The following is a 52,779-nucleotide window of genomic DNA, read 5'->3' as shown; positions in this document are numbered from 1 at the left end:
ATCAGGCCGCGGTGCCCGCCACCTCGCTGCTTGCCGCGCAAACTCTCCGATCCCCTTCCCCGCCGGCGGGTCTTGCTCCTGATCGTCCAAGCGTTTCCTTTCGGGTTGGACCTGCTACGGTTGACCTGGCTGATACCGGCCTGAAGCCGGGATTGGCGTCCCCTGCAATCCGATTGTCGGGCATCGACCATCCCGACAGCTCCCAATTCTGTAAATTTCGTGCCAGCATGAAAAAAGACAAAGTCGCTACAACGCTTGCCACGTGGGACGAAGAGCTGGCGCTGCTTGAGAATCTAAGGTGGTCCCGCAAGGAGTTTGTCGATCGTGTGTGTGCAAGCAGCCAGTCTGCCGACGCCAAGGTTCTCGGAGTCCTGCGTCTCGAAGCCACCTATCAGTTGGCCGAGTTCTATTTTCTGCTCCGGGCACGCGGGATTGAAACCGAAGCTGATATCGAGAGGCTCGCCGAACTTCACAATCAATACGTCGTCGACATCATGAAGGACGCTGCGAAGATGGATCGGCTCGGCATCAGTCGCGAACGCGCGCTGGAGTCCATGTTCACGGCCGACACCATGCCGCGGCTGTTGCAGCACTGGCGGGAAAGCGTCGGCGCCATCGACCAGTCCAACCTGGCGCGCTTGCTGATGAGCGTCATGTCGACGGAAACCTGCCGGAAGGTCGTCGTGGCGTGCGCCGAGTCCGGCTTTCTGGAGCGGAAGCGAACGCCGTACGGGACCGTGCTGGTTTTCTCCAATGGCACGCTTGAAACAATCTTTGGCAATTGCCTGCGGGATTTGCGCATGCGGATAACGGACCGGAACTGAATTCATGCCGCAGAAAGGCATCGCGCTTCTCGCGACATCGATCGCGCTTGTTGTGGTCTTGCTCACGCACGCCAACGCCCAATCGAAATCCGGGAGTCTGCAGATGACGATGAATGCCGGTGCGCAGCCCGTCGGCACGACGAAGTCTCACGACCTGCCCGCCGGGCAAACTTTGGCGGAAAACCGCAGGGCTGCACCGCCTCCACTGGATTCGCGATCCGCCAATCCGCCTCCCGAACCGCCAGTCGACAACCGCGAAATGGACCGGCCGCAGCGCGCCTCGCCCGAGGCCGCCAACGATCTTTTCCAGCTCTTGAAGCAGGCCGGTCCAAAGCAGGGCCAGAAGCCGAAATAGGCGGGCGACGTGTTGGGCATCGCCCCGCCGCGGTCACGCCGAAAACCCTACCAGCTGATTTTCGGCGCGCGTTCGGGTTTTAACCCGAAGCGGTGATTGCAGAGCCGGCCAAAGGCTCCCACGGTCGCGTAAGCGCCGGCGCCGACGTTCGAAACCTCGGTCTTGAGTCGGGTCACGAGCCCGCGAGACGTCGTAAAGACAGTGACGTCGCAGAAAAGGTCTTCCGCGCGTCGGTCTTCAGGCTTCACCTCGACCTGCCCCGGCGCTTCGATTCGCCAATGGTGTGCGTATCTTCCGCGTTTCATCCTGTTCATGCGGTTGGGCACTCCGAATTCGGCGATGATTTTGTTGATCCGTTTGCCGACGAACGGGTCACGAGCGCCTGCTGCGGAACCCCAGGCAAGTGCCGGAGCGGATGCCAGCATCAATCCAAGTCCAAGCACCACAATCCTCGAAGCAGCCATTTTACCTTCCGGCACGACAATCGACGTTCGCGACATCAAGCGGCGATGCCGATCTGCACTCTAAACCAACGTCAGCGCGAAAATTCGTCTGCTCGTCCATGGAAGGCTCCGAACCGATTGGGAAGCTGCAATCCGATTGGCGGTCTGCCGATCGACGCCTGGTCGCGACCGCCATAGAACCAAGCAGATTCAGTAGCGAAATGGTCGTGGGACGCCATTTGGCCGCTCGGGCCGGCCATTGCGGACGGGTATGTTGACTTTCCAGCGCATTGTCAAAATACTCCGCCATAACAAAGAAAAATCGATGGGAGGACACGATGCCCACTTCACGCAGAACGCTGCTGAAGACATCCGCGGCTGCTGCCGCCGCATTCAGCCTCGATTGGACACGCGCGCAGGCGCAGGCCGAAACAGTACGCATCGGCCTGATCTACGACTTGACCGGCCCCTTTGCGGCGGGCGGCTCGGTGGCCTCCTCGATTGGCGCGCAGATCGCCATCGATCTCGTCAACGAAAAGGGCGGCATCGGCGGCAAGTACAAGGTCGCTGCCGTCGCCGCCGATTCCCAGAGTAAGCCTGAAGTCGCGATCAACGAGGCGGTACGCCTGATCGACCAGGAGAAGATCGACATCATCAACGGCGTCTATGCGAGTTCGCACGCGGTGCCGCTCGCGGCCAAGGTCGAGCAGCAGAAGAAGATCCTCTGGATCACGACCGCGGTGTCGACCGCCGTGTTCAAGGACAAGAACCTGCAATATGTCTTCCGCGCGCAGATTCACTCGGACCAGTACGGCCAGGCCTTCGCCGGCTTCATCGCCGAACATGCCAAGGCGAAACTCGGGATGGAGCCCAAGGACGTCAAGGTCGCGCTGATCCACGAGGATGGCCCCTACGGCGTCGGGGTCGCCGCCGCCGACGAGGCCTATTCCAAGGAGGCCGGCCTTCAGGTCGTGCTCCGCGAAGGTTATTCGGCGTCCGCGCCCGACCTCTCGGTGCTGGTGACGAAGCTCAAGCGTGCCCGGCCCGACGTGATCTCGCATGCGGGATACAATCCTGATATCACGCTGTTCCTGCGCCAGGCGCGCGAGAACGGCCTCAAGTTCAAGATGCTGTTCGGCGCCGGCGCCGGCTACAGCCAGCTCGACAAGCTGCGCGCCACCTTCGCCGCGGACATCGACCATTTCTGCAATATCGATCCGGTGCCAGCGCAACTGCTCGATGCCAGCAAACTGGCGCCCGGGATCGGCGATCTCACCAAGACAATGGTCGCACGCTACAAGGAGAAGACCAACGCGACCGACGTGCCGCCGCACTGCTCGATGGGCTTCAACCAGACCTGGATCCTGCTCAACAGCGTGCTGCCCGTCGCCAAGGACAAATACGGCGGCTTCAATCCCGATGCCATTCGCAAGGCCGCGCTCGACGTCGACATCCCGCCGGGCGGCACGATCCAGGGCTACGGCGTCAAGTTCTTTCCGCCGGGCACCCCGCTCGCCGGCCAGAACGAGCGCTCGACCCCGGTCGTGATGCAAAATGCCGGTCAGCATATCTCGGTGGTTTGGCCGACCAATATCAGGACGCAGGACCCGGTATTCCCGCTGCCGAAATCGTCGGTCTACGCGGCGTAGGCATAATCTCTTTCCCTCTCCCTTGTGGGAGAGGTGGACGCGATGCGCAGCATCGCGGACGGGTGAAGGGTCTCTCCCGGCGCGTACGCCTCTCACATTTTGAGTCAGGGGATAGAACCCCTCATCCGGCGCGCTGCGCGCCACCTTCTCCCACAAGGGGAGAAGGGAGGAGATCAACTTACAGCGTCACGCGCCGGCCCTCTTCGGCGGCCCAATAGCCGGCGTAGTTGACCTTGATCGTCTCAAAGGCCAGCGCGAGGTCCGCCAGCGGCTGCCGGCCCGTCGCGACGCATTCCATGAAATCCTGGATTTCCTGCAGATAGCCGCGCGTCCATTCCTCTTCCAGGCAGACATATTGCCAGCCGGTCTTGCGATCGACCTTCTCGGTGATGTAGACGCTCGCGAGCTTTTCCTCGCTGGTCTGGTAGCTCATCATGTGATTGTTCGGCGTAATGTTGGCGAACAGCGCCCCGCCGCTGGTATAGGTCTCGATCAGATTGCGCACGCCGCCCGCGATCATGTCGCCGGAGAAGATGGTCGCCTTGGTGCCGTCGGAGAAGGTGATGGTGAGCGTGCCCCAATCCTCGACATCTACAGGATTGGATTTGATGACGCCCCGTTCGTCCGGCCGCAGGCACGCCGCGACATTGCCGACGTCGCACGTCACGCTGGCGACGCTGATCTTCTCGTTGCGCGCCTTGGCCTCGATTTGCTTTAGATAGAGCACCGCCGAAAGCGGATGGCATCCCATCCGGATCAGCGACCCGCCGCCGGTCATCGCCCATTGCGCGGCATGCGCCGCATGCGAGCCGCTGTGGCTCTCCTCACCCTTCATGAACAGGATCTTGTCCCTGGTGGCGCGGAGGATCTCCACGGTCTTGGCGACCGCCGGCGCGTAGATCCAGTCTTCCGCATACATGAAAAGCCTGCCGGTGTTCTCGATCGCCGCGCGGGTCTTTTCCATTTCCTCCAGCACGCGCTGGTACATCAGCGCCTTCGACACATGCTTGCCGATCGGCGCCTTGTCACCGTCGTGCCCGAAATAGCCTGCGAACGGCTTTTCGCAGATCACATGCTTGCCGGCCTGCATTGCCTCGACGATCATCGAGGCGTGCAGATTGGGCGGCGTGCAGATGTCGATGACATCGAGCTCGCCATCCGCGATCAGGTCGCGAAAGCTTCGATACGCCGTCGAAATCTGGTGCCGGCGGGCAAATTCGAGCACGTGATCGCCCCTCGCCGCGACAGCCCTCACCTCCACGTTCATGCCGTAGACGCGCCTGTACGCGTACATGTGCAGTTCGGAAACGAAGCCGCAACCGGCCAGACCGACCCTGATCTTTGCCATGGCGGTTACCTCCAATAGTCGGTCGATAGCCACCGGCCCCAGTCTCGTGACGGACGACGTGGCTGCTGCGGAATGAGCCGGTGATGGGCAACGTGATTTTCGGCTCGCGACAAGCGTCGTTTAGCAGTTTTCCGTTTTGCGCCCAAGAGCGGGGCCTATTCGCCCTTCAGCCCCGCCTCGCGGATCAGCGCGCTCCACTTGCGCGTCTCATTGTCGATGAACGCGCCGAACTCAGCGGCCGTGCCGCTGCGCGCTTCCAGCCCCTGGACCAGCAGCTTCTGCTTCACGTCGGGATCGGCCAGCGCGCGAATAATTTCGGCCTGCAGCCGATCGACGATCGCGCGCGGCGTGGCGGCGGGCGCCATGAAGCCGAACCAGCCGGCAGCGATGACATTGGGAAAGCCTTGCTCGCGCAAGGTGGCCGCCTCAGGGTAGATCGCGCTGCGCTCGGCCGAGGCCACTCCGAGTACACGCAACGCGCCGCTCTGGATGTGCGGCAGGGCGGTGCTGATCGCGGTGAGTGTGGCGTCGATGCGGCCTGCCAGCAGTTCGGTGTAAGCCATATTATCGCCGCGGAAGGGAACGTTGAGGCCTTTGACGCCGGCATCCCGAAACAGCAGCTCGGCGGCCAGATGCGGCTGCGAGCCCGCGCCCGGAGAACCGAAGGTCAGGCCGTCCGGTTTCGATTTTCCGTAGGCAATCAGCTCCTGCAGGTTCTTGAACGGCGCCTGCGCATTGACGATCAGGAAGATCGGCGCAACGACCGCCATCGCCACCGGCTGCAGATCCTTGCGGTCGTAATTCAGTTTCCCGAACAGGGCCTCGGCGGTCGCGAACGGTGCCGCCGCGTAGAGAAACGTGTATCCGTCCGGTTGCGCACACGCGACCAGTTCATTGGCGACGCGCGTGCCCGCGCCCGGCTTGTTTTCGACGATGAGTTGCTGGCCAAGGCCACGCGCCAGCTGCTCGGCCAGAATGCGCAACGAGATGTCGTTGGCTCCACCCGCGCCGTAGGGCGAGACCAGCCGCACCAGACGCGTCGGCCAATCGGGCTGCGCGAACGCCTCGTGGCCAACACCTGCACAGAGAAAGCCGGCCGCAGTGCCGAGCAAAATCCGGCGCGTGACGTTCATGATGTCTCCTCCGAATTGATAGACCGCGGAATTCGGCCGCGCAGCCCGGCGCGTTCGCGTCGCAGTCATTAGGCCGCGTTGGTGCGGCCCTTTGGCCGGATCATGGATACCCGCCTCCTATAGGACAATGCGTATTTTCTGGCCGATTGATCGTCTATGCTTATGAATGCGGAGACGGAGAATTTCGGGAGAAACCGCATGGCGATGGATGTGACACTGCGGCAGCTGCGCGCCTACGTTGCCGTGCTGGAAGCCGCCAGCTTTTCGGAAGCTGCCAAGGCCATGCACCTGTCGCAGGCGGCGCTCAGCGGGCTGATCAAGGAGCTCGAGAACCGCGTCGGCGTCCGCCTGCTGGAGCGCAGCACGCGCAGCGTTGCCCCCTCTGTCGTGGGTGAGGCGTTCGAGCCGATGGCGCGACGTGTGCTCGCAAGCCTCGATGAAGCGCTGGAGAGCCTGACCAACCTCAAGGAATTGCGCCGCGGACTGGTGCGCGTTGCGGCCCCCGAGACCTTATCCTGTACGCTGCTGCCGGAGCTGATCGCGAACTACAATGGCCTACACCCCGGCGTCGATGTGCGCTTCGACGATGTGCCGATCCAGCAGGTGCTGGCGCGCCTGCAGAACGGCAGCACCGACATCGGCTTCGGGCCGGCAGGCGTGATGGCGGATCCGTCGGTGGAAACCCACCTGATTTGCGCCGACCCGCTGTGGGTGGCCTTGCGTCCGGATGACCCGCTGGCGCGCGGCCGGTCGGTGAGGTGGAAGGATCTGCGCGACCGTCCCGTGATCAACTACATGCCCAATATCGCCAGCAACGTGCTGAGCCAGGTGCCGCCCCGGCATCACCCCAGGGAAATGGTGCCGGTGCACCGGGTCAACACCGCGCTGTCGATGCTGCGCGTGCGGCAAGGCGCGGTGATTTGCCCCTCGATGGCGGCGTCGCTGGTGAGCGGCTTCGGGCTAGAATTCCTGCCGCTGACGCAGCCTGCGGTGAAATGGAAGATCGCGATGTTCGCGCGGCGCCGCACGTCGCTCTCGCCCGCGGTGGCGAGCTTCCTCAACTTCACGCTGGATTTCGCCCCGAACTGGACAACAACCGGCGCCGAGAGCCGACCGGCTGAGCGCGGCAAGCGCGCCTAGTGCTGCCGAGTCGCCCGAACTACCCCCCGGGGACCAGGAATAGGCAATCTCCCATGCCAGCGCCGGCCGCGAGCCAGCGCGGCCAACGGTCGCGCCGGCATCACTTCGATGATTCCCCCGAACGTAGGGTGCTTAAGAATGCGTCGGCGGTCCAATGTGGCTTGTGGCCGGGCGCGCTTTAGTTCTAACCTTGCAGCAAAGGCGCCATAGAGCGCGGACAGGCAACAAGAACCAAACAAAACAAGATCTTTGGGAGGATCAATGAAACGCAGGATGCTTCTCGGCGGAACGATCACCGCCGCCGTGCTTGGCCTAACTTTTGGGCTTGGACTGACCTCAGCCGCGCTCGCCCAGCAGCCCCCGATCAAGATCGGCATGTCGATGGCACAGACCGGTGGCCTCGCGGGCGGCGGCAAGGCCTCGCTGCTCGGCATCGAGATCTGGCGCGACGACGTCAACGCCAAGGGCGGTCTGCTCGGCCGCAAGGTCGAACTTGTCGTCTATGACGACAAATCGAGCGCTTCGGAAACGCCGGCGATCTACTCCAAGCTTCTGGATGTCGACAAGGTCGATATCCTGTTCGCACCCTACGCGACCGTGCCGACGGCGCCGCTGATGCCGCTGGTCAAGCAGCGCGGCATGTTGCTGATGGGCAACTTCTCGTTCCAGGTCAACAGCAAGGTTGGCCACGACATGTGGTTCAACAATGCGCCATGGGGACCGGCCGACAGCTGGGCGGCATCCTTCCTCGAACTCGGCCAGAAAGCCGGCGGCAAGACCATCGCGCTGCTCGCGGCCGACCAGGAATTCGCGCAAAATCTGGCGCTGACCGCACGCGACGTCGCCAAGAAGATGAACATGCAGATCGTGTTCGACCAGGCCTATCCGCCGAGCACGGTGGAATTCTCCTCGATCCTCCGCGCCCTCAAGGCCGCCAAGCCCGACATCGTCTATGTCGCGTCCTATCCGCCGGACTCGGCCGGAATTTTGCGCGCCGTGAACGAACTCGGGATCGGCGACAACGTCAAGATCTTCGGCGGCGGCATGGTCGGCCTGCAGTTCGGCGCGGTCATGGAAAATCTCGGCTCGCTGCTCAATGGCGTCGTCAACTACAACACCTGGCTGCCGGAACCGAACATGTACAACGAAGGCACCAAGGCGTTCTTCGAAACCTACACAAAGCGCGCCGTCGAAGCCAAGGTCGATCCGCTCGGCTATTATCTGGCGCCGTTCGGCTATGCCAGCGGCCAGATGATCGAGCAGGCGATCAAGGCCGTGGGGTCGCTCGACCAGAAGGCGCTGGCAAAGTATCTGCGCGAGAACGAGCACAAGACGATCGTCGGCCCGATCGCGTTCGCCGCAGACGGCGAGCGCAAGGAAAGCGCGACCCTGCAAGCGCAATTCCGCGGCGTCGTGGACAAGAACATCGAGCAGTTCCGCAAGCCGGGGAAACAGGTGATCCTGTTTCCGGCCAAGTTGAAATCCGGTGATCTCATCAGCCCGTTCGAGGCGGCCCGGAAATAAACATCACAGCTGATTTGCGGACCATGGCGCGCCGACTCCGGTCGGCGCACCTGCGCCCCAAGCAATTTGAGTGGGATAGGCAGGGCGTGCGCGAACCGGGAAAGCGGCGGCTCAGGAGCGGGTCAAGGGGGACCTTACGTGTTTTCGTTTGAACTGCTGCTCGATGCGCTGGTGCTCGGGGTGCTGCTCGGCTGTTTCTATGCGGCCGTCAGCCTTGGGCTCTCCGTCGCGTTCGGCCTGCTCGACGTTCCCCACGTCGCGCACCCGGCCTTTCTGGTGCTCGCGTCCTACGCCGTATATGTGCTCAACGAGTTTTATGGGATCGATCCGCTGCTGGCGGGGCTGCTGATCACCCCGTTCCTCTTCGTTTTCGGCCTCGCCGCCTACCGCCTGTATTATGAGACGTTCGAAAAGCGCGGCAGCGACGCCGGCGTGCGCGGCATCGCGTTCTTTTTCGGCATCGCCTTCATCGTCGAAGTGCTGATCATCCTGCAATTCGGCGTCGACCAGCGCTCGGTGACGGCGACCTATATCGGCAAGGCCTGGCGGATCGGCGACATGCGGATTCCGTTCCGGCTGGTGGTCGCATTTGCGGTCGCCGCTGTGCTGACGATCCTGCTGGCGCTCTATCTGTCGAAAACCTTCATGGGGCGCGCGATCCGCGCGGTCGCGCAGGACCAGGAGGCGCTGCGGCTGATGGGCGCCAATCCGATCCGGATCAAGCAATGGGCGTTCGGTATCGCGACCGCCGTGCTCGGGATTGCCGGCGCTCTGCTCATCATCGTCGCCCCGGTCGATCCGACGCTCGACCGCACTTATATCGGACGGACATTCTGCGTCGTCGTCATGGCCGGGCTCGGCAGCATGACCGGCACGCTGGTTGCCGCCATCATCCTCGGTGTCGCCGAATCGATCGTGCTGACCCTGTTCGGCGCCTCCTGGGCCCCCGCCATTTCCTTCGCGATGCTGCTCGGCGTTCTCGCCGTGCGGCCGCAAGGCCTGTTCGGCAGGCGATCATGAAGCGCAACGGCATCTTTTTCTGGGTCGGCGCGGCGGTCTTTCTGATCGTCATTGCCCTGATGACAAAGTTCATCAGCAACGAATACCCGTTCTTCGCCGGCTACGTGATCCTGCAGTTCATCGTGCTCGCTGTTGCCTGGAGCATCCTCGGCGGCCATGCCGGCTACGTGAATTTCGGCACCAGCGCGTTTTTCGGCATGGGCGTCTACACGGCGGTGTTCCTGTTCAAGGTGGTCGGCGCGCCGCTCGCCGTGCAGATCGCCGCCGCCGCCGCCGTCGGCGCGCTGATGGGCTTTGCGCTCGGCCTGCTGACCCTGCGCATGCAGGGCATTTTCTTCTCGATCGCGACGATTGCGGTGACGATCGTGATCGAGACCTCGATCACCAACTGGCGCTATGTCGGCGGCGCGGCCGGCATCCAGTTGCAGCGGCCGCCGGTGACCTGGCCGTTCTCCGGCTATGTGCAGATGCTGTTCTTCGTCCAGGCGCTGCTCGTGGTGCTGGCGGTTGTGATCTCGCGCTACATCCAGAATTCGTGGATCGGCCGCGGCCTGCAGGCGCTGCGGGACGACGAGCTTGCCGCGGAATGCACGGGTGTTCCGACCCTGCGGCTGAAAGTGCTGGCGTGTGTGATCTCCGGCGCGCTGATGTGCGCCGCCGGCGCACCCGCCGCGATGTACCTGCAATATGCCGACCCGTCGTCCGCCTTCAATCTCAATTACTCGGTCTCGGTGCTCGCGATGTCGCTGATCGGCGGCACCGCGCATTGGGCGGGCCCGATCGTCGGCGCCATCCTGCTGGGCTCGACCCAGCAATTGCTGACGGTGACGATCTCCTCGGAAGTGAACGTGCTGGTGCTCGGCGTCATGCTGGTGCTGTTCGTGGTGGCCGCACCGGAGGGACTGATCGGCCTGTTTCGCAGGGTTCGCCGCCATCGCAAGGAGGGCAAGCAATGACGCCCCCCGACGCCAACGCCCCCCTGCTGCGGATATCCGGGCTTACAAAACGCTTCGGCGGCTTCACCGCGCTCGACAATGTCAGCGTCGATATCAGCCCCGGGGAGCGGTTTGGCCTGATCGGTCCGAACGGCTCGGGAAAGACGACGCTGATCAACTGCATCTCCGGCGCGTTCCGCACCGAGCCCGGCACCGTGCTGTTCCGAGGCGAGGACGTCACGCAGTTGCAGGCGCATGTCCGCACCCGCCGCGGCATTGCCCGCAGCTTCCAGATTCCGCGGCCGTTCAAGAGCATGACGGTGGTCGAAAACCTGATGGTGGCGCTCGATTTCGCGGTGGCCGCGGATCCGCTCGTCTCGGCTGCGCACCGGCACGAGACCGCGATGTCGATCCTGTCCGGGATGGGTCTTGCCTCCAAGGCCAATGCATCTGCCACCACGCTGAGCCAGGTGGAGCTGCGCAAGATGGAGCTCGCCCGTGCGATGGCGACGCGGCCAAAGCTGCTGATTTCCGACGAGGCGATGGCTGGCCTCTCCTCTTCGGAAGTCGACGAAGTGCTTGATCTGCTGATGAGCCTTGCGGACCATGACATCACCGTCATCATGATCGAGCACATCATGCAGGCGGTGATGCGTTTTTCGCAGCGGGTGATGTGCCTCGACGCCGGTAAGATCATCGCGATCGGCGCGCCAAACGACGTCATGGCCAACCAGCGGGTGCAGGAGGCCTACCTTGGCACTTAGCCTCGCGATCTCTGACATCGATGCCGGCTACGGCGCCGTCAAGGCGCTGCGCGGCGTCTCGCTCCATGTCGAGGCCGGCGAGACCGTCGCCTTGCTCGGCACCAACGGCAACGGCAAGAGCACACTGATGAAGTGCGTCGCCGGACTGGTGCGGCCACAGCGTGGAACCATGCAGCTGACGATCGACGGCACCACGCACGATCTGACCAGATTGTCGCCGGAAGCCATCGTCGATCTCGGCGTCGCGATGGTGCCGGAGGGACGACGGTTGTTTCCCAAACTGACCGTGCTGGAAAACCTGATGCTCGGCGCCTTCCGCAAGGCGGCCCGGCGCGACATCGACAAGAACCTGGCACAAGCCTTCGAAACCTTTCCGGTGCTGAAGGACCTGCAGAAGCAGCTCGCCGGCACCATGTCCGGCGGCCAACAGCAGATGCTCGCGATCGCGCGCGCGCTGATGTCATCGCCGCGCCTGCTGCTGGTCGACGAGCCGTCCGTCGGACTGTCGCCGCTACTGGTCTCGCAAACCATTGCCAAGATCGGCGATCTCAATCAGCGCCTTGGCCTCACCGTGCTGATGGCGGAGCAGAACTTCAACCAGGCGATCCGCATCGCCAATCGCGGCTACATCATCGTGCACGGCGAGATCGTCGTCGCGGCTGGTTCCGTCGATGAACTGAAGGGCAACGACATCGTCAAGCGGCTCTACCTCGGCGGCATAGCCTGATGGCGCAAGACGGCGCGCACGCGCCGTTGTAAAATCGGCGGCCTGACCGGAGCAACCCGCCAATGCGTCTCCTGAGCGAAGACTTCCCCTTGGGCCTGCCCGCCGGACCCGTATTCCCCAAAGCCTACCCCGAGGTCGAGCCGGACGCATTGTCCAACGTCGAGCTGTTCCTGCAGGGCCAGCCGTTCGACATCTACGCAAAACTGCGTGCGGAAGCGCCGGTGGCGTGGCAGCGCGAGGGCAATAACGGTCCAGGCTTTTGGGCGTTGACCCGATATAACGACGTGATGCGCGTCGATGGCGATCCCAAGACGTTCTCGTCGCAGAAGGGCGGTATCCTGATGGCCTACGGCCCGCCCGAAACGCGTCATCCCCTGCTGTTTCGCGCCTCCGTCGACGCCATGATCAACATGGATGCGCCCTGGCACCTGCAGCTCCGCAAGGAGCATATGCCCTATTTCACGCCCGGCTACCTCGCCGGCATCCGGGAGAAAGTGGCTGCCGAGACTACGCGGCTGATCGACGACATGGCCGGCCTTGGCGAATGCGACCTCGTCGAGACGCTGTCGTCCCGCCTGCCGCTGTTCACGCTGTGCGAAATCCTCGGCGTGCCCCCGTCGGACCGGCCGAAATTTTTGGACTGGATGCATTATCTCGAAGTGGCCGGCCACGTCGCGGCAACCCAGCGCAAAAATCCGCAGCCGACGCCGGAGTTCATGGCGTTCGTCAAGGCGTTCAACGAAAACGTTGCCGAGATGTTCGCATATGGCCAGCACATGCTGCAGAAGCGCCGCGCCGATCCCAAGCCCGACCTGATGAGTGCGATCGCGCGCGCCACCATCGACGGCGAATTGCTGCGCGACGAATATCTCGACGGCTCATGGCTGTTGATCGTGTTCGCCGGCAACGACACCACACGTAATTCGATTTCCGGATCGATGAAGCTGCTCACCGAATTTCCCGACCAGAAGCGCAAGCTGATGTCTGATCTTTCGCTGCTGCCCAACGCGGTGGATGAATTGATCCGGATGATCAGCCCGGTGATCTACATGCGCCGCACCGCCGCGGAAGATACCGAGATCGGGGCGCAGAAGATCGCCGCCGGCGAAAAAGTCATCATGTATTACGGCGCGGCCAACCGCGATCCCGCCATCTTTCCCGATCCCGACCGGCTCGACATCCGCCGCGCCAACGCGTCGAAGAACATCGCCTTCGGCTTCGGACCGCATGTCTGCATCGGCAAGCGTGTCGCTCAGCTGCAGCTCGAGGAAGTCTATCGCCAGCTGCTGACGCGACTGCCGGATATCGAATATTCCGGCGGCATCGAAATGGCGCCGAACAATTTCGTTCACGCCATCCGCAAGCTGCCGGTGCGGTTTACTCCGCAGCGCTCGATCTGAGCGCACGCTGCACCGATGGTCGCGCGTTCGAGGCAAACACGATCCCCTCATAACCCTTCGCGACCACGTCGTTGATGGCGGCGACGTATTTCGGCGTGCCGCCATTATAGACGAAATAGCGGACCTTGCCGTGTTCGTGCCCGGGGACGTTGGAGTTGTAGCCGGTGAACCATGACTTGGCCTTCCGCATCAGCATGATGGCGTACATCTTGGTGACATGCGCGCTCCAGCGCTCCTGTGCCGCAAAGGTCGGATCGGCGCTGGTGTAGCCGCGATCCCACATGTGTTGGAGCAGGTCGGTGCACCAGTTGACGCCGGTTTCGATGCCGCGCGGAAAATTGGTGGAGGCCGAACCGCTCTGCGGTCCGGTCGGCATCAGCAGATTTGGAAAACCGTGAACCAGCATGCCGAGGAAGGTCGACGGGCCGTCCTGCCATTTGTCGAACAGTTTTTCGCCGCCGATGCCGCTGATGTCGATCTGGTCGAACGCGCCGGTGATGGCGTCGAAGCCGGTCGAGTAGATGATGATGTCGAAATCATAGTCACGCACGGACGTGCGCAAGCCGGTTTCGGTCACGCGTTCGAGCGGCGTCTCGCTGATATCGACGAGATGCACGTTGTCGCGGTTGTAGGCCTCGAAATAGTTCGTCTCCAGCGGCACGCGCTGCACGCCGAAACCATGATCCTTCGGGATTAATTTCTCCGCGGTCACGGGATCCTTGACGCGGCGGCGGATGCGTTCGGCGATGTAGGCGGAGAACTCGGCGTTCGCCGCTTCGTCGGTAAAGATTTCACGGAAATTGCTGAGCCAGATCCCGAACCCGGGCTCATCGTAAAGCTTCTCCCACAGTGCCAAACGCTCCTCGCGCGTCACCTCGTAGAAACCGCGCCGGTCCGGCTCGTGCTCGAAGCCGCCGGGGCTGCGGGCGCAGGCCGCGAAGATGTCGTCATAGCGCGCGCGGATGTCGGCCATCTCCTCATCCGAGATCGGTCCATTGTTGAGCGGCGCCGCCCAGTTCGGCCGGCGCTGGAACACGGTCAATTCGCCGACCTTGTCGGCGATCTCGCCGATCACCTGGATCGCGGTGGCGCCGGTGCCGATGATGGCGACCTTCTTGCCGGCCATTTCGACCGGCTCGTGCGGCCAGTAGAAGGTATGGAACGAGCGGCCCTTGAACGATTCCATGCCTTCCAGCCGCGGCAGTGTCGGCGTCGAGAGCAGGCCGATCGCCAGGATGACGAACCGGCACGTCAGTTCGCGGCCATCCGCGACTCTGAGCCGCCAGAGGTGCTCCGCCTCGTCGAACTGCGCAGCTTCGACCTTGGCGTTGAACTGCATGTATTTGCGCAAATCGAATTTGTCGGCGACGTGGTTGAGATAGCGCAGATTTTCGGGCTGGCCCGAGAAGCGTTCCTTCCAGTGCCACTCGTTGAGCAATTCCCGCGAGAAGGAATAACCATAGGTGTAGCTCTCGGAGTCGAAGCGCGCGCCCGGATAGCGGTTCCGATACCAGGTCCCGCCGAGATCGGGGGCGCCATCCAGCATGGTAGCATCCACCCCGAGATCGGCCAGCCGCTTGATCTGATAGATGCCGGCGACGCCGGCGCCGATCACGATCACTTCGTAGTGCGACTTGTCGCGGCGAGCCTTGTCGGGGGGAGTTTTGTCAGGGGGAGTCTTGGTCCCTTCGGTCATGTTCCACCCGGTCTTTGTTCTTTTTGGCAACGACGGCGCTTGTGCCCCACTATATCAATAATCCGCGCTTTGCACTTGCGTCAGGATGCCAGACCTGCGCCTGACGGCTTTACCTCGCAGCGGCCGTTCCGTACCCTGTTGGCTCCAAGGAAAAGAAAGCAGCAGCATGCGCGACCAGTTCAGCAACACCCAGCAGATCCGCAAACCCGCGGTCACCTCCACCGGCGGCATCGTCGCCGCGCAATCGGGCAAGGCCGCCAAGGTCGGCGCCGAAGTGCTGGCGGCGGGCGGCGACTGCGTCGATGCCGTGATCGCGACCACGTTTGCGCTGGGCGTGCTGGAGCCGTGGATGAGCGGGCTCGGCGGCGGCGGCGCGATGGTGCTCTACCGCGCCCGCGAAGACCGTTATGAGGTGATCGACTACGGCATGCGGGCGCCGCTCAGCCTTCGGCTGGAGGATTATCCGCTGAGCGGCGGGGCGGCGTCCGATTTGTTTCCGTGGGCGCGGGTCAAGGACGACCGCAACATTCATGGTCCAGGCTCGATTGCGGTGCCGGGCGTGGTCGCCGGCATGGAGGAAGCGCATCGCCGCCACGCAAAAATGCCGTGGCAGGAATTGCTCGCGCCCAGCATCGCACTCGCCGGTGAAGGCCTCGCGGTGGACTGGTGGACCACGCTGATGATCGCGAGTGCGGCCGCTGACTTGCGCCGCTATCCCGCCAGCGCTGCCGCCTATCTCGTTGATGGATTACCGCCGAATGCGCCATGGGGGATCAAGACCCGGGTACGCCTGTCGCAGGACCGGCTGAAAGCCACGATGGTGCATCTGGCGGCGCAAGGCCCGCGCGATTTCTACCAAGGCGATCTGGCGCGCAGCCTTGCCGCCGATGTGCGAGACGCCGGCGGCGCCCTGTCGGTCGAAGACCTGATGCCGTTCAAGGCTTATTTGCGCGAGCCGCTGGCGATCCCTTACCGCGGCGGAAAAGTCTTTGCGACGCCGGAACTCACCGCTGGACCGACGCTGGCGCGTACGCTGCATCTGCTGCAGCAAAACTTGCAGCCTGCGAAGAGCGGACCGGATGCCGCGGCCTACACTGCCTATGCCGAAGCACTGCAATCAGCCTACCGCGAACGCCTGAAGGACATGGGCGATGCCGACGGAAGGCGCGCGCTCGGCGCCGAAGCGCTGGCACCGGCCTGCACCACGCATTTCTCGGCGGTCGACCGCGACGGCAACATGGCGGCGGTGACGCAGACGCTGCTGTCGAGCTTCGGCTCCAAATTCGTTTGCCCGCAAACCGGTGTCACCATGAACAACGGCATCATGTGGTTCGATCCGGCGCCGGGCGCGCCGAATTCGCTGGCGCCAGGCAAGCGCTGTCTCACCAATTACACGCCGGTGCTGGCGCAGGCCGCCGACGGCCGCCGCACCGCCATCGGCGCCTCGGGCGGTCGGCGCATTCTGCCGGCGGTGACGCAGCTTCTGTCTTTCGTGATGGACTACGGCATGGATCTGGATGCGGCGATCCACCAACCGCGGATCGACGCCAGCGAAGGCGCGGTCGTGATCGGCGATGTACGGCTGCCGGCGGCGGTTCGGGAAACACTCGGCGCGCGCTTCGACTACGAGGAAGCGCGTATCCAGACCGTGCCGATGAAATTTGCCTGCCCGAGCCTGGTGCTGCGCGATGGCTTGACCAACAGCGGCGCCACCGAGGTGTTCCAGCCCTGGAGCGAAGCAGTCGCGGAAGCGTAACGCGACAATCGCAAAGGATGCGGCGCCATGCGAAAAGTCTGGATCGAGGCGGCGCTGAACGGCGCCTGGAGCCGCAAGCTTCAGCCGGGCATTCCCGATACGATCGAGGCGATCATCGCGGAAGGTATCGCCTGCGCCAGTGCCGGCGCCACCATCGTCCACATCCATGCCTATGACGGTGGCGGGCCGCAAACCGAAGATTGGCAGGTCTACGCGCGCATCATCGAAGGCATCCGCAACGAGGTGGACATTCCGATCTATCCGTCCTACCCGGCGTTCACGACGTCAGATCCAGATGCCGATATCGCCGACCCAACCGTTCGCTTCGCCCACATCGAAGAACTGGCCGCGCGCGGCCTGATCGACTTCACGCTCGTCGATCCCGGCAGCGTCAACTTCACGCACACCAAAACGACGTCGGACGCCAGCCCCGCCGGCACCTACATGAACCCGGAGAGCCACGTCCGGTATGCACTCGATTTGACAAAACGTTACGGCCTTCATCCGGATTTCGCAATTTACGAGCCCGGCTTCACGCGCGCCGGCGCATCGCTCGCGCGCGCGGCGGGCTGCAAGGCCCCGATTTATCGCCTGATGTTTTGCGAAGGTGTCGCCGTCGGCTTTCCGCCGCGGCCGTACGCGCTTGCCGCCTATGCGGCGTTGCAGGAGGAAGTAGCCCCTGCGGCGCCGTGGATGATTGCGGCAGTCAACGCCGACATCCGCCCGTTGATCGGCGCGACGGTCGCGCGCGGCGGCCATATCCGCGTCGGTCTTGAGGATGCACCGCTGGGCACGCGTTCTACCAACCTCGAACTGGTCGAGGAGGCGGTGCGGATGGTGCGCGAGGCGGGCGCCGAGCCGGCTACTCCCGCCGAGATGCGGCAGGCACTGGCGGCGTTAGGCTGAGGCAAATGGTAAAGCGTCAGCCGCTCACGATTCAAGCGAGAGCATGGGAACATCGAGGAAGTAAACGAAGCCGCTCGGCTCATAGGTTAATCTGACGCTGCCTTTGAGCTGCCGACCGAGCGTCTCGATCAGGCGTGTGCCGAAACTCTGTCGCGTCGGAGCCGCAACCGGCGGACCATCCTGCTCTTTCCAGGTCAAATGCAGTCGTGATGCCGGCGCGTCCACGGCCCAGCTGATCGCCACGCGACCGGCGGGCACCGACAACGCGCCAAATTTCGTGGTGTTGGTGCAGAGCTCGTTGAGGGTCATCGCGATCGCAATGACCGCACCTGATGCGATCTGCACGTCAGGCCCTTGAACCGAAAACCGCGGCGTGTCCGGATTATCGAACGGTTCGGTTGCGCCGTGGACGATTTTTCTTAAGTCAGCACCGGTCCAGCGCGCCAGCAACAGCAGGTCATGCGCCCGGCCGAGCGCCAGCAAACGGCCTTCGATCGCATGCTGCGCATGCTGCGTGCTCGGCGCGTTGCGAAGGCTTTGCGACGCGATGGCGCCCACGGTTGCGAGCGTGTTCTTGATGCGGTGATGAAGCTCTTCCAGGATCAGTTTTTGCAGCTTGTCGGAAGCTTCGCGCTCCTTGGCATCGATGCCGGCCTGCTCAAGCAGCGTCTCGGCACTGAGCTTGGCCTGCGTCAGCAACAGCCGGAGGCTGACGTTTTCAGCCGCCAGCTCCTCCTGCGGTGACGTGGGATCGGACACCTCGAGGGAGGCATACGGATCATGGTTGGTTTTGAACATCGACAACGAATACCACCATATGTCCGGTTCCGGACATTTCTTTGTGCTAATGATTCAGCCGTCTGACCTTTGCGATGCAGAAATCATAAGTATTTCCTGCCGATTTCAGGCCCGGCCGAGCATCTCGCGCATTCCCGCGATAATTTCGTCGGATTGCAGCGGTTTCCCGAAAAACCGGCTGTCCAGCGGAATCTCGCTCCTGGACAATTTCAGCTGCCCGGACGCCAGGATGATCTTGATCGGCGGCCAGCGCTCGTGAACGGCGTGCGCCAGCTGCAGCCCGTTCATGCTGCCCGGCATCTGAACGTCGGTGAGCATCAACGCGATATCGGACCGCGACTGCAGAATGGCCATGGCCTCGTCCGCATCCACGGCCTCGACCGAGAGGTAACCGGCGTCTTCCACCATATCGATCACCCGCATGCGCAGCATCATCTCGTCTTCAACGACGAGCACGACGTGCGGAAGGCGGGAATGATCCATCGGCATCATATATGGCTCATCGGTGCGCTGTGACGAGACGGGCCTCGCGAACGGCCACACCCGATTCTGTATCGCGCAGACAGGAAGATGGGATGTCGGGCCAGATCTGGCTGGCGCAATTTCCAGCAACCGAGGGGCTGGCCAGCCGGTCTGCCTTGGACAACGCAACGGCTTCGCCGGTTTTGACGGCGGGCGCGAAGCCGGCCAGCGCCATCACCGATGTGCCCAGCAGTGCGAGTATCGCGAACGCCGAGATAGATTTCATCATGTTGGGCTGCTGACTGTGGCGGATCGCCGATCCCGCTGCGCTTGGGGATCGGTTGGCAACGGCGCTGCGGAGGCAGAGTTCCGCAACGGCGACTTATATTTACACCGCCGCGCTTGCCCATTGAGGCAAGTGTCGATCCCGGCCCGCGCAGCGGCGCTGTCAACTATGGGCCGCGTCGCGGCCTCGGCCATCAGTTGCGAAAATCGATGCTGCGCAGGATGATGCCGGGAGGCGTGCCCTCGAATTCCCGCGCCTGGAATTTGCGCGAGGCGCATTGTTCGATCCGGTCACGCAGCCGGACGAACTGTTCTTCACGCCGTTCCGGCGCCGTCCGCGACACACGCTCAAGGTCATCCATCGCCGACGCGCTGACGGCGCAGGGGACTTCCCTGCCGTCGTCCATCATGGAAAACTTCAGTACCATGCGATCGTATTCGTAACCGCCGATGCTGCCACGCGCGAGCGTCATCGGGCGGCCCTCACCAGTCGAAACCAGCGTCCCATCGATCTCTCCACTCAACTCGCCACCATCTTCTTCTTCGCCGGCGGCGGATTGATTTCGGCGATCCGGCGCAGGCAGTCGGCTTCGGAATCATGCGGGCCCGACACGAAGGTGCCGCTGACCTTGGTCGAATACCAGCCGGACACGACACCGAGGCGAGCCGATTCTTCTGTCTTGACGTGACGGGGCGAGAGATTTTGCATCAGGTGCTTTCGGTTGGCCGCTCGAACACGAGTCGAACGCGCTGGAAGAAGTCTTCAACTTGTCGAATCTGAACGTTCGTCAGGTCTCCTCCCCGGCGAGCCGGGTGAGATCCGCGAGCACCGCGGCGACGAGGTCGCGGTGATGCGTGTCCGATGGCGCGAGGCTGGCCGAATAGAGATTGAGGACGTAACGGGCCTTGGCTACCGCTTCGGACCATGACGCTGCCGGCACCGCAAGGAGTTGGATTTCAAGAACGCCCTGCTTGTCCCGCAACAGTTTCGCATTGGCCTCGACGTCGGCGAGCACGCGGCGGATATCGGTTGCCTTCTGCGCCGCCATGCCACGATGCTTGTCGAGCTCAATCGGGATCTCAGTCACGCGGCGCGCTCGCATCGATGCGCTGCGCATCCGACAGATCGACCGAACTGATCGAGATCATTTCAGTCGAGGAATGCCGCGGTGGCGCACCGGGAACCATGATCATGGTGGCGACGCGCCGAAAGCAGGGAAACGACAGCCCCTCAATCATCTCCTCATCGGTGACGACTTCGTAAGCGCCCGGCGCAAGCAGGCGATCGATTCCCTTGATGCGAAACGGGTGCCTGAAATGAACTGTTTCCCGTCGCGAGCGCATCGTCATGGCAACAGACCTGCTCGTCTGCGCACGGAACCATCGGATTGTTCGGACATCGGCGCAGCGTGCGCGCTTTTGCGGCAATTAGCTATCGTTTTCTCTGCCAGCAGGCGCATTTGAGCGAATAAAGCAGCAAAAGCCTTGTATTCGGCGGTTTCGTAGCCATTTCGAGCCAACACCCTCAGGAAAGTATTTCGAATGAAGCTGCGTGTCGGATTCGAAATGCTCTACGATTTTCCGCAACCAACCCCGATGATCATGGTGTTGGGCACGCATTTCACGCGCGCCTCCGACGTCATCGTGCCGGACTTCCTGACCACCACGCCCGCGGTGGAGATCACCCCCTATCGCGACATGTTCGGCAATTGGTGCAGCCGTATGGTGGCTCCAAGCGGCCGCGTCCGCCTGGCCGCCGATGGCATCGTTCGCGACTCCGGCCTGCCCGATCCGACGTTCCCTTCGGCGATCCAGCATGCGGTCGAGGATCTGCCCGCGGACACTCTGGTCTATCTGCTCGGCAGCCGTTATTGCGAGACCGACCGGCTGTCGGAAATCGCCTGGCAATTGTTCGAGAAGACGCCGCCGGGCTGGGCGCGGGTGCAGGCGATCTGCGATTTCGTCCACCGCCACATCGCGTTCGGCTACGAGCATGCGCGTGCCACCAAGACGGCGTGGGAAGCCTATAGCGAAGGCAACGGCGTCTGCCGCGACTATGCCCATCTGGCCATCACGTTCTGTCGCTGCATGAACATTCCGGCGCGCTATTGCACCGGCTATCTCAGTGACATCGGCACGCCAAAGCCCTGGGCGGCGGGGGACTTCGCCGGCTGGTTCGAAGCCTATATCGGCGGCCGCTGGCACATGTTCGATCCGCGCAACAACGTGCCGCGGATCGGCCGCGTTCTGATCGCGCAGGGACGCGACGCCTCGGACGTTCCGATCACCCAGACATTCGGGCCGAACACGCTGGCAAGCTTCAAGGTGTGGACCGACGAGGTCGCGGCATGAGCAATTCTCGCCCCGCCTGAGCCGCGACTAGCCCCTTGCGCCTCCGGCAAGATGGATGCAACTTTCGGCCGACTTGGCCGTAACTGGGACTGCATCAGCCAGGACACAGCCGCATGCGCGCCCTTGCACTCCTTGTCGTCATCCTGATCGGAATTGGATCGCCGGCCTTCGCCGACGACGTCGCCGCCGCGCAGAGCGTGATCCGCGCGCAGGAGCAGGCTTTTGGCCGCGACGATTCCGCCGCCGCCTATGCCCACGCCGCGCCTGCGATCCAGCAGATCTTTCCGCAAGCAGATATCTTCATGCAGATGGTCCGGCAGGCCTATCCACCGGTCTACCGTCACAAGAGTTTTGAATTCGGCGAAGCCCGCGCCGCCAATGGCCAGGTCGCCCAGCGCGTCCATATCGTCGACGTCAACGGCGAGGCCTGGGAGGCGTTGTACACGCTGGAACAACAACCCGACGGCAGCCTGAAGATCACCGGCTGCTCGCTGTTGAAGGCGGGTCAGGCGGTTTGAGATCGCACGCAATCTTTTACCATTGCAACCGCACGAAGTTTACGCCTTACTCGCCGCCAATGAGCGCAGCTGCGTTCTTGGTCCGAGAGGAGGCTTGAATGAAAACAGTACAGATGATGCTGGCCGAGGCCGAAGCCGAAGTGCCGCGTATCAGCCCGGATGAAGCGAAGAAACTGGTTGGCCGGGCTGACGTGCTGTTTCTCGACGTCCGTGAACCGGCCGAGGTCGCGACATCGGGCAAGGTCCCGGGCGCGCTCGCCATCCCGCGGGGACTCGTGGAATTCCGCGCCGATCCGGCTTCCGCCCAACATGACGCAGCGTTCGATCGATCCAAGACCGTGGTCGCCTACTGCGCATCAGGCGGGCGCTCGGCGCTGGTCGGCAAGACCCTGAAAGAGATGGGATACAATAACGTCCGCAACCTTGGCGGCTTCAAGGGCTGGCTGGATGCCGGCGGCGATGTCGAAAAGGGATAGTTTGCGCTAGCGCATTTTCCGTTCCGATTGAATCGGAACGGGCTTTAGATTTTTATTTGACGCGTTTTCCTGACGCGAACCGGTTTTCACTTCGCGGGAAAACGCCCTACGCCATCGCCATCCGCTGCCGCGCGCGCATCAGCAGCAGCACCATGATGGCGATGTTGACAACATTCCAGGCGACGCCGTTGGTGAACGCGGCGGCGTAGGAGCCGGTGGCGTCGAAGATCACGCCGGAAATCCACCCCCCGAACGACATGCCGAACACCGAGGCCAGGATCACGAACCCGACGCGGGTGGCGGCCTCCGAGGCCGGCATCGTCTCGCGCACGATGATGGCGTAGCTCGGCACGATGCCGCCCTGGAACAGCCCGAACATCGCCGAGATCAGGTAGAGCGAGGTCAGGCCGTCGAAGAACAGGTAAAACAGCAGCGCCGTGCCTTGCGCGACCGAGCCGATCAGGAGCGTCGGGATGCCGCCGATCTTGTCGGCGAGGAAACCCGAGCCGATCCGGCTGATGATGCCGAGGGCCAGCATCAGCGACAGCATTTCGGCGCCGCGCGCCACGCCATAGCCGAGATCATTGCAATAGGCGACGATGTGGACCTGCGGCATCGACATCGCCACACAGCAGGAGATGCTGGCAAGCCCCAGGATCACCGTGAGCGTATTGGTGGACAGTTTCAGGTCGAGACGCGGCGGCGGCGCGTTGACGTGACTGCGGCGCCCCCCCGCCCCCATCAGCAATCGCAAACCCAACAGCGCCAGCGTCATCGCCACGGCCGTGAAGATGCCGACCGCGATATGGGTGGTGCGCCAGCCATAGGTCTGCATGCCCCAGTTCACCAGCGACGGCCAGACCGCGCCGCCGATGTAATTGCCGCTGGCGGCGATCGCAACCGCAAGCCCGCGGTAGCGCTCGAACCAGTGCGAGGCTTCCGCCATCAGCGGGCCGAAGGTCGCCGCCGAAGACAGCCCGATGGCAAAATGCACGAGAATGTACGGCCAGACCGACCATGACAGGCCGGCGACGATATAGCCGAGCCCGAGAATACCGATGCCAAGCCCGATCGCGGTGACGATGCCGAAGCGGTCGGAGATCTTGCCGGTGATCACCTGGCCCAGACCGAAACCCAGCATCACCATCGTGAAGGCCAATGACGCCGTGCCCCTGGTCGCACCAAAATCCTGCTGCACCACCGGCAGCGCGACCACCACCGACCACATGCCGACGCTGCCGAGCGAGCCAATCAGCACGGCCACGGCAAGCCGGGCCCAGGCTCGGCGCGAGTCGGGAACGAACAGTTCGGAATCTCGGGTGAATTCAGAAGTAATGACCACGGCGCGTGCAACTTCTAGCGCAATTGCCTAGAGGTCAAGCCACAATGGCGCGATATTGGGCATGCAGATGTGTTGGGGGTGGAGGAAGCCCCACCCCCGACACGCGCGCCTGCTCACGCCATCTGCTGCCACAGTTTTTGCACCAGCATCCCGGCGCGCTTCTCGACCGACGCCGCGGCATCCAGCGCCATGTCCTCGCGATATCGTCCCGCGATCAGTTGCACGCCGATCGGCTTGCCCTCGTGCAGCGCGACCGGCACCACCGCGGACGGCAGGCCCAGCACGTTGATTGCGGAAATGAACCGCAAATCGTTCCAGAACATCTCGGCCACGCGTTCCAGGCTGGCCGTATCCGCGCGCGGCCCGGGCGTCGGCATCACCGTCGTCGGCGCCAGCACGACGGGGTAATCCTCAAAGAAAGCTTGCCAGGCGCGAATATGACCGCTGCGTGCCGCCGTTGCACGCATCCAGCCCGCCAGGTCGAGCGTGTTCGCCTTCAGCTTGATGCCGCCCCAGGCCGTGTGGAAATGCTCCGAGGCCACCGCCAACATTCCGGCTTCCTGCAGCACGGCGACTTCATTGACGATGATGTCGCACCAGGTTTGCCAGACGCCGTTGATATCGGGGACCTCAATTTCGCTGACGCGATAGCCCGAGCGTTCCAGATGGTCGGCGGCCTGCCGAAGTGTCGCGCGCACCGATGGATCGACGTTCATGTCGGCGGGCAGTTTCGCCAGCGCGACCTTGATCGGTCCTTTCGGTTTCGTACCCACCAGCGGTGCCGGAACCCACCAGGGATCGCGCGGATCGCGCTGGCACATCACTTCGAGGCCGAGCCTGACGTCCCCGACGCTGCGCGCCAGCGGGCCCTGCGCCGACATCAGATGCGCGAGCATCGGCCGCTCGGCGGTGGCGCTTTGATTGAAGGCGGGGATCCGGCCCTGCGTCGGCTTGATGGTGGCAACGCCGTTACAATGCGCCGGCCAGCGCAGCGAGCCGCCGATGTCGTTGCCGTGCGCGATCGTCCCGATGCCGGCCGCGACCGCCGAGCCGGCGCCGCCCGACGACCCGCCGCAGGTGATATCAGGGTCCCATGGATTGAGCGTCAGCCCGTGCAGCGGGTTGTCCGTGAAGCCGCGGAACGAGAATTCGGGCGTATTGGTCAGCCCCAGCACGACAGCGCCGGCCTTCCTGAGGTTGCGCACCACAGGCGCGTCTGACGGCGCGATGATGTTCATTTGCGCGGGGACCCCATTGGGATTGGGCCTGCCCTCGTAGTCGACGTTTTCCTTGATCGTGATCGGCACACCGTGCAGCAGGCCGAGTTCGCGGCCCTTCGCCCTTGCCTGGTCCGCCACCTTGGCGGCCCTAAGCGCTTCATCGGAAAGATCGACCACAACCGCGTTGAGCTTTGGATTGACCGCGTGCATGCGCGCGACGTGCGCCTGCGTAACCTCGACCGAAGAGATCGCGCCGGACCGGATGGCGGCAGCGGTCTCGACCGCCGACCATTGCCACACCGGCCCCTTGGGCACGGCCGGCTTGCGCGACGCGGTGTTCTTGGCCTTGGCTTTCCCCGGCTTGCTGGCCGCCTTCGCGACTTTGCCGGCGCGGGCAGAAGCTTTTTTGGTCGATTTCTTCGCGGGCGTCTTTTTCGAAGCGCGCTTCACAACTCTTGTCGCAACTCTCTTGGCCAATTCAGTTCTCCTCCAATTGCGCGGCGGAGGTTATGGGCCGGGAGGCCGCGTGTCGAGGCTTGCGCGCCGACACCACGGCTTCGTCACTCGATTGATTCAAAAGCGATCAATGAAAGACGACATTGTCCAATCGCAAGATATGCCGTGAAGCTGAACAGCGATCGAATCGAGAGGGCGCATAGGCCATTGGCATTCCGTGATCCGGATCACTTTTTGAAGGCGCGGATCGTTCAGCCTGCGCGCGGGCTCAGGGCTACCGCCCGGCCGCCCCTAACGGATTCGTGAGCGGCAATAGTGAGCCAGTTCACGATCGCCGCCGCGCGTCTCGACTTACAAGAACCATCCAACGTGGGAGCCAAACATGCCAAGAGTCCTGCGCCAAGATATCAGCCTGCGTACACATCATGATTGGGCGGTGCCGGTCGTTGTCGGCGTAGCCGTTGCATGCCTGCTCTGCTTCCTCGCCTTTTATCCGAAGGCGGCGTCACATGCATCCAGTGCCGGGCCGGCCGAAACCGTCGGTTTGGCGGCCGCGAAGCCGGAGCCAGTCGCCGCTGCAAAGAGGCCGGTCCGCTACGAAGCGACCATTGAAAACTGGAAGCGCTACCGCGCGGCAACCAAACCTGCCGAGTGAATGGACAAAGTTCTTGGGATGCTCACGCTTGTGCGCTCCCATGCGCGCGCCTGGGATATCCGCAGTCATACGGAAGGAATTTGCTACGCCCGTGTGCTATCTTGAACAGACACGTCCAGCGCATTTCGCTATCAATGTTTAAGTTTCATCACCGAAGAATATTTGGACGAGGGCCCGGCCATTGTGCCGGGCTTTTGTTTTCGTACATTCGTTAAGCTTCAGATGCCGCGGCCCCAATAGCCACACCAGCGGTGCGTATTCCATTCGATGTTCTGTTCATAATTTTGCAGCGTCGCATGTTGCGGCAGCCGCACTTCCTTGGTTGCCGGATCGAAGCATTTGCCGGCGTCGGCGGCCTTTTTCACTTCCGTGGAGAGGCCGGTCATAAAGGCGAACTGCTGCTCCATGTCCTTTCTAGTGCCGAGCCGGCCGCCGGGCCCGGGATGCCCGGGGATCTGTCGCTCCCAGTTCAGCGCCAGTGTTTTCTTCAGTGAGGCTTCCCACTCGACCGGATAGGAATCATTGACTGCCAGCCGCGACGGCACCGCACCAAGCGAATTGAAATCGACCGCGAAGATGATCTTCTCCTTGGGCAGCAACATCACCAACGACGAGTCGGAATGGTTTCGCCCGGTATAGACGAGTTCGATCCGGGTGCCGCCGAGAATGATGGCGCGTTTGCCGTCGACGACCTGATCGGGAATGACGACATCGGGGCTTTTCAGGACGGCCAGCCGCTCCTTGGCCCGCCGATGCGCGACCACGATGGCGCCGGCCTCCTTGAACGGCTTGCCGCCGGCGATGTGGTCGTAATGGTGATGGCTGTAGATGAGATATTTGATCGGCTTGTTGGTGATCTTCTTGATCTCGGCCACATAGGCCACCGCCGCTTGCGGGCGGCCGTAGCTGATCGGGTCGGTGGCGATTACGCCCGCCGGTGTGACGACGAACATCGCCTGATGGTTCTGATAACGGAAGATATAGACGTTATCGGTGCCTTCCACCTTGGTGGTCGCAAACAGGGGCGGCGCGGCGGCAGGTGCCTGCGTCTGGGCTTGCGAAATGCCGGCAAAACCAGTCGTGACGGCTGCAATCAAAACAGCGCAAAAAACGTTGCCTTGCATGTGTAATCCCCCTTACGGATTAACCCCGCGGGAATAAAGACATTCCCCAAGCAAGTTAATCCGTGTGTCGCGGCCATCGCAACGCCAATCCACCTCGGATCCCGCAGCACCGGGCCGTCTCAATGCTTAAGGGGATTGAACCCAACGACGCTCAATAGTCGCGGCGAGGCCTCTGGCCGCGTCGTTTTCCGCCCTCATAATAAGGGTTGACGACGCACTGCGCGGCGCGGCCCGATGCCGACATATTGCACTGCGCCAGCGAGGTGTAGCCGCATTCAAAGTAATAGTCGTTCCAGCCTTTGTAGACCTGCAGGCAGACCGGATATTTCGGATCGTAGGTCTGGGCGTGCGCCGACGGCGTTGCAACAACCGCTGCAATCGCCAACGCTGCCAACCTGAGAATGCGCATCTGAACTCCTTCGACGGCAAAAATTGTGCCCTGCCGGGATAACCCTGCGCAGGTGCCGCTAGTTCCCTAAGGACAAGCCACGCATGCCGATCTACGCCAACGCTACACCGCACCGCCGGTGGTAGCCAGCCTGCAAGCGATTGAACGCAACAGCTGCAGGCTGAGCTTACTTGATATTTCCGATGATTGAGCGGGTCGTATCGTTCATGGCGCGGATCAGATGGGTGGTCAGCTGTATGGCCAGATGCCGCTGAGCCACCATGCTTTGCAGACTGATCATATCCAGTTCGCCGCCGCAAACCTGGTCGAGCTCCGTTTCTGATAGTTCGTGCGCGAGATCAGTCATGTTGTTTCCCCCAACTGGATGCTTCGGTCGATCCTGAACGTTCGATCAGCGGGTCGTGAAGATACCCTTGGACGGAACCGGCTGCGACGACTTCGGGAACAGCAGCTTCACGATGTCGGGAATGCAGCCACCTTCGGTCACGCCGCCGGCCACGACTTCCAGTTCCTCGATCGCCAGTTCACGATTTTCGATGTTGCGCTCGGTCATGACATTTCTCCATCGGTTGAGAATGAGGTGACGCGCGTTGCTGCTCGTCATGGCGCGACAATACGATCGCCGTTTGGAGCCCACCGTGACGACCGTCACACAACCCGGGTGGCGGGACGTAGATGGATGGATGCCTTAATCCGTGATTTGCCTCACGGCAGGTCACCCAATGCGAACCTAGCCTGCCCCATCTAACGAAGCGGATGATGCTTCGGCCGCTTCGTCTCACAACAGGAGACAGGACATGGAATCCAGGCAAATCGAAATCAGGCCGCTCAGGGAATCCGAACTCGATACGATCTCCGGCGGTCGTAGTTGCAACCACGGCCCGCCCAGGATGGAAGTGAGCATACCGTTCGGCGGCGGCCATGTGCTGGTGATTTGGGCGACCTCCACCTGCTCCGGCACCTATTGGTACGTGAAATAACGCACAGGCCGCTTCAATTAGCGGCCTCAGCTCCCAGCTGATTGCTGATTTGCGATGTTGATCGCGCGCCGGGCTTCAATCGTTCAGGCCGCGGAGCCCGGCACGTTCGCCGTGAACATGATCATGTTTCCGAAACCGATGGCGGGGTCGACATAAACAGCCCCGCCGGATCTTCGATACGCGACCCCACCCTCGTCCAGACAGGCCATTAGTTTGGCGAGGCACGAAACCTCGATGCCATGGACCAGATAGCGCGCGCGTCCTCCTGAACCACTAGCTGCCATTCAACGCTGGTTTACACGCCAGCCCATTTCCCAGAAGTCGGCTTCGAGCCTTGTGGCTTCCCTGAAGATCGCGATCAACTCGGCCTCGCGGGCCGGCGTCGCGTAGCGATCGGCAAGCGATTCCAGATGCGCCCGTGCGTTCGCCGCGACCTCCTGATAGGGCGCGCCGGCATATTCGGCGATCCAAACGCGATACGGGTTCGTCGCGAGTAACGCGTTCGGGTGCTCTGCGAGGCGGGTCGCGATCTCGGCGTATCCGATCACGCAAGGCGCCAGCGCCACCTTCAGCGACAGCAAGTCGCCGCGCATCCCGGCGTCGAGCACGTAGCGGGTATAGGCCAGCATCTCGACCGCCGGAGCGGCTTTTTCGAGATCGCCGGGCGATAGCCCCCAGCCGGCGCAGAGTTTTACGTGCAGGTCCATCTCGACGTCGAGTATAGCCGAGAGGCCGGCCGCCGCCTCGCGCATGTCCGCAAGCTCAGGCGATTTGTAGACCGCGAGCGCGTAGGCGCGCGCAAACTCGATCAGGAACAGATAGTCCTGAACCAGATAGTGACGAAACGCCGCCTCGGAAAGCGAACCGTCCGCCATGGCGTTCGTAAAGGGATGCTCGGTGTAGGCGCGCCACTCGGCGGACGCTGCTGTCTTCAGTCGCTCGAAGAAACTCATGGTGCTTTTCTGCTTCTCGATGGAAGGCTTGCCGGTGATAGCAGACCACACCGGCCAGGAACAATGCTAGCGCATCTGGTCGCCGATGCTTAACCCTGACGTGCCAACGCCGGAATTCAGAAGCTCATTGTTGGACGACGGATTTGCCGGCATTTTGGACCACGCCCGGAGGGGTCAGTTTTCGGCGATATTCGTGCGGACTAATTCCGGCCAGGCGCCTGAACAAACGGCGGAACGAGCTTGCGTCTTCATAGCCGACCTGCCGGCCGATTTCCTCGACGGTGCCGTCACCGGTTTCGAGCGCCTGCTTTGCCTCTTCGATGCGAAGCGCCTGAATATAGGCCAGCGGCGCATAGCCGGTCGCTGCCTTGAAGCGACGGTCAAAACTGCGCTTGGGCAAGCCCGATTGCTTCACGAGGCTCGCAACGACGTCGGCACGATCATAATTTTGCGCAATCCATTCCTGGCACTGGAGAATGATGGCATCGCCATGATTTACGTTCTGAATCATGCTCGCATAGGGGAGTTGTCCGTCGCGATGCCATTGATAGAGAAACAGCTTCGACATTTTGATCGCTTCGGCTATGCCGCCATGTTTGGCGACGAGCAGCAGCGCGAGATCCTGCCAGGACGATGCGCCGCCGGCGCAGGCGATGCTGTGGCCATCGCCGGTTTGCACCAGCAGGCGCTCGACATGCAGCGTCGTGCCGGGAAACTGCTGCCGGAACAGCGGCGCGTAGGTCCAGTGCGTCGTTGCCTGCTGGCCTTCCAGCAGGCCCGCTTCCGCCAGCACCAGCGAGCCGCCGCACGCCGCATAGACCTGCGAGCCGTTCAGGTGCATTCGCTTGATCCAGGCCAGCAGCTTGCGATCGAGCGCCCGAAGGTGTTCCGGCTTTGTCACCATCACATTCGGCACGAACACCACGTCAGTTCGATCGAGATCATCGACGTTGTCCTGCGGCAGAATGCTGACGCCGGTGACCAGCTTGATCGGACCGCTTTCGCTGCTCACGATCCGGGGCTCGAATAGCGCAGGCGCGTCTGGCAGCCCGTCGAAATCGCGGCCCGCGGCCCACAGCGTATCGAACACGCCGTAGACGATCGACGGATCGCACTCTGGAAACACCACCAGGCTGACGTGAATGGGCTTTTTGTTCATTGACCTTTGCCGATGGCCCAATTGCCCCGGAAGTGGCCATTCTGCCCCTTATCCGCGGGCCGCCAAAACCCTATTCCCGCGCTGCGATGAAGTATCGCACCAAATCCATTTCAGAAAAGATCACATCATGACCCTCGATATGACCAAACTCGAACCATTATTGGGCACCGTCGTCAACGAGCTGGGCGCGGCCTCCAACGCGGCCCTCGTCATTATCGGCGACAAGCTGGGCCTTTTTCGCGCGCTCGCCACCGGCGAGATGACCTCCGCCGAACTCGCCGGCAAGACCGGTACGCATGAGCGTTACGTGCGCGAGTGGCTGTCGTCGCAGGCGGCAACCGGATTCGTGACCTACGACGCCGTGAGCGGCAAGTTCTCGCTTTCGCCGGAGCAGGCGGCGGTGTTCGCGCTGGAAGACAGCCCCGTGAACATGACCGGCGGATTTTATTCCCTGAGCGCGATCTACGCCGACGAACCAAAGCTCACCGAGGCGTTCAAGTCCGGCAAGGGGCTTGGCTGGGGAGAGCACTGCAATTGCCTGTTTTGCGGGGTCGAGCGCTTTTTTCGTCCGGGCTACCAGGCGCATCTTGTCGGCGAGTGGCTGCCTGCGCTGGACGGGGTCGTTGCAAAGCTGCAGCGCGGTGCCACAGTTGCCGACGTTGGTTGCGGTCATGGTGTATCGACTGTTCTGATGGCCAAGGCGTTTCCGAAGTCGAAGTTCATTGGATTCGACTTTCACGATGCGTCGATTGCGCACGCCAGAAAGCACGCGGAAGGCCTGAGCAATCTCCGTTTCGAAATGGCGCGCGCGCAGGACTTCGACGGTGCGGACTACGACCTCGTTACGATGTTCGACGCACTGCATGATATGGGCGATCCCGTCGGCGCGGTTGCCCACGCGCGAAAGGCGCTGAAGCCGGATGGAACGTTGATGCTGATCGAGCCGATGGCCGGCGATTCACTTGCGGATAATCTCAATCCGGTCGGGCGGGTCTACTATGCGTCGTCGACTCACATCTGCGTGCCGACATCGCTCAATCAGGAAGTGGGCGAGGCGCTTGGCGCCCAGGCGGGCCCGAAGCGCCTTGGCGAAGTGATCCGCAAGGGCGGCTTCTCGCAATCGCGCAAGGTGGCCGGCACGCCGTTCAACATGATCCTCGAAGCAAGGCCCTGATGGCCGGCACGCGTAACGTCCTGCCCGGGCGCGAGTCATTCGGCGAGTTGCTTCACGGCAACCTTCCGGCATGGCCGGTCCGGGCCGGGCGACCAACCCGGCATGCGGCGGGGTTAACGAACGCCCTGTCGCGTGAACATTCCTGCGACGTTTCGCGCATCCGACACCGTTTCCGGCGCCGGAACTCATCGGCTCAGACGGCCGTTGCCTTGTATGGCAATCGTTCTGCGAAAACCCGTGGTCATTGCCGCGATTGTCGCGACCATCTCGATGGCCGCCATATTCCTGGTGGATCACACCAACCTGATCGTTGACCGGCAGCCTGCCAAGAACCCTCCCGGCACGACATTCAACACGGCGAACGACGCCGGCGCGACCGTCAGTCCGACGCAGCCTGAATCGCCGATCAAGCCGACGCCGCCCGGTCCGGCACCGGTTCAGCCGGCCATTCCCGCCAAGTAGCCGACGGCCCGTGCTGGCGCGTAATAGCCGACAGCGCAATCCGCCGTCCGGACCAAAGACAAATGGCGGATGACGTCGGAACCTGTCATCGGGCCGCGCCTGACGCGGACCCCTGGGCTGATCCGGCCCCGGCCCTACCGGGTCACTTGGCGTAGCCCTGAGATCGGAGCCACGCGACCTTGCGGTTTCCGTTCATCCAGTCGTCGGCGTCTGCCTTGCTGGTCAGCCCAGTGATTTCGCGTTGTTCACTGCCGGGATAATCTGCCTGGATAGTCCAGTTATCATCTGCAATCCGGACGGTCTTGAAGGTCACTTTTGTTTTTGCCATGCGGCATCATACACCATCCATCCGGCAAACGCGAAAAACCTCGCGCAAACGCGAAAAACCTCGCACTGAAATGCAGGCAATAACGGCGGTGGCCGCCACCGGTGGTAGATCCGGGTCAAGCAGCGCTTAAGATCGGATTTGCGCCGGCAAATATTTTACGGTCGCGTCCGACGTGGCCTCGATCCAATCCGCTTTCACAAAGCTTTTTTGTCGCGGACGGTTGACGAACTAGCGCACGGGCCAGCTCGACTCGATGCTCGCAGGGCGGATTGAGCCCTGCGGCTCAGGCCAGCCCTGGATCATTAGTACCGGATCAGTGGCTCTGGCTCAGTAGTATCGTCCCTGATATCGGGCGCGCGGATGATAGGCGTAGGCTGCCATCGGGTTGATGCCGCAATAGGCATCGGTTCCGTACGCGGTCGCCATGCACTGCTGATAGCTGGAGAACTGGCAATTGCCGGGATAGCCCCACTGGCGGCCTTGCAGGCAATAGCGGTCCTGGATGGGCTCAGCTGCGGCCGGCGATATCGATCCGGCGACGGTCAAAGCAGAAACGGCTGCCAGAATGGCAAGCGAGATATTGCGGCGCATGGCGAAAACTCCTTGAATTGCTTTCGATAGATAGACGGGTCAGCCGCGCGAAAAGTTCAATTCGGGGCGGATTAATTCCCGGTCATGTTCAGGGCGCTGGATTGCCGATAAATGTCTCAGTTTGAAATCAAGGACTTTCCGGCGCGAACCCCCGCGACGACGATTTCACCGGCTGCCCGATTTTGAAAGTGCCCGATCGACGGCCAGTACCACCTGAGTGAGGGCCTCGCCCCGTGTCCTTGCTTCGCCGGTTTTGGTGGTGAGGTCGTCAAGCGTCACCGCCCACCTCCACGAATCTGGCTGGTCGCCTTCGAAAACCAGATAATTCTTGCCGCGATATTCCATCAGAAAAAATCAATGCTTGTCTAAAATGCGCAGGACGAATGAGCGACAGCGTAATCCACCGCCGGGCCGAATACAAAGGGCGGATTATCCCTGTGGCCCAATCCGCCGCTACGGTCCTGCGGAGCATTTCAAAATTCGCGCCCGGATAAAACAAAATTCTCACTCAGATAGAAGAAATGCCTTGACCAAAGAGACCGCCAACTGAGGCGGACTTACTCCTCGTTCCTCGGATGTCGCGCGGCCTTCCCCGCTATCGCCTGCTCTGGCCAAGATGGTGAAGGTTGGAGACAGCGGCCACGCCGTTGCTCCGGCCATTATTCACGGAATTATCGACGATAGTGCCACCATCATCGACGTAATTACCCGCGGTGCCACCGGTCACGGATTGCATCGCTTCGTCGGCAAGAATCTCGTTGGCTGGCGTGTTCGAGTCGGCCACGGCGGTCATTTGACCCACTCCGGTTTATGGCGCTGTGCGCCGGTGAACTGGAGCGACTATGCCGGGCGGCCGTCTGCCTTGCCGTGACGCAAATCACGCAGGGCGCTATTTCGGAAGGCGCGAAATCGGACCCGACCTTTGCGGTGGGTGGGCAGCTTTCTGCACAGTTCGCCCTGCGACCGGCGAACGAGGCAAATCCGCAAACTCGGATGAGTGGTAGTCCCGCCCCTCGGGCGTCGTAATGTAGATGTCGTAACAGCCGTTTCGCGACATCTCCCGCGCCTTCTTGAGCGCAGCCTCGGCGCTCTTCCTGTGGTGCAGCAGTTCGCCGTGCTGGCACTTGGCTCTGACGGAAAAGCTCATTTTTTCTTCTTTTTCTTTTTCTTCTTGAGGATTTCGGCCTGGGCTCTGAAGGCCTGCGCCAGCGATTTCATCTGGTTGGCAACATACGCGTCAGCGGCGCTCGCGGCTACGCGTTCCGCGGTAATAGCCTGCTGGCGGATTGCTTTGGCTATCTTCATGGAGCTTCAATGCCCTGCCCGCCGTCTGGTTCCAGTCGGTGGCCGCGCTCCCGGCGGCTTGATATTGTCCGGGCAAACAACGCCGCCCTAACCGTTCGGTTTCAATCGCAAGCACAGAGGCCACCAACTGAGGCGGCCTTGCGACACGGGAAACTTTGTTCACGGCAGGAGAACGACGGGGCAGAACGACGGGGCAGAACTACGGGGCAGAACTACGGGGCGCCCGCCGGCCGCGACGGCTTCGCCTTACGCTGCGTCCCTAATGCGTCGGGACAACGTCGCTCGTCTCCACCCGGCCGGCTTCGATGGCGGCCACTTGTTCTTCATTCTGGACTTGTCGGAACAGAGTCGTAAAGCTCTCGGCGATCCGTCGCCAGGCAGCCCTGTCCGCTTCATTGGTGGCCCGCCGCGCCTGGTCGTGGGCCGCCAGGGCGCTTCGCCAATATTCGGCGCTGTTATCCATCAGTATCTGCAATCGGGAACAATGCGTTTCAATCAATTTCGCTAAACTGCCGTATCCTCTGCCGCCGGTCAATCCGGCCTGGGGATTTCCAAAACAACCCGAGGGCGGATCATCCTGTCAGGCCACCACGGCGCTTTTTGATCTCGTCGGCGCCCGAGCGACATCATGTGATCCCCGGCACAGCGACGCGAGGGGTCCTGCGGCATCATCCTCCATGGGGCAGGTCGCAGCCCCTACGACTGTGATCGTCATCACGGTACTCCGGTTCTGGCGCCGTATGCTGTCCTCATCAAATCGATGGAGACACCAATGACGAAGCTGCTGGTTATCGCCATCCTTGTTTCGGTCGGCACCGCAAGCGCCGAGACGAGCCCGCCTGCGCCTGATCAAGCTCCGAACCCAGCTATGGTCCGAAACATCGGCATTGCGGAGCAAGGCGACGCCATCGTCGTGCGGACGCGCAAGCCGGAGCCGGTCCCCGCGACCAAGTCCGAGCAGAAGTAACCGCTCGGCTCCCGCCGGAATTCCAGGCCTGGAAACACCGCCACCATGCGCTCGTCCGGGCATCGGGCAGCGATGGCCCCGCCGTGATACAAGGCGACGAGCGGAAACGACCCGGCGCACACTTCATGGCGAGAAAACTCAAGACCTATCAAACTTCGCTCGGCTTCTACGACCAGGCAGTAGCGGCGCCATCGATGAAGGCGGCCCTGGACGCCTGGGGCGCGGAGAGCAATCTGTTTCATCAAGGCGCCGCCAGGGAAAGCACCGACCCGGAAGTTGTCGCCGCGACGATGGCAAAGCCGGGCGTCGTTCTCAGGCGCCCGGTCGGCTCGAACGGCCGCTTCACCGAACATGCCGGTTTGCCCACGGACCTCGCCGGCGACGAGATCGAAGGCCGCCCAGCAAAGCGACGCGCGAAACCGAAAAAGCAGCCGCCCCGCAAGACCGACGACAAGGCAGCTCGTAAGGCCGCGCTAGAGTATGAGCGCGCCGAGAGGCAGCGCGAGGCCGAGCGCCGGAAAGAAGCGGCGGCAAGGGCGAAGGAACGACAGCGTCGTGAGCAGGCGGTCGCGAAGGCGAACGCAGCACTCGACGAGGCCAGGCGGGAGCATGACAGCACGGTCAGCGCCCTCGAAGCCGAGCGCGCCGCACTGGACAAGCGCACGCAAGCCGAGCAGGACCGTTGGGACCAGCAAAAACAGAAGCTGGAAGCCGCCCTGCGCCGGGCACGCGAATAGGGCTTCGCTTATTGGCGTCCTGCGGCGCCCGCATCCCAAACGTCGGTAACCAAAAATTAACCCTGCTCGCTCCACCCTTTCACTACGTTGGAGGGGCTCTAGAATGCAGGTTTTCAGAATTACGCTGAGTGACGGTGCGAGGAAATTCCACACGGCCATTCAGGCACCGGATGCCGCAGCCGCGGAGACCAAGGCCGCCGATTATTTCGATACTTCGAAGTGGCAGATTCTCAATGTCAGGCGCGCCGGTGTGATGGCCGCCAAGCCGGAACCGCAATCCGTCGCGGCTTGATCCGCTGTGCTCTGAGCCTGCGACCCTGCCAGCCGTCTTCGCTCACGCTGCCACCAGCTTGTCTTCCTTGTCAGCGCCGCGCGCCACGATCTTCAGGGCATCATCCGGCAACGGCCGCTGCAGCGCCTTGGCCTCATCCCACGGCGCCCGCATCCAGACGTCGCGCTCCTCGTCGGTGGTCAGGATCACCGGCATCGCCTTGGGGTGAACAGGCTCGACGATCGCGTTCGGCGTCGTGGTGAGAAAGCCGTAGACGTTGTGTGGACCAGCGATCGGCTTCGACTTGGTGCCGCGATCGCCGGTGAATTCGGTCCAGATGCCGCCGAAGGCGAACAACGGCCGGTCGTCATCGAGGGCGAACCAGACCACATCCTTCTTTTTCGTGTCCGGATTGGGCTCCGGCGCGTATTCCGCAAAACTGTTCACCGGCACCAGGCAGCGGTGCGCCGGCTTTAGCCAGCCGCGCCAGTGCGGCGACGAGGTGTTGCGGATGTTGGTGACCGGCGGCCCGCCGGTGCGCGGCGGCGGCGGCATGCCCCAGCGCATCGTCACCAGTTCGCTGCCGTGATCGGTGTTGCGCACGACTGGCGCGGGATAGTCGGGGAACACGCCGGGCATCGGCGCGAGGTTGCCGACGTACCGGTTGACGACGCGGAACAGCCGGCTGATCGCTTCCTGGTTTGTCGTGATCGAATAGAGATTGCACATTGCGATCAGACGCAGGGGGCATTCGCTAATATGTCAGCGGCAGCACGCGTTGCACAATCGCGCCGAGGCAGACGAGCACCACGAGCAACTTGAGCAGATTTGCCAGTCGGCCGTCGGTGGCGAACTTGTCGATGGCCCAAAAGCAGATTGCGCCGACGACGACGATAATCAAAACACCAATCAAAACTGAGATCATGTTGCCCTCGGTGTATTGTCGATTGTTATTTCGCCTTCGCCTTTAGACCCAGCGCTACCAGGCGGCGGATGGCGTGCGCTCGGGTAATTGTTTTGTCGGATGATGATGCAATCCAGGCATCAATTGCGGCCAGTTCGGAAGGATGCCAGCGCTCGCCAACTTGAATGCCCTTGCCAGTCGGCGGCGGCCCCCGCTTTTTCTTTGGTACCACAGCTGTCTTTGCCATAAACCATGGTACCACAGAAACAAGCCGGCGGAAAGCTGTAACTTCCGCCCCGGTGCTTGCTCGCCGCCAAGCGAGGCCTCTGCGAATTTATTGGGCTAACTGAGGCGCTGCCCTCGCTCGATTTCTCAACCCGGTTCCCCCGAACTCAACTAGCGAAAGGCATCCCGAGCTTTCGGGCCATCGCTCGAACGACCGTTACTGAGCGCGTAGGATTACGACAGCGTAATCCGCCGACCGAACCAAAAACAAAGATGGCGGATTACGCCTTCGGCTCAATCCACCCTACGGTCCTTCATGGAGGCGCACACCGAGTTGAGCACCCCTTTGAGCAATTTTCCATCCGTCATCTTTGCTACCTCAAGATCGTCTCCGGGAATGATCTCTCTTGCAACATTGCTGTCGCGCATGACCTTGTTTTGCCGAAGCGCGACCCAGGTCCCGTCAATTTGCCGCTGATAGGCTGAACAATCGACTTGAACGACCGAACGTGCCACTAGCCGGTTCGTCTCAGCGGCGCTTGGTCCGAACGCGCTGATTGTTATGAAAACGACAAGGCAACTGGCGATGTATTTCATCAATGCCGGTCCCGCTGATCGCCCGGATACCAGGGCTCGGCATCCTGCCGCGTGGTGATGTTCGTGCGCCGCAGCCGCACGAGGTGGCCGCGCTTGTAGGGATGGCCGCGCATCTCCGAGCATGGCCGGCAGCGCATGCGCTGCTCAAGCTGCCAGATCGGCGTTTGACGCGGGCGTCGAAGCGTCGTCAGGTCCACGGTGCTGTGGGTATTGCAGCCCGCGCATTTGACTTCGAGATACCGAAACCCTGCATTCAGCGCATCACCGATCGGCGGCGACGGCTGCGCCGGCCCGCCGTAGCCCTGCATACGAACGTTCCAGGCTTCGCAGGCGGCGACGTCGGCCGTGAATCGTGTCTCCCTGGCGCGCTGCTCCGCCCGCTGGATCGTTGAACCCCACATCCGCTCTTTGGAAGGTCCGCCCATGGGGGCAAGAATGCGCCCGGTCGGTCGACATCGGCAAGCCGCTACAGATTGCGGCTTGACGACGAATTCAACGCAAGGCGGTCCGGCAACGAAAGAGGCCGCCAACTGAGGCGGCCTTAGCTCTTTTCGAGTTCTGGCTGAATAACGAGGCGGATCATGAACCCGCACGGACCGGGGTCTGTCAGAAATGAAACTTAATTAAAGGAGCGGGCACGACTGTCCGCACACCGGCAATTTTCGCACCATCTAGCCGGTGCGATAGGCGTCCAACGCGTGCGCCACGAAAACGCCTATGCTGAGGAAGGCCAACAGGGCTGCCACGAGCTCGGTCATCGGCGGCTCCCCTGGGTCACTGCCATGCCAACGATGGCAGCCGTGATGAAATGGCGGTAAATCGAATTGAGAATGGCGACTAACATGACCGTTCCCCTTGGTTGAGCTTCCCCTTGTTTGAGCGGGAATAGCCTACCGGCGCTCTGTTTCAGGACGACTTCGCGACCAGGGAAAACGGTTTCGTCCCGGCCATCCAGTCCCTCCCGAAAAGACATTCCGGCTTCTCCCCCTCAACTCACCGGCATCATGGGCTTTCCGCAAGCAATCGACCTGCGCGCTAGCTTGAATCCGCCTTACAGACCTAAACTGAACGATGGCCACCAGGGCCTCACAATCCGATTTTCCGCTTTTCAGAAATTTTTCTTGACGCCTCCCCCGACTCACCGCCACATTGCCCCCATCTCATCCCTTCACGAGGGGCGTATCGCGATCGTCACGAACGTGGGATGGGCTGCGGTGGACGCTGGTAGTGCCGATAACGAACGGCACGAGAGCGTACGGCGAAGTCGTGTGGTCCTGACGCCGCGATGCTGGCGTCAACGCACCTGGAGGCAACTGCCTCTCAGGGCGCAACGGTGGCAAAAGAGCCGTTCACCGGGGAGAGCACGATAAGCCGTAAAGCCATTGCGCAGGGAATGTCGGATGCTCTCCGCTGCCCTGTATGCTCGTGTGCACCATCTTGTTGCACAACCGCACACGAGACCGCGGGTGCAGCGCGCATCCGGCATTCCCGGCTCCCTTGATTTTGGGAGAAACGGAATCAACCACTCGGGCACATCGTGTCGCGAGATCGCGAAGGTGTGTGTTCCGTCATTCCGGGGCGATGCGACAGCATCGAACCCGGAATCTCGAGATTCCGGGTTCACCGCTGCGCGGTGCCCCGGAATGACGGCGAAAGAACCGAGAAACCGCAGCGTACTGGATACCCGCCTGCGCGGGTATGACACGGATGTATGAGGGGCAAACCGGCGGCCAAACGACGGCCCAAATCCCGGAAATTAACACTTTGCTAACCATACACCGGGCAAAATTTGCCCAGTGAAGTCGAGTGTCGTCAGCCGCGTAGAACGGGAGGAACCCCCGTGGACGCCAGTGCGGTGCCTCACTTACGGAGCGGCGGCCCTTCGGCCGCCGCGAAGACGTCTGGCGGCCGCGGCCGGCATTCGCGAGGAGCTGCAAGCATGGTCGACGTCACGGCAGGTCAAGGCACAGGGGCGAGCGGCGGATTCCCCTCCTTAAGTGAAATCGGCAACGTCCTGCGGCGCGGCGATCTCGCGCTGGCGTTCGGCGTCCTCACCATTTTGGTGGTGCTGATCCTCCCCCTGCCCGCAATCGTGCTGGACCTGTTCCTGGCGATCTCGATCACGGTGTCGATCCTGATCCTGATGACGGCACTGTTCATCCAGGCGCCGCTGGAATTCTCGTCGTTTCCGACCGTGCTGCTGATCTCGACCATGCTGCGGCTGTCGCTCAACATGGCCTCGACCCGGCTGATCCTGAGCCACGGCCATGAGGGCACGGCGGCGGCCGGCCACGTCATCGAAGCCTTCGGCAATTTCGTGATGGGCGGTAATTTCGTGATCGGAATTATCGTGTTCGCGATCCTGGTGATCGTGAACTTCATCGTCATCACCAAGGGTTCGGGCCGCATCGCCGAAGTCGCGGCTCGCTTCCAGCTCGACTCGATGCCCGGCAAGCAGATGGCGATCGACGCTGATCTGTCCGCCGGCCTGATCGACGAAGCCAGCGCCAAGAAGCGCCGCAAGGAACTGGAAGACGAAAGCGGCTTCTTCGGCGCCATGGACGGCGCCTCAAAATTCGTGCGCGGCGACGCCATCGCCGGCCTTTTGATCGTTTTCATCAACGTCATCGGCGGCATCATCATCGGCGTCGCCCAGCAGGGCATGAGCTTTGGCGATGCCGCCCGCACCTACACCATCCTGACCGTCGGCGACGGCCTGGTCACCCAGGTGCCGGCGCTGATCGTTTCGACCGCGGCGGGCCTGCTGGTCTCCAAGGCCGGCATCACCGGTGCGGCCGACAAGGCGCTGATGAAGCAGCTCTCAGGTTATCCGCAGGCGCTCGGCATGTCGGCCGGCGTGATGCTGGTGCTGGCCTTGCTGCCGGGCATTCCGATGCTGCCGTTCCTGGCGCTCGGCGGCGGCGCCGCGGCGCTGGCCTGGAAGGCGCGCAACCGCAACCGCGTCACCCGGGCGGCCGAAGCCGCCGAGCTCGCCGCGCCCGACATTGCAGCTGCGGCCGCCAGTGCGGCGGCGGAAGAGCCGATCTCCAACTCGCTCAAGATCGACGATCTCAAGATCGAGCTTGGCTATGCGCTGCTGCCGCTGGTCAACGGCCCCGACGGCACCGACCGCCTCACCGAGCAGATCAAGGCGCTGCGCCGTTCGCTCGCGGTCGAAATGGGCTTTGTGATGCCGGCGGTGCGCATCCTCGACAACGTCCAGCTCGAGGCCAACACCTACATCATCAAGATCAAGGAAGTCGACGCCGGCACCGGCAAGATCTGGCCGAACCAGTTCATGGTCATGGACCCCGCCGGCAACCAGGTCGGCGTGCCCGGCATCCACACCATCGAGCCGACGTTTGGTTTGCCCGCGACCTGGGTCGACGCCAGCCTGAAGGAAGAGGCGTCGCTCAAGGGCTATACCGTCGTCGACGCCGCCACCGTGCTGTCGACGCACCTGACCGAGCTGTTGAAGAGCAACATGTCGGACCTGCTGTCCTATGGCGAGGTGCAGAAGCTGATCAAGGACCTGCCGAAGGAACAGGGCGAACTGGTCAAGGACATCGTGCCGAGCCAGGTCACCATGTCGGGTATCCAGCGCGTGCTGCAATTGCTGCTGGCGGAGCGGATCTCGATCCGCGACCTCTCGACCATCCTGGAGGGCATTGCCGATGCGCTGGCGTTCTCGCGCAACCCCGCCACCATGGTCGAGCACGTCCGCGCCCGGCTGGCGCGGCAGATCTGCGCCCAGAACACCTCCTACAACGGCTATCTGCCGCTGATCGCGCTGTCGGCGCGGTGGGAGCAGGCGTTCGCGGAATCCATCGTCGGCAGCGGCGAAGACCGCAGCCTGGCGATGCAGCCGTCAAAACTGTCGGAGTTCATGACCGCGGTGCGCGTTAGCTTCGAGCGCGCCGCCCAGGAGGGCGAGGCGCCGGTGCTGGTGACGTCGGCGGCGATCCGCCCGTTCGTGCGCTCGCTGGTGGAGCGGTTCCGCGCCCAGACCACCGTGCTGTCGCAGGCTGAAATCCACCCGCGCGCCCGGCTGAAAACGGTCGGCAGCGTCTAGTTCCGGCGCAAAAATCAGCAGGGGCGCGGCGAGGCATTTTCGCCACAGGCAAACGGTTTGTTAAAATCGGGCTGCCCCAGGCCGCTTTGCCACAAAAGCGGAAATGTCGAGTTAATAAGTTGAAATAATTCAGTAATTATCGATTTCTGACCATCGTCACGGACCCTCGCATCGCGGCCTTTCACGTCTTTTCACTGGCTTGTGATCGCATCTGTGGAACGAAACAGCTAATTCCTACGTTTGCTGTGCCGAGACGTTGAACCTGTGTCCGGATGATCCCGACGAATTGACACAGGGGAAGGCGGGCAGGAGTCTTCGATGAACCACTCGATTTACAGCGCGGATCGCATGACCCATCTCAAGATCGTGGTCGTTGCACTGGTTGTGGGTATCCTGGTCGCCGGCTTCGGCATCTCGGCGCGCACCAGTTCCGATGAAGGTTACCAGCAGACCGCGAGCACCAAGGTGATGAAGGCCGGCAAGCCGGTCGTGGTCACGAGTTCAGGCAACAGCGTCGTACGCTGACAGGTCGCACGCAAACAAAGGAATTCACGAATTCACGCGGCACTTAACAGCCCCCCAAAAGTCGCCACGTGGATAAATAGAAGACCCCAACTACCCCCAAGTTGACTAACGAAAGCGCCCGCTCCCCACGGGCGTTTTCTTTTTGTGGGGTGAGGCACGTTGGGCCTATTGCGCCATCGCCGTGACACCCACAAACCTCATCCTGAGGAGCCCGTCTTCGCCCGCTGGGCTTCGCCGGGCACGCTTTGCCGTTTTGGTAAGTGGCTGCGCCACGCGTAGCCCGAAGGGCAAAGCGTGGTTCGAGACGCGCGAAGACGCGCTCCTCACCATGAGGCGCCCTTCTGAGTAGGACGCAGGCGTTAACGAGCGGCCGGCACCGTCTCGATCAGCTTGCCGGCGAACACCGGCGGCAAGTTCGGCTTGCCGTCACGCGATCCGCCGGCCTGCTCGACCGTCACCGCATAGGTCGCGGTGTTGATCGTGGCGGCGTCGTAGGACGCCAGCACGTTGCGCGCGGTGAACTCGGCGCCGCCGATCACGCCCAGCGAGCGCGGCTGCGGCAGCTTGTCGGAGACCAGCCAGAGCTCAAAACTCTTGCCGGCTTCCGCATCGGCGTTAACTTTGCGGACCGTGAAATTCCTGGTCGCGCCGTCGACCGTGAGGATGAACGCCGGCGCGCCGCCGTTCCGCTGCAAGATCGCAACGTATTGCGCCGACGGCGGCGCCGGCAGTGGCGGCGTCTTGACCTCGACCACCTGCGTGCGCACCTTGGGACGAAGGGCGTTCGGCAACAGATCCGGCGAATAGACCTGCATCGCCAGCATCGCGATCAGCGCCGCGGCGGCAGCGGTGGCGAACGAGGCCACATTGCGCCAGCGCCGTGCCCGGCCCGACAACTGGATGACGTTGGAATTGTCGACGCTGGAGTTGGCGGTGCTGGAGTTGGCGGCGCTGGAGTTGGCGATGTTGGAATTGTCGTTGGCCGAGCTGTCGGTGGCAGAACTGTCAGCGGCCGGAGCCTGTTCGGCAGTTGCGGGCGCAACCCGCGGAGCGGTTGCTGCTTCCGGCAGCGCCAGCGGCGCCTGCGGTCCGGAATGGCCGACCGCGCGCTGAATGTTCTCCCATACGATCGGCCGCGGCTCGACCGAGCCGACCATCTGGTTGAGGACGCCGAGCCGGTATTCCCAGGCATGGACGATGGCGGTGTATTCCGCGTCGACGGCCATCATGGTCTCGACCTGCGCGCGCTCGTCGGCATCGAGGGTGCCGAGCGCATATTCCGCGGCGAGCGCGATATGGTCTTCGCTATAGGCCATCATCCAACGTCCAAGACACCTTCCAAGAACTCACAATTCAAAGCCCGAGACACTCCCGGATATCCATCATGCTGCGACGCAGCCACGTCTTCACCGTATTCACCGGCGTCTCGAATTTGGCGGCCAGTTGCTCGCGGCTCCAGCCATTGTAATAGGCCAGTAGCACCAGTTTCTGCCGATCCGGCTCGAGACGGCCGACGCACTCCAGGAGCCGTTTCAACTCCTCCGTCATCTCGCGCCGCGCCAGCGGATCGGGTGAATCGGCCGCCACTTCCATCGCCGTCGGCTCCTCCTCGATCGACACCTCGCTCTTCTTGCGCACGACGTCGATCGCCCGGTTGCGCGCGATCGACGCCATCCACGTGATCGGCGACGCAAGTGCCGGATTGAACTGTCCGGCGCTGTTCCAGATCTTGACGTAGGTCTCCTGAATGACCTCCTCGGCGAGATCCTGTCGGCGCAAGATACGCAGCACGACACCGAAGAGTTTCGCGCGCGTGGCGGCGTAAAGCCGCTCAAAAGCGGCTTCATCCCCCTTCGCCACAGCGGCAATCAGCCAAACCAGCTCGGCTGGCGTCAGCATTCAGCGTCCCCCAAATCGCGATCCCCCATCGCGCTTTACGCCGGAAGGTATCGAGAACCCCTCCTAGCATACCTTGCAGCAAATCAGCCACCAAGACGCCTGACTGTGGACATTATCAAAGAAAAACCCGGACCTTGCGGCCCGGGTTATCGACGATCGGATTAAAGGAGGTAGAGCGTCAGGCGATGGCGCCGAGGCGGGCGCGCATCAGGCCGATGGAATCCATGTCGGCTTGCTCCCGGGCGTTCTCCTCGGCGCGTTCGCGCGCCTGGTCACGCTCGTCCAGCAGCTCGACCTTCTTGAGCTCCTCGAAGGCTTCGCCGAGCAGGCTCTTGGCGTCTTCGAGCTGGATGCGCAGTTCGTCGGCCGAACGGGTCAGGTTCTCGCGCCGCTGGATCGCCGCCTTGGCATAGGTCGGGTAGGCGAAGTGCGTGGGATCGTTGATCCCGGCCCGATCCTGCTCGGTTTGGATTTCACGCTCAAGATCGACCGACATACGCTGGAAATCAGCGATCATGCCTTCGATCTGGGTAACCCTTCGGCGCTTTTCATCGACCTGAAACTTCTTCAGGCGGATCAGCGTTTCACGTGACTTCATCGACTCATACTCCCCAGAAGTCCCAATCTGAAAGCGGGACAAAGCCGGCTTCCCCCGGGGGCCCCGCCAGCAAGACTTTTCGTGTGCGGGGATGATGGCCTGACAAAGTTAGCGTTCCGTTTCCAAATTAGTCAGGATCTGCGCCAATTGCTGGTAGCCATCGGCAAGGCTCGCTTTTTCCCCCTTGCCCTGGCGCAGGAACCCTTCCAGCGGCTCATGCAGCCGGATCGCCTCGTCGACCTCCGGGCTCGACCCCGCCCGGTACGCGCCGAGCCGGATCAACTCCTCCATATCGGCGTAGGTCGCCATCACCTGACGGCCCCGCATAATCACCGGCAGAAAGGCCGGATCGGCCGATTTCGGCATGGTGCGGGAGACCGATTTGAGGATGTTGATCGCAGGAAAGCGCCCGCGCTCGGCAATCGATCGCTGCATCACGACGTGGCCGTCGAGGATGCCGCGCACCGCGTCCGCAATTGGCTCGTTATGATCGTCGCCATCGACCAGAACGGTGAAAATGCCGGTGATGGTGCCGGCGCTGATGCCCGGCCCTGCCCGCTCCAGAAGCTTCGGCAATTCGGTGAACACCGTCGGCGTATAGCCCTTGGCGGTCGGCGGCTCGCCCGCCGACAGCCCGATCTCGCGCTGCGCCATCGCAAAGCGCGTCACGGAATCCATCAGGCACAGCACGTCCTTGGCCTCATCGCGAAAATATTCTGATATCGCGAGCGTCAGATAGGCGGCTTGCCGGCGCATCAGGGCCGGCTCGTCGGAGGTCGCCACCACCACGACCGAGCGCGCCAGACCTTCATCTCCGAGGTCGTCCTGCAGGAATTCCTGCACCTCGCGGCCGCGTTCTCCGATCAGCCCGATGACCGTAATATCTGCGTCGACATTACGCGCCAGCATCGACAGCAGCACCGATTTGCCGACGCCGGAGCCGGCGAAGATGCCGAGCCGCTGGCCGCGGCAGCAGGTCAGGAAGGTATTCAAGGCGCGCACGCCAAGATCGAGCGGCGCCCCGACCCGCTGGCGCGAATGTGCCGGCGGCGGCGCGTTCCGATACGGCGTCGGCGACGGGCCTTGCGTGAGCGGCCCCTTGCCGTCGATCGGCTCCCCCATCGCATTGAGCACGCGCCCGAGCCAGGAAGGCGACGGCCGCACCTGCCCCGCGGCATTGGCGATCACGGCGCGGCAGCCACGCCTGACGCCGTCGAGGCCGGCGAACGGCATCACCACCGCATTGTTGCCGGAGAAGCCGATCACCTCGGCGGGGATGAAGCGATTGCCGCCGGTCTCGATCACGATCCGGGCGCCGACCGACATCGCATGGATCGGCCCCGCGATCTCGACCATCAGTCCGCGCACGCCGACGACACGGCCATATATATTGACGCCGTCGACGTCGCCGATCTGTTCCGCGAGCGCCTTCATTGCGAAAACCTTAAGTTTTCACGCTTTTGAAGGGGGCGCTTAACCTCGTGTTTACCCGCATCGTTAATCATTGCGTCACTGTCTTTGGTGACTGAGAGCGCTCGCCCATCAGAAGAAGGATGAGTCGCGGGAGTCGGTTAGGCCCGTCTCTTAAAGTGGAACTTGAACGAGCACGGTAAGGAAAAGCTGCTTCGACGCAATATCTTAGGGCGATTCGATAAAAATTGCACGGTTAGAGCTTGCGAACACGAATCAGTATTTGTTAACCATGTCTCTGTCAGGATCCGAATCAGTTGTTCAAAGGCGTTTTGAGTGCCGCAAGTGCGGCCGACCTGACGCCCGGAGCGGCGACTATAGGGGACTGGCATGCGCGTTTTGCTGATAGAAGATGACAGCGCCGTCGCGCAGTCGATCGAGCTGATGCTCAAATCCGAGAGTTTCAACGTCTATACGACGGATCTCGGAGAAGAAGGCGTCGATCTCGGTAAGCTTTACGATTACGACATTATCCTTCTCGACCTCAACCTGCCCGACATGTCCGGCTACGACGTGCTCAAGCAGCTTCGGGTGTCGAAGATCAAGACCCCCATTCTGATCCTCTCCGGCCTCGCCGGCATCGAGGACAAGGTCAAGGGCCTCGGCGTTGGCGCCGACGACTACATGACCAAGCCCTTCCACAAGGACGAACTGGTCGCCCGCATCCACGCGATCGTGCGCCGCTCCAAGGGCCACGCCCAGTCGGTGATCCAGACTGGCGATCTCGTGGTCAATCTCGACACCAAGACGGTCGAGGTCGGTGGCCAGCGTGTCCACCTGACCGGCAAGGAATATCAGATGCTGGAGCTGCTCTCGCTCCGCAAGGGAACCACCCTCACCAAGGAAATGTTCCTCAACCACCTCTATGGCGGCATGGACGAGCCCGAGCTGAAGATCATCGACGTCTTCATCTGCAAGCTGCGCAAGAAGCTGGCGAACGCTTCCGAAGGCCGCAATTTCATCGAGACCGTGTGGGGCCGCGGCTACGTGCTGCGCGAGCCGCACGAAGTCGAAGAGCGCATTCCCGCCTGACCAGGGTTTACGGCGAGCTGCAAGGCTCACTCCTCCCGACTGGACCCCGCCGCGAATGGCGGGGTTTTTGTTTGGGAAGCTTTTGTTTGGGCAGATTCGCTTGGGCAGATTTGTTGGGGATTGAACCGACCTCGCCGATGCGCCGACCAATAGGTCGTGCAAACGTGGGGACCGGCCGGGGTCGGGGCGTCATCAATGATCTTGCAATCGCTCGCCGGGCTACCGGCGTTTCTGGTCTATTTCTGTACGGCGCTGGTCGCCGTCGTCGCCTACCTCTTCGTCTATACCCGCGTCACGCCACATGACGAATTCCTGCTGATCCGCGACAACAATCCGGCAGCGGCGATCGCCTTGGGCCTGAGCCTGGTCGGTTTCGCGCTGCCTTTGGTCAGCGCCATAGCTCATTCCGCCAATGTCTGGGATTGCCTGATCTGGGCCATTGTCGCGCTGATCGTGCAGATCATCGTCTTCTTTATCGTCAAGATACCGGTGCCGAATTTGTCGCAGCGGATTGCGGGCGGCGAACTCGCCGCCGCGATCTGGCTCGGACTTGCCTCGCTGGCTGCGGGCGCGCTCAACGCTGCAAGCATGATCTACTGACCATGGCGGACAAGCCCCCCAAACCCAGCAGCGAGTTCGGCACGCGCAAACCATCTGTGCCGCCCGTGACGCAACCGCCGGGCCAGCCGACAAAGCGTTCCGGCCACGTCGCGCTGTTTCTGATGGGCACGCTTGCGGTCGGCGCCGCCGCCTACACGCTGATGCCGCGCAACAAATGCGAGCAGCCGCCAAACACGGCGCAGCCGTCGCTCCTGCAAAACAACCCCGAATGCCAGCCCCGCGGATCTTCATCCAGCAGCTCCGGCGGCTCCGGTGGTGGATCGTCCTCGCGGAGCAGTTACTACTCCGGCGGTTCCTCCTCGAGCCCGTCGGCCTCCGGCCCGTCCGATTCCGGATCCAGTCATGTCGTGCGCAGCGGCTTCGGTTCGTTCGGGCACGCCGTCGGTTTCTCTGGCGGCTGAATGCCATGCAGCGCATCCCCTGCCCCGAACGCGACGACTGGCGTGCCACCGCCGAAAGCGTCGGATTCACCTTTCACACGATCGGCGGCGAACGCTATTGGGACGAACGGGCCTATTACGCGTTCACGCTGAACGAGATCGAACGGCGGATCGAAGCGCCCACCGGCGAGATCGAGGCGATGTGCCTCGAGGTGGTCGGCCGCGCGATCAATGATGAAAAATATCTGCGCCGGTTGAAAATACCCGAAGCCTTCTGGCCACTGCTGTCGGAGAGTTGGCGCCGCCGCGACGCTAGCCTCTATGGCCGGCTGGACCTGAGCTACGACGGCTGGAGCCCGGCAAAACTTCTGGAGTACAACGCGGATACCCCGACCTCGATTTTCGAAGCGGCGGTGTTCCAGTGGACCTGGCTTGAACAGGCGATGGAACGCAACATCATCCCGAAGCGCGCCGACCAGTTCAACTCGATCCATGAACGCCTGATCGACGCCTGGAAAAAACACGGCAGCGCCAAGCACCTGCATCTGACCGGGATGACCGATAATGCCGAGGACGCCGGCACATTGGCCTATCTGCAGGACACCGCTGTTCAGGCCGGATTGAAGACCACGCTGATGGACATCAAGGACGTCGGACTGGGGGGCGATGGCCGCTTCGTCGATCTCGACGAACGCGCAATTGAGCTTGCCTTCAAGCTCTACCCCTGGGAATGGATGTTCCAAGACGCGTTCGGCGTGAAGTTGTCGAGCGCGCCGACGCGCTGGATCGAGCCGCCGTGGAAAGCGATCCTCTCCAACAAGGGTGTCCTACCGCTGCTCTGGGAGATGTTTCCGAAACACCCCAATTTGCTGCCGGCCTACTTCGAGGACGACCCGAAGGCGGCAATGCTCGGCTCCTCGTTCGTGCGCAAGCCGCTTTATTCGCGCGAAGGGGCAAATGTCACGCTCGTCAGCGCCGGCTCCACGCTGATGGAACAGCAGGGCCCGTATGGGGCGGAAGGATTCATCCTGCAGGCTTTCGCGTCGCTGCCGAGCTTTTCCGACCAATACGCGGTGCTTGGAAGCTGGCTGGTCGATCACACACCGTGCGGACTGTCGGTCCGCGAGGACGAAAATCCGATCACCGGCAACACGTCACGGTTCGTGCCGCACGCGATTCTGTAAACGCCACCGACTGACCGATAGATCAGCGCGCCGAAGCAACCGACCTCGGCGGCTGTGGCACCAGAGTCGCGACTCCGGGGCGCACAACAGCGGGTGCGGCATTCGGACGATAGAGCCCGCGCCGATCCGGATAGGGCTTGAAGGCGTTGGTGATTCCGACCACGGATTCGGCAGCCCCCAGCGCCAGAACGCCATCGGGTTCGAGCATGCGCGAGATGCGCTCGAAGATTTTGGCCTTGGTGTCCTGGTCGAAGTAGATCAGGACGTTGCGGCAGAAGATCACGTCGAACGTGCCGAGATGAGAAAAATCCTGCAGCAGGTTCAGCTGACGGTGCTGCACCATGCTGCGGATGTCGGCGTTGAGCTGCCACAGCTCGCCGTTCTGCGTGAAATACTTCACCAGCATCTGGATCGGCAGGCCGCGCTGCACCTCGAACTGGCTGAAGATGCCGGCCTTGGATTTTTCCAGCACGGCCAGCGAAAGGTCGGTCGCAACGATCTCGGTGCGCCAGCCCGCCAGCATGGAGCCGGCTTCCTTCAGGCACATCGCAATCGAATACGGCTCTTGCCCGGTGGAGGAAGCCGCGCACCAGATGCGCAGGGAACGACGCGCCGCGCGCGCCTGCAGCAGCGCCGGGAGGACCGCATCCTTCAGATGATCGAACGGAAGCTTGTCGCGAAAGAAGAACGTCTCGTTGGTGGTCATCGCTTCGACCACCTCCGCGGTCAGCGCGTCGGCGCCGAACTTTATCTTCTGAACGAGTTCGGGAATCCCGGCAAGGCTCGCCTTGCGCGCCAGCGGCACTAGACGGCTCTCGACCAGATATTGCTTGTCCGCGGACAGGTCCAGTCCGGAACGCTCTTTCAGAAGCTTACGCAGATACTCATAGTCCTGGGGTGTCACGAACGATCTCCCGAAAATAACCGAACCAGTTTCGGCGCGATCTGATTGAGCGGCAATATCGCGGCGCAAATGCCGGCATTCGCCGCCGCACCCGGCATACCCCACACCACACTCGTCGCCTCGTCCTGGGCGATCACGCTGCCCCCGGCCGCGACAATATCCTTGCCGCCGCGCATGCCGTCGGAGCCCATGCCAGTCAGGATCACGGACATGATGCCGCCCTGCCAGACCTCGATCGCGGAGGTGAACAACGGATCCACCGCAGGCTTGCAGAAATTCACCGGCGGGCCGTCGTCGAGCGCGATCGCTACGTCAGCGCCATGGCGCACGACCCGCATATGGCGGCCGCCCGGAGCAAGATAGATCCGGCCGGCCTTGACGATCTCGCCATCGACGGCCTCATGCGCGGGTCGTCGGCTCGAACGCGCCAGATGCTCGGCCAGAATCGTGGTGAAGGTCGGCGGCATGTGCTGTGTGATCAAAACCGGAAAGCGATCGATCACGGGCCCGATTTCGGTGACCAGCGACATCAATGCTTGCGGACCACCGGTCGACGAACCGATCAGGAGCACGCGCGGCGCCAGCGTGCTGAACGGACGGCGTGTCAGTTGCGATTGCGCTACCGGCGCCGGCGACGCCATCGGCGCCCGGGCGGAGGCTTCACGCGGCCGCTCGTGGACCGGCGTCGGAGCCGGGCCCACATGCGCGGGCGCGGTGCGGCGGACCTTGGCGCCGAGGTGACGGATCTTCTGAATCAGATCGTGGCGAAAGGTTTCGGCTGCGGAAGCCTCGCGCGTGCTTTCGGGCTTTGGAATGTAGTCGGAGGCGCCAAGCGACAGCGCCTTGAAGCTGATTTCCGCATTACGGCGGGTCAGCGTCGAGGCCATGATGATGATGAGATCGCGCTTCTTCGCCAGCAGTTTCGGCAGCGCGGAAATGCCGTCGAGCTCCGGCATTTCGATATCGAGCACGGCGACGTCGGGGTTGATGCGTTCGAGCTGGTTGACGGCATCGAGGCCGGTGCGCAAGGAGGCCGCGACCTCCATGTCCGGCTCGGCTCCGATCCAGCGCGAAATCATCCCGCGGATGACGACGCTGTCGTCGACCACCATGACGCGCAGCTTGTCCTGCCGGGTCGAAGTCGGGGCCGGGGCACTTGTCAACGCAATACTCATTACTTCACCAGGAACGACTCGAACGGCACATTTAGCAAGATAACGCCGAAGGCCGATGAGCCGCCGGATCGGCCAGACAGATCAGATCAATCCGACTTCCTGGAACTTGGCGGTGACGATGTCCTTGTCGAACGGCTTCATGATGTACTCGTTGGCACCGGCATGCAGCGCGCGCGCGATATGCGCGACATCGTTTTCGGTGGTGCAGAACACCACCTTGGGCGCATCGCCGCCGGGCATGCGGCGCAGATTGCCGAGGAATTCATAACCGTCCATCACGGGCATGTTCCAGTCGAGCAGGACCGCCTCGGGCATGGCGCGCTTGCAGGCGTCGAGCGCTTTCGCGCCGTCCTCAGCTTCGATGATCTGGAAATCAAGACCTTCCAGGATACGGCGTGCGACCTTTCGAATGACGCTGGAGTCATCGACGACGAGACATGTTCTCATTTTCGGCCTCTGCTTCCTAACATTCCCAAGGGGACGTTTCCAGTTTAGTTCCTAGCTGCGCTTTTTCGCTTTGCTTCTGCTTGTCATGCCGCCATCAGATCC

General features: G+C 62.4%; 65 protein-coding genes. 29 read left to right on the top strand and 36 right to left on the bottom strand.

Annotated features, from left to right (window positions below):
* Positions 1-173 precede the first annotated feature (173 nt).
* Positions 174-824 (top strand): hypothetical protein, encoded by a 651-nt coding sequence (locus ACSQ84_RS30665; RefSeq protein ID WP_436215472.1) that lies wholly within the window; start codon positions 174-176, stop codon positions 822-824.
* Positions 825-828: 4 nt separating this feature from the next.
* Positions 829-1,179: a hypothetical protein gene (locus ACSQ84_RS30660; RefSeq protein WP_436215471.1), complete on the top strand. Its 351-nt coding sequence runs from the start codon at positions 829-831 to the stop codon at positions 1,177-1,179.
* A 47-nt stretch (positions 1,180-1,226) separates the two neighbouring features.
* Here the strand turns inward: ACSQ84_RS30660 and ACSQ84_RS30655 are convergent, their stop codons facing one another.
* On the bottom strand, positions 1,227-1,643 hold the full coding sequence (locus ACSQ84_RS30655) for a hypothetical protein (protein ID WP_436215470.1): 417 nt from the start codon (positions 1,641-1,643) through the stop codon (positions 1,227-1,229).
* A gap of 317 nt (positions 1,644-1,960) precedes the next feature.
* Here ACSQ84_RS30655 and ACSQ84_RS30650 point away from each other — a divergent pair, with 317 nt between their 5' ends.
* Positions 1,961-3,271, top strand: coding sequence for an ABC transporter substrate-binding protein (locus ACSQ84_RS30650; protein ID WP_436215469.1), 1,311 nt, complete (start codon positions 1,961-1,963; stop codon positions 3,269-3,271).
* Between the two features lie 178 nt (positions 3,272-3,449).
* Here ACSQ84_RS30650 and ACSQ84_RS30645 read toward each other — a convergent pair whose 3' ends face one another.
* Entirely contained in the window at positions 3,450-4,619 is a 1,170-nt protein-coding gene (locus tag ACSQ84_RS30645) for a Gfo/Idh/MocA family protein (RefSeq protein WP_436215468.1), read from the bottom strand.
* 155 nt (positions 4,620-4,774) lie between these two features.
* Entirely contained in the window at positions 4,775-5,752 is a 978-nt protein-coding gene (locus tag ACSQ84_RS30640) for a Bug family tripartite tricarboxylate transporter substrate binding protein (RefSeq protein WP_436215467.1), read from the bottom strand.
* 198 nt (positions 5,753-5,950) lie between these two features.
* On the opposite strand from ACSQ84_RS30640, the gene ACSQ84_RS30635 reads away from it, so the two are divergent.
* The 7 genes from ACSQ84_RS30635 to ACSQ84_RS30605 all read left to right on the top strand — a co-directional run bounded on the left by ACSQ84_RS30635 (position 5,951) and on the right by ACSQ84_RS30605 (position 13,262).
* Positions 5,951-6,892: a LysR family transcriptional regulator gene (locus ACSQ84_RS30635; RefSeq protein ID WP_436215466.1), complete on the top strand. Its 942-nt coding sequence runs from the start codon at positions 5,951-5,953 to the stop codon at positions 6,890-6,892.
* Positions 6,893-7,153: 261 nt separating this feature from the next.
* Entirely contained in the window at positions 7,154-8,416 is a 1,263-nt protein-coding gene (locus ACSQ84_RS30630) for an amino acid ABC transporter substrate-binding protein (RefSeq protein WP_436215465.1), read from the top strand.
* Between the two features lie 138 nt (positions 8,417-8,554).
* Positions 8,555-9,436 (top strand): branched-chain amino acid ABC transporter permease, encoded by an 882-nt coding sequence (locus ACSQ84_RS30625; protein WP_436215464.1) that lies wholly within the window; start codon positions 8,555-8,557, stop codon positions 9,434-9,436.
* Positions 9,433-10,392, top strand: a complete 960-nt coding sequence (locus ACSQ84_RS30620) for a branched-chain amino acid ABC transporter permease (protein ID WP_436215463.1) — start codon at positions 9,433-9,435, stop codon at positions 10,390-10,392. Before ACSQ84_RS30625 ends, ACSQ84_RS30620 begins: the two co-directional genes overlap by 4 nt.
* Positions 10,389-11,135: an ABC transporter ATP-binding protein gene (locus ACSQ84_RS30615; protein ID WP_436215462.1), complete on the top strand. Its 747-nt coding sequence runs from the start codon at positions 10,389-10,391 to the stop codon at positions 11,133-11,135. Before ACSQ84_RS30620 ends, ACSQ84_RS30615 begins: the two co-directional genes overlap by 4 nt.
* Positions 11,125-11,862, top strand: a complete 738-nt coding sequence (locus ACSQ84_RS30610) for an ABC transporter ATP-binding protein (protein ID WP_436215461.1) — start codon at positions 11,125-11,127, stop codon at positions 11,860-11,862. The genes ACSQ84_RS30615 and ACSQ84_RS30610 overlap by 11 nt, the downstream gene beginning before the upstream one ends.
* A gap of 62 nt (positions 11,863-11,924) precedes the next feature.
* A complete protein-coding gene (locus ACSQ84_RS30605; protein ID WP_436215460.1) occupies positions 11,925-13,262 on the top strand; it encodes a cytochrome P450 in 1,338 nt (445 codons plus the stop codon).
* Here the strand turns inward: ACSQ84_RS30605 and ACSQ84_RS30600 are convergent.
* Positions 13,240-14,958, bottom strand: a complete 1,719-nt coding sequence (locus tag ACSQ84_RS30600) for a flavin-containing monooxygenase (RefSeq protein WP_436215459.1) — start codon at positions 14,956-14,958, stop codon at positions 13,240-13,242. The genes ACSQ84_RS30605 and ACSQ84_RS30600 overlap by 23 nt on opposite strands.
* 166 nt (positions 14,959-15,124) lie before the next feature.
* Here ACSQ84_RS30600 and ACSQ84_RS30595 point away from each other — a divergent pair, with 166 nt between their 5' ends.
* A complete protein-coding gene (locus tag ACSQ84_RS30595) occupies positions 15,125-16,714 on the top strand; it encodes a gamma-glutamyltransferase family protein (RefSeq protein ID WP_436215458.1) in 1,590 nt (529 codons plus the stop codon).
* A 27-nt stretch (positions 16,715-16,741) separates the two neighbouring features.
* Positions 16,742-17,620, top strand: coding sequence for a 3-keto-5-aminohexanoate cleavage protein (locus ACSQ84_RS30590; protein ID WP_436215457.1), 879 nt, complete (start codon positions 16,742-16,744; stop codon positions 17,618-17,620).
* 24 nt (positions 17,621-17,644) lie between these two features.
* On the opposite strand, the gene ACSQ84_RS30585 is transcribed toward ACSQ84_RS30590, so the two are convergent.
* Positions 17,645-18,418, bottom strand: a complete 774-nt coding sequence (locus tag ACSQ84_RS30585) for a sensor histidine kinase (protein WP_436215618.1) — start codon at positions 18,416-18,418, stop codon at positions 17,645-17,647.
* A gap of 105 nt (positions 18,419-18,523) precedes the next feature.
* Positions 18,524-18,907 (bottom strand): response regulator, encoded by a 384-nt coding sequence (locus tag ACSQ84_RS30580; protein ID WP_436215456.1) that lies wholly within the window; start codon positions 18,905-18,907, stop codon positions 18,524-18,526.
* An 86-nt stretch (positions 18,908-18,993) separates the two neighbouring features.
* Here ACSQ84_RS30580 and ACSQ84_RS30575 point away from each other — a divergent pair, with 86 nt between their 5' ends.
* The gene (locus ACSQ84_RS30575; RefSeq protein WP_436215455.1) at positions 18,994-19,182 is read left to right on the top strand and encodes a hypothetical protein; all 189 of its coding nucleotides are present in this window, start codon (positions 18,994-18,996) and stop codon (positions 19,180-19,182) included.
* 177 nt (positions 19,183-19,359) lie between these two features.
* On the opposite strand, the gene ACSQ84_RS30570 is transcribed toward ACSQ84_RS30575, so the two are convergent.
* The 4 genes from ACSQ84_RS30570 to ACSQ84_RS30555 all read right to left on the bottom strand — a co-directional run bounded on the left by ACSQ84_RS30570 (position 19,360) and on the right by ACSQ84_RS30555 (position 20,515).
* Entirely contained in the window at positions 19,360-19,638 is a 279-nt protein-coding gene (locus ACSQ84_RS30570; RefSeq protein WP_436215454.1) for a DUF1488 domain-containing protein, read from the bottom strand.
* Positions 19,639-19,685: 47 nt separating this feature from the next.
* On the bottom strand, positions 19,686-19,874 hold the full coding sequence (locus tag ACSQ84_RS30565) for a hypothetical protein (RefSeq protein WP_436215453.1): 189 nt from the start codon (positions 19,872-19,874) through the stop codon (positions 19,686-19,688).
* A 79-nt stretch (positions 19,875-19,953) separates the two neighbouring features.
* Positions 19,954-20,253 (bottom strand): hypothetical protein, encoded by a 300-nt coding sequence (locus tag ACSQ84_RS30560; protein WP_436215452.1) that lies wholly within the window; start codon positions 20,251-20,253, stop codon positions 19,954-19,956.
* A complete protein-coding gene (locus ACSQ84_RS30555; RefSeq protein WP_436215451.1) occupies positions 20,246-20,515 on the bottom strand; it encodes a hypothetical protein in 270 nt (89 codons plus the stop codon). The genes ACSQ84_RS30560 and ACSQ84_RS30555 overlap by 8 nt, the downstream gene beginning before the upstream one ends.
* Before the next feature lie 192 nt (positions 20,516-20,707).
* On the opposite strand from ACSQ84_RS30555, the gene ACSQ84_RS30550 reads away from it, so the two are divergent.
* The 3 genes from ACSQ84_RS30550 (at position 20,708) to ACSQ84_RS30540 (ending at position 22,511) form a co-directional block, all read left to right on the top strand.
* The gene (locus ACSQ84_RS30550; protein WP_436215450.1) at positions 20,708-21,517 is read left to right on the top strand and encodes a transglutaminase-like domain-containing protein; all 810 of its coding nucleotides are present in this window, start codon (positions 20,708-20,710) and stop codon (positions 21,515-21,517) included.
* 113 nt (positions 21,518-21,630) lie between these two features.
* Complete coding sequence (locus ACSQ84_RS30545) at positions 21,631-22,035, top strand: DUF4864 domain-containing protein (protein ID WP_436215449.1); 405 nt, start codon at positions 21,631-21,633, stop codon at positions 22,033-22,035.
* Between the two features lie 98 nt (positions 22,036-22,133).
* Complete coding sequence (locus ACSQ84_RS30540; protein WP_436215448.1) at positions 22,134-22,511, top strand: rhodanese-like domain-containing protein; 378 nt, start codon at positions 22,134-22,136, stop codon at positions 22,509-22,511.
* 106 nt (positions 22,512-22,617) lie between these two features.
* On the opposite strand, the gene ACSQ84_RS30535 is transcribed toward ACSQ84_RS30540, so the two are convergent.
* Both ACSQ84_RS30535 and ACSQ84_RS30530 read right to left on the bottom strand, forming a co-directional pair.
* A complete protein-coding gene (locus ACSQ84_RS30535; RefSeq protein ID WP_436215447.1) occupies positions 22,618-23,853 on the bottom strand; it encodes an MFS transporter in 1,236 nt (411 codons plus the stop codon).
* 113 nt (positions 23,854-23,966) lie between these two features.
* Positions 23,967-25,550 carry an amidase gene (locus ACSQ84_RS30530; protein ID WP_436215446.1) on the bottom strand — a complete coding sequence of 528 codons (1,584 nt, stop codon included), beginning with the start codon at positions 25,548-25,550 and terminating at the stop codon, positions 23,967-23,969.
* Between the two features lie 361 nt (positions 25,551-25,911).
* On the opposite strand from ACSQ84_RS30530, the gene ACSQ84_RS30525 reads away from it, so the two are divergent.
* On the top strand, positions 25,912-26,184 hold the full coding sequence (locus ACSQ84_RS30525; RefSeq protein ID WP_436215445.1) for a hypothetical protein: 273 nt from the start codon (positions 25,912-25,914) through the stop codon (positions 26,182-26,184).
* A gap of 218 nt (positions 26,185-26,402) precedes the next feature.
* Here the strand turns inward: ACSQ84_RS30525 and ACSQ84_RS30520 are convergent, their stop codons facing one another.
* The 4 genes from ACSQ84_RS30520 to ACSQ84_RS30505 form a co-directional block, all read right to left on the bottom strand.
* Positions 26,403-27,308: an MBL fold metallo-hydrolase gene (locus ACSQ84_RS30520; RefSeq protein WP_436215444.1), complete on the bottom strand. Its 906-nt coding sequence runs from the start codon at positions 27,306-27,308 to the stop codon at positions 26,403-26,405.
* Positions 27,309-27,459: 151 nt separating this feature from the next.
* Positions 27,460-27,717 carry a DUF3551 domain-containing protein gene (locus ACSQ84_RS30515; protein ID WP_436215443.1) on the bottom strand — a complete coding sequence of 86 codons (258 nt, stop codon included), beginning with the start codon at positions 27,715-27,717 and terminating at the stop codon, positions 27,460-27,462.
* 166 nt (positions 27,718-27,883) lie between these two features.
* On the bottom strand, positions 27,884-28,063 hold the full coding sequence (locus tag ACSQ84_RS30510) for a hypothetical protein (protein WP_436215442.1): 180 nt from the start codon (positions 28,061-28,063) through the stop codon (positions 27,884-27,886).
* Between the two features lie 45 nt (positions 28,064-28,108).
* Positions 28,109-28,270 carry a hypothetical protein gene (locus ACSQ84_RS30505; RefSeq protein ID WP_436215441.1) on the bottom strand — a complete coding sequence of 54 codons (162 nt, stop codon included), beginning with the start codon at positions 28,268-28,270 and terminating at the stop codon, positions 28,109-28,111.
* A gap of 244 nt (positions 28,271-28,514) precedes the next feature.
* Here ACSQ84_RS30505 and ACSQ84_RS30500 point away from each other — a divergent pair, with 244 nt between their 5' ends.
* Positions 28,515-28,697, top strand: coding sequence for a hypothetical protein (locus ACSQ84_RS30500; RefSeq protein WP_436215440.1), 183 nt, complete (start codon positions 28,515-28,517; stop codon positions 28,695-28,697).
* 284 nt (positions 28,698-28,981) lie between these two features.
* Here ACSQ84_RS30500 and tenA read toward each other — a convergent pair whose 3' ends face one another.
* Positions 28,982-29,650, bottom strand: coding sequence for a thiaminase II (tenA, locus tag ACSQ84_RS30495; RefSeq protein WP_436215439.1), 669 nt, complete (start codon positions 29,648-29,650; stop codon positions 28,982-28,984).
* Between the two features lie 124 nt (positions 29,651-29,774).
* Positions 29,775-30,809, bottom strand: a complete 1,035-nt coding sequence (locus ACSQ84_RS30490; RefSeq protein ID WP_436215438.1) for a GlxA family transcriptional regulator — start codon at positions 30,807-30,809, stop codon at positions 29,775-29,777.
* Positions 30,810-30,936: 127 nt separating this feature from the next.
* Here ACSQ84_RS30490 and ACSQ84_RS30485 point away from each other — a divergent pair, with 127 nt between their 5' ends.
* On the top strand, positions 30,937-31,983 hold the full coding sequence (locus ACSQ84_RS30485) for a class I SAM-dependent methyltransferase (RefSeq protein ID WP_436215437.1): 1,047 nt from the start codon (positions 30,937-30,939) through the stop codon (positions 31,981-31,983).
* Positions 31,984-32,196: 213 nt separating this feature from the next.
* Complete coding sequence (locus ACSQ84_RS30480) at positions 32,197-32,445, top strand: hypothetical protein (RefSeq protein WP_436215436.1); 249 nt, start codon at positions 32,197-32,199, stop codon at positions 32,443-32,445.
* A gap of 142 nt (positions 32,446-32,587) precedes the next feature.
* On the opposite strand, the gene ACSQ84_RS30475 is transcribed toward ACSQ84_RS30480, so the two are convergent.
* The 6 genes from ACSQ84_RS30475 to ACSQ84_RS30450 all read right to left on the bottom strand — a co-directional run bounded on the left by ACSQ84_RS30475 (position 32,588) and on the right by ACSQ84_RS30450 (position 35,132).
* On the bottom strand, positions 32,588-32,773 hold the full coding sequence (locus ACSQ84_RS30475) for a hypothetical protein (protein WP_436215435.1): 186 nt from the start codon (positions 32,771-32,773) through the stop codon (positions 32,588-32,590).
* A gap of 327 nt (positions 32,774-33,100) precedes the next feature.
* Complete coding sequence (locus tag ACSQ84_RS30470; protein ID WP_436215434.1) at positions 33,101-33,364, bottom strand: DUF3551 domain-containing protein; 264 nt, start codon at positions 33,362-33,364, stop codon at positions 33,101-33,103.
* Between the two features lie 165 nt (positions 33,365-33,529).
* Positions 33,530-33,709, bottom strand: coding sequence for a hypothetical protein (locus ACSQ84_RS30465; RefSeq protein WP_436215433.1), 180 nt, complete (start codon positions 33,707-33,709; stop codon positions 33,530-33,532).
* A gap of 250 nt (positions 33,710-33,959) precedes the next feature.
* Positions 33,960-34,157, bottom strand: a complete 198-nt coding sequence (locus ACSQ84_RS30460) for a hypothetical protein (protein WP_436215432.1) — start codon at positions 34,155-34,157, stop codon at positions 33,960-33,962.
* A 350-nt stretch (positions 34,158-34,507) separates the two neighbouring features.
* Positions 34,508-34,669 carry a hypothetical protein gene (locus tag ACSQ84_RS30455; RefSeq protein WP_436215431.1) on the bottom strand — a complete coding sequence of 54 codons (162 nt, stop codon included), beginning with the start codon at positions 34,667-34,669 and terminating at the stop codon, positions 34,508-34,510.
* A gap of 259 nt (positions 34,670-34,928) precedes the next feature.
* Positions 34,929-35,132, bottom strand: coding sequence for a hypothetical protein (locus tag ACSQ84_RS30450; protein WP_436215430.1), 204 nt, complete (start codon positions 35,130-35,132; stop codon positions 34,929-34,931).
* 309 nt (positions 35,133-35,441) lie between these two features.
* Between ACSQ84_RS30450 and ACSQ84_RS30445 the strand changes: the two genes are divergently transcribed.
* The 3 genes from ACSQ84_RS30445 to ACSQ84_RS30435 all read left to right on the top strand — a co-directional run bounded on the left by ACSQ84_RS30445 (position 35,442) and on the right by ACSQ84_RS30435 (position 36,665).
* A complete protein-coding gene (locus tag ACSQ84_RS30445) occupies positions 35,442-35,636 on the top strand; it encodes a hypothetical protein (RefSeq protein ID WP_436215429.1) in 195 nt (64 codons plus the stop codon).
* Positions 35,637-35,761: 125 nt separating this feature from the next.
* Positions 35,762-36,373 carry a cell envelope biogenesis protein TolA gene (locus ACSQ84_RS30440; protein ID WP_436215428.1) on the top strand — a complete coding sequence of 204 codons (612 nt, stop codon included), beginning with the start codon at positions 35,762-35,764 and terminating at the stop codon, positions 36,371-36,373.
* A gap of 103 nt (positions 36,374-36,476) precedes the next feature.
* Positions 36,477-36,665 (top strand): hypothetical protein, encoded by a 189-nt coding sequence (locus ACSQ84_RS30435; protein WP_436215427.1) that lies wholly within the window; start codon positions 36,477-36,479, stop codon positions 36,663-36,665.
* 42 nt (positions 36,666-36,707) lie between these two features.
* On the opposite strand, the gene ACSQ84_RS30430 is transcribed toward ACSQ84_RS30435, so the two are convergent.
* The 5 genes from ACSQ84_RS30430 to ACSQ84_RS30410 all read right to left on the bottom strand — a co-directional run bounded on the left by ACSQ84_RS30430 (position 36,708) and on the right by ACSQ84_RS30410 (position 38,678).
* Positions 36,708-37,373: an SOS response-associated peptidase gene (locus ACSQ84_RS30430; RefSeq protein ID WP_436215426.1), complete on the bottom strand. Its 666-nt coding sequence runs from the start codon at positions 37,371-37,373 to the stop codon at positions 36,708-36,710.
* A gap of 25 nt (positions 37,374-37,398) precedes the next feature.
* Positions 37,399-37,569 (bottom strand): hypothetical protein, encoded by a 171-nt coding sequence (locus ACSQ84_RS30425; RefSeq protein ID WP_154070762.1) that lies wholly within the window; start codon positions 37,567-37,569, stop codon positions 37,399-37,401.
* 25 nt (positions 37,570-37,594) lie between these two features.
* Positions 37,595-37,795, bottom strand: a complete 201-nt coding sequence (locus tag ACSQ84_RS30420) for a hypothetical protein (RefSeq protein WP_436215425.1) — start codon at positions 37,793-37,795, stop codon at positions 37,595-37,597.
* Between the two features lie 272 nt (positions 37,796-38,067).
* Positions 38,068-38,370: a hypothetical protein gene (locus ACSQ84_RS30415; RefSeq protein ID WP_436215424.1), complete on the bottom strand. Its 303-nt coding sequence runs from the start codon at positions 38,368-38,370 to the stop codon at positions 38,068-38,070.
* On the bottom strand, positions 38,370-38,678 hold the full coding sequence (locus ACSQ84_RS30410) for a hypothetical protein (protein ID WP_436215423.1): 309 nt from the start codon (positions 38,676-38,678) through the stop codon (positions 38,370-38,372). Before ACSQ84_RS30410 ends, ACSQ84_RS30415 begins: the two co-directional genes overlap by 1 nt.
* Positions 38,679-40,309: 1,631 nt before the next feature.
* Here ACSQ84_RS30410 and flhA point away from each other — a divergent pair.
* Positions 40,310-42,442, top strand: a complete 2,133-nt coding sequence (flhA, locus tag ACSQ84_RS30405) for a flagellar biosynthesis protein FlhA (RefSeq protein WP_436215422.1) — start codon at positions 40,310-40,312, stop codon at positions 42,440-42,442.
* A gap of 318 nt (positions 42,443-42,760) precedes the next feature.
* Positions 42,761-42,967, top strand: a complete 207-nt coding sequence (locus ACSQ84_RS30400; RefSeq protein ID WP_436215421.1) for a hypothetical protein — start codon at positions 42,761-42,763, stop codon at positions 42,965-42,967.
* A 359-nt stretch (positions 42,968-43,326) separates the two neighbouring features.
* On the opposite strand, the gene ACSQ84_RS30395 is transcribed toward ACSQ84_RS30400, so the two are convergent.
* The 4 genes from ACSQ84_RS30395 to fliI all read right to left on the bottom strand — a co-directional run bounded on the left by ACSQ84_RS30395 (position 43,327) and on the right by fliI (position 46,898).
* A complete protein-coding gene (locus tag ACSQ84_RS30395; RefSeq protein WP_436215420.1) occupies positions 43,327-44,283 on the bottom strand; it encodes an anti-sigma factor in 957 nt (318 codons plus the stop codon).
* A 37-nt stretch (positions 44,284-44,320) separates the two neighbouring features.
* Positions 44,321-44,866, bottom strand: a complete 546-nt coding sequence (locus ACSQ84_RS30390) for a sigma-70 family RNA polymerase sigma factor (RefSeq protein WP_436215419.1) — start codon at positions 44,864-44,866, stop codon at positions 44,321-44,323.
* A gap of 178 nt (positions 44,867-45,044) precedes the next feature.
* Positions 45,045-45,464 (bottom strand): flagellar export protein FliJ, encoded by a 420-nt coding sequence (gene fliJ / locus ACSQ84_RS30385; RefSeq protein ID WP_212210152.1) that lies wholly within the window; start codon positions 45,462-45,464, stop codon positions 45,045-45,047.
* Positions 45,465-45,572: 108 nt separating this feature from the next.
* Positions 45,573-46,898 carry a flagellar protein export ATPase FliI gene (fliI, locus tag ACSQ84_RS30380; RefSeq protein WP_436215418.1) on the bottom strand — a complete coding sequence of 442 codons (1,326 nt, stop codon included), beginning with the start codon at positions 46,896-46,898 and terminating at the stop codon, positions 45,573-45,575.
* A 366-nt stretch (positions 46,899-47,264) separates the two neighbouring features.
* Between fliI and ctrA the strand changes: the two genes are divergently transcribed.
* From ctrA to ACSQ84_RS30360, 4 genes are all read left to right on the top strand, one after another.
* Positions 47,265-47,966 carry a response regulator transcription factor CtrA gene (gene ctrA, locus ACSQ84_RS30375; protein ID WP_007600544.1) on the top strand — a complete coding sequence of 234 codons (702 nt, stop codon included), beginning with the start codon at positions 47,265-47,267 and terminating at the stop codon, positions 47,964-47,966.
* Between the two features lie 195 nt (positions 47,967-48,161).
* A complete protein-coding gene (locus tag ACSQ84_RS30370) occupies positions 48,162-48,566 on the top strand; it encodes a DUF350 domain-containing protein (protein WP_436215417.1) in 405 nt (134 codons plus the stop codon).
* A gap of 2 nt (positions 48,567-48,568) precedes the next feature.
* Positions 48,569-48,988, top strand: coding sequence for a hypothetical protein (locus ACSQ84_RS30365; RefSeq protein WP_436215416.1), 420 nt, complete (start codon positions 48,569-48,571; stop codon positions 48,986-48,988).
* 5 nt (positions 48,989-48,993) lie between these two features.
* Positions 48,994-50,151 carry a glutathionylspermidine synthase family protein gene (locus ACSQ84_RS30360; RefSeq protein ID WP_436215415.1) on the top strand — a complete coding sequence of 386 codons (1,158 nt, stop codon included), beginning with the start codon at positions 48,994-48,996 and terminating at the stop codon, positions 50,149-50,151.
* A gap of 22 nt (positions 50,152-50,173) precedes the next feature.
* Here ACSQ84_RS30360 and ACSQ84_RS30355 read toward each other — a convergent pair whose 3' ends face one another.
* From ACSQ84_RS30355 to ACSQ84_RS30345, 3 genes are all read right to left on the bottom strand, one after another.
* On the bottom strand, positions 50,174-51,055 hold the full coding sequence (locus ACSQ84_RS30355) for a CheR family methyltransferase (RefSeq protein WP_436215414.1): 882 nt from the start codon (positions 51,053-51,055) through the stop codon (positions 50,174-50,176).
* Positions 51,052-52,230 (bottom strand): protein-glutamate methylesterase/protein-glutamine glutaminase, encoded by a 1,179-nt coding sequence (locus ACSQ84_RS30350; protein WP_436215413.1) that lies wholly within the window; start codon positions 52,228-52,230, stop codon positions 51,052-51,054. Before ACSQ84_RS30350 ends, ACSQ84_RS30355 begins: the two co-directional genes overlap by 4 nt.
* Before the next feature lie 81 nt (positions 52,231-52,311).
* Positions 52,312-52,677 carry a response regulator gene (locus ACSQ84_RS30345; protein ID WP_192739881.1) on the bottom strand — a complete coding sequence of 122 codons (366 nt, stop codon included), beginning with the start codon at positions 52,675-52,677 and terminating at the stop codon, positions 52,312-52,314.
* Positions 52,678-52,779 lie beyond the last annotated feature (102 nt).

The sequence above is a fragment of the Bradyrhizobium sp. LjRoot220 genome, from assembly GCF_964252915.1.
In the GTDB taxonomy this organism is placed as follows: Bacteria; Pseudomonadota; Alphaproteobacteria; order Rhizobiales; family Xanthobacteraceae; genus Bradyrhizobium.
This window is presented reverse-complemented; position numbering and strand designations above follow the sequence as displayed.

Excerpts from the sequence above, each read along its gene's own strand:
- ACSQ84_RS30660 (WP_436215471.1), top strand. The coding sequence starts at position 829 with ATGCCGCAGAAAGGCATCGCGCTTCTCGCGACATCGATCGCGCTTGTT.
- ACSQ84_RS30655 (WP_436215470.1), bottom strand. The coding sequence starts at position 1,643 with ATGGCTGCTTCGAGGATTGTGGTGCTTGGACTTGGATTGATGCTGGCA.
- ACSQ84_RS30650 (WP_436215469.1), top strand. The coding sequence starts at position 1,961 with ATGCCCACTTCACGCAGAACGCTGCTGAAGACATCCGCGGCTGCTGCC.
- ACSQ84_RS30645 (WP_436215468.1), bottom strand. The coding sequence starts at position 4,619 with ATGGCAAAGATCAGGGTCGGTCTGGCCGGTTGCGGCTTCGTTTCCGAA.
- ACSQ84_RS30640 (WP_436215467.1), bottom strand. The coding sequence starts at position 5,752 with ATGAACGTCACGCGCCGGATTTTGCTCGGCACTGCGGCCGGCTTTCTC.
- ACSQ84_RS30635 (WP_436215466.1), top strand. The coding sequence starts at position 5,951 with ATGGCGATGGATGTGACACTGCGGCAGCTGCGCGCCTACGTTGCCGTG.
- ACSQ84_RS30630 (WP_436215465.1), top strand. The coding sequence starts at position 7,154 with ATGAAACGCAGGATGCTTCTCGGCGGAACGATCACCGCCGCCGTGCTT.
- ACSQ84_RS30620 (WP_436215463.1), top strand. The coding sequence starts at position 9,433 with ATGAAGCGCAACGGCATCTTTTTCTGGGTCGGCGCGGCGGTCTTTCTG.
- ACSQ84_RS30615 (WP_436215462.1), top strand. The coding sequence starts at position 10,389 with ATGACGCCCCCCGACGCCAACGCCCCCCTGCTGCGGATATCCGGGCTT.
- ACSQ84_RS30605 (WP_436215460.1), top strand. The coding sequence starts at position 11,925 with ATGCGTCTCCTGAGCGAAGACTTCCCCTTGGGCCTGCCCGCCGGACCC.
- ACSQ84_RS30600 (WP_436215459.1), bottom strand. The coding sequence starts at position 14,958 with ATGACCGAAGGGACCAAGACTCCCCCTGACAAAACTCCCCCCGACAAG.
- ACSQ84_RS30595 (WP_436215458.1), top strand. The coding sequence starts at position 15,125 with ATGCGCGACCAGTTCAGCAACACCCAGCAGATCCGCAAACCCGCGGTC.
- ACSQ84_RS30590 (WP_436215457.1), top strand. The coding sequence starts at position 16,742 with ATGCGAAAAGTCTGGATCGAGGCGGCGCTGAACGGCGCCTGGAGCCGC.
- ACSQ84_RS30585 (WP_436215618.1), bottom strand. The coding sequence starts at position 18,418 with ATGTTCAAAACCAACCATGATCCGTATGCCTCCCTCGAGGTGTCCGAT.
- ACSQ84_RS30580 (WP_436215456.1), bottom strand. The coding sequence starts at position 18,907 with ATGCCGATGGATCATTCCCGCCTTCCGCACGTCGTGCTCGTCGTTGAA.
- ACSQ84_RS30575 (WP_436215455.1), top strand. The coding sequence starts at position 18,994 with ATGTCGGGCCAGATCTGGCTGGCGCAATTTCCAGCAACCGAGGGGCTG.
- ACSQ84_RS30570 (WP_436215454.1), bottom strand. The coding sequence starts at position 19,638 with ATGACGCTCGCGCGTGGCAGCATCGGCGGTTACGAATACGATCGCATG.
- ACSQ84_RS30565 (WP_436215453.1), bottom strand. The coding sequence starts at position 19,874 with ATGCAAAATCTCTCGCCCCGTCACGTCAAGACAGAAGAATCGGCTCGC.
- ACSQ84_RS30555 (WP_436215451.1), bottom strand. The coding sequence starts at position 20,515 with ATGACGATGCGCTCGCGACGGGAAACAGTTCATTTCAGGCACCCGTTT.
- ACSQ84_RS30550 (WP_436215450.1), top strand. The coding sequence starts at position 20,708 with ATGAAGCTGCGTGTCGGATTCGAAATGCTCTACGATTTTCCGCAACCA.
- ACSQ84_RS30545 (WP_436215449.1), top strand. The coding sequence starts at position 21,631 with ATGCGCGCCCTTGCACTCCTTGTCGTCATCCTGATCGGAATTGGATCG.
- ACSQ84_RS30540 (WP_436215448.1), top strand. The coding sequence starts at position 22,134 with ATGAAAACAGTACAGATGATGCTGGCCGAGGCCGAAGCCGAAGTGCCG.
- ACSQ84_RS30525 (WP_436215445.1), top strand. The coding sequence starts at position 25,912 with ATGCCAAGAGTCCTGCGCCAAGATATCAGCCTGCGTACACATCATGAT.
- ACSQ84_RS30520 (WP_436215444.1), bottom strand. The coding sequence starts at position 27,308 with ATGCAAGGCAACGTTTTTTGCGCTGTTTTGATTGCAGCCGTCACGACT.
- ACSQ84_RS30515 (WP_436215443.1), bottom strand. The coding sequence starts at position 27,717 with ATGCGCATTCTCAGGTTGGCAGCGTTGGCGATTGCAGCGGTTGTTGCA.
- ACSQ84_RS30510 (WP_436215442.1), bottom strand. The coding sequence starts at position 28,063 with ATGACTGATCTCGCGCACGAACTATCAGAAACGGAGCTCGACCAGGTT.
- ACSQ84_RS30505 (WP_436215441.1), bottom strand. The coding sequence starts at position 28,270 with ATGACCGAGCGCAACATCGAAAATCGTGAACTGGCGATCGAGGAACTG.
- ACSQ84_RS30500 (WP_436215440.1), top strand. The coding sequence starts at position 28,515 with ATGGAATCCAGGCAAATCGAAATCAGGCCGCTCAGGGAATCCGAACTC.
- tenA (WP_436215439.1), bottom strand. The coding sequence starts at position 29,650 with ATGAGTTTCTTCGAGCGACTGAAGACAGCAGCGTCCGCCGAGTGGCGC.
- ACSQ84_RS30490 (WP_436215438.1), bottom strand. The coding sequence starts at position 30,809 with ATGAACAAAAAGCCCATTCACGTCAGCCTGGTGGTGTTTCCAGAGTGC.
- ACSQ84_RS30485 (WP_436215437.1), top strand. The coding sequence starts at position 30,937 with ATGACCCTCGATATGACCAAACTCGAACCATTATTGGGCACCGTCGTC.
- ACSQ84_RS30480 (WP_436215436.1), top strand. The coding sequence starts at position 32,197 with ATGGCAATCGTTCTGCGAAAACCCGTGGTCATTGCCGCGATTGTCGCG.
- ACSQ84_RS30475 (WP_436215435.1), bottom strand. The coding sequence starts at position 32,773 with ATGGCAAAAACAAAAGTGACCTTCAAGACCGTCCGGATTGCAGATGAT.
- ACSQ84_RS30470 (WP_436215434.1), bottom strand. The coding sequence starts at position 33,364 with ATGCGCCGCAATATCTCGCTTGCCATTCTGGCAGCCGTTTCTGCTTTG.
- ACSQ84_RS30465 (WP_436215433.1), bottom strand. The coding sequence starts at position 33,709 with ATGGAATATCGCGGCAAGAATTATCTGGTTTTCGAAGGCGACCAGCCA.
- ACSQ84_RS30460 (WP_436215432.1), bottom strand. The coding sequence starts at position 34,157 with ATGACCGCCGTGGCCGACTCGAACACGCCAGCCAACGAGATTCTTGCC.
- ACSQ84_RS30455 (WP_436215431.1), bottom strand. The coding sequence starts at position 34,669 with ATGAAGATAGCCAAAGCAATCCGCCAGCAGGCTATTACCGCGGAACGC.
- ACSQ84_RS30450 (WP_436215430.1), bottom strand. The coding sequence starts at position 35,132 with ATGGATAACAGCGCCGAATATTGGCGAAGCGCCCTGGCGGCCCACGAC.
- ACSQ84_RS30445 (WP_436215429.1), top strand. The coding sequence starts at position 35,442 with ATGACGAAGCTGCTGGTTATCGCCATCCTTGTTTCGGTCGGCACCGCA.
- ACSQ84_RS30440 (WP_436215428.1), top strand. The coding sequence starts at position 35,762 with ATGGCGAGAAAACTCAAGACCTATCAAACTTCGCTCGGCTTCTACGAC.
- ACSQ84_RS30435 (WP_436215427.1), top strand. The coding sequence starts at position 36,477 with ATGCAGGTTTTCAGAATTACGCTGAGTGACGGTGCGAGGAAATTCCAC.
- ACSQ84_RS30430 (WP_436215426.1), bottom strand. The coding sequence starts at position 37,373 with ATGTGCAATCTCTATTCGATCACGACAAACCAGGAAGCGATCAGCCGG.
- ACSQ84_RS30425 (WP_154070762.1), bottom strand. The coding sequence starts at position 37,569 with ATGATCTCAGTTTTGATTGGTGTTTTGATTATCGTCGTCGTCGGCGCA.
- ACSQ84_RS30420 (WP_436215425.1), bottom strand. The coding sequence starts at position 37,795 with ATGGCAAAGACAGCTGTGGTACCAAAGAAAAAGCGGGGGCCGCCGCCG.
- ACSQ84_RS30415 (WP_436215424.1), bottom strand. The coding sequence starts at position 38,370 with ATGAAATACATCGCCAGTTGCCTTGTCGTTTTCATAACAATCAGCGCG.
- ACSQ84_RS30410 (WP_436215423.1), bottom strand. The coding sequence starts at position 38,678 with ATGCAGGGCTACGGCGGGCCGGCGCAGCCGTCGCCGCCGATCGGTGAT.
- flhA (WP_436215422.1), top strand. The coding sequence starts at position 40,310 with ATGGTCGACGTCACGGCAGGTCAAGGCACAGGGGCGAGCGGCGGATTC.
- ACSQ84_RS30400 (WP_436215421.1), top strand. The coding sequence starts at position 42,761 with ATGAACCACTCGATTTACAGCGCGGATCGCATGACCCATCTCAAGATC.
- ACSQ84_RS30395 (WP_436215420.1), bottom strand. The coding sequence starts at position 44,283 with ATGGCCTATAGCGAAGACCATATCGCGCTCGCCGCGGAATATGCGCTC.
- ACSQ84_RS30390 (WP_436215419.1), bottom strand. The coding sequence starts at position 44,866 with ATGCTGACGCCAGCCGAGCTGGTTTGGCTGATTGCCGCTGTGGCGAAG.
- fliJ (WP_212210152.1), bottom strand. The coding sequence starts at position 45,464 with ATGAAGTCACGTGAAACGCTGATCCGCCTGAAGAAGTTTCAGGTCGAT.
- fliI (WP_436215418.1), bottom strand. The coding sequence starts at position 46,898 with ATGAAGGCGCTCGCGGAACAGATCGGCGACGTCGACGGCGTCAATATA.
- ctrA (WP_007600544.1), top strand. The coding sequence starts at position 47,265 with ATGCGCGTTTTGCTGATAGAAGATGACAGCGCCGTCGCGCAGTCGATC.
- ACSQ84_RS30370 (WP_436215417.1), top strand. The coding sequence starts at position 48,162 with ATGATCTTGCAATCGCTCGCCGGGCTACCGGCGTTTCTGGTCTATTTC.
- ACSQ84_RS30365 (WP_436215416.1), top strand. The coding sequence starts at position 48,569 with ATGGCGGACAAGCCCCCCAAACCCAGCAGCGAGTTCGGCACGCGCAAA.
- ACSQ84_RS30360 (WP_436215415.1), top strand. The coding sequence starts at position 48,994 with ATGCAGCGCATCCCCTGCCCCGAACGCGACGACTGGCGTGCCACCGCC.
- ACSQ84_RS30350 (WP_436215413.1), bottom strand. The coding sequence starts at position 52,230 with ATGAGTATTGCGTTGACAAGTGCCCCGGCCCCGACTTCGACCCGGCAG.
- ACSQ84_RS30345 (WP_192739881.1), bottom strand. The coding sequence starts at position 52,677 with ATGAGAACATGTCTCGTCGTCGATGACTCCAGCGTCATTCGAAAGGTC.